The sequence below is a fragment of the Shewanella sp. BC20 genome (assembly GCF_003129585.1).
In the GTDB taxonomy this organism is placed as follows: Bacteria; Pseudomonadota; Gammaproteobacteria; order Enterobacterales; family Shewanellaceae; genus Shewanella; species Shewanella seohaensis.
Genome location: NZ_NHRI01000003.1, coordinates 230,685 through 288,355 on the forward strand (window position 1 = coordinate 230,685; position 57,671 = coordinate 288,355).

The 57,671-nt window shown below is 47.5% G+C and carries 46 protein-coding genes (2 of these 46 cut by a window edge); 30 read left to right on the top strand and 16 right to left on the bottom strand.

Annotated features, from left to right (window positions below; genetic code table 11):
* The 10 genes from aspS to CBX96_RS05270 all read left to right on the top strand — a co-directional run.
* Window positions 1-324, top strand: partial view of an aspartate--tRNA ligase gene (gene aspS / locus CBX96_RS05225; RefSeq protein WP_109285963.1) — the 3' portion only. It extends 1,452 nt beyond the left edge of the window; 324 of the gene's 1,776 nt are visible here — the last part of the coding sequence; its start codon lies beyond the left edge, outside the window; the stop codon is at window positions 322-324.
* A 216-nt stretch (window positions 325-540) separates the two neighbouring features.
* Window positions 541-1,287, top strand: coding sequence for a YebC/PmpR family DNA-binding transcriptional regulator (locus tag CBX96_RS05230; protein WP_011622670.1), 747 nt, complete (start codon window positions 541-543; stop codon window positions 1,285-1,287).
* Between the two features lie 257 nt (window positions 1,288-1,544).
* Window positions 1,545-2,066 (top strand): crossover junction endodeoxyribonuclease RuvC, encoded by a 522-nt coding sequence (ruvC, locus tag CBX96_RS05235; protein WP_011622671.1) that lies wholly within the window; start codon window positions 1,545-1,547, stop codon window positions 2,064-2,066.
* Window positions 2,063-2,680, top strand: coding sequence for a Holliday junction branch migration protein RuvA (gene ruvA, locus CBX96_RS05240; RefSeq protein ID WP_011626232.1), 618 nt, complete (start codon window positions 2,063-2,065; stop codon window positions 2,678-2,680). Before ruvC ends, ruvA begins: the two co-directional genes overlap by 4 nt.
* Window positions 2,681-2,800: 120 nt before the next feature.
* The gene (ruvB, locus tag CBX96_RS05245; RefSeq protein WP_109285964.1) at window positions 2,801-3,805 is read left to right on the top strand and encodes a Holliday junction branch migration DNA helicase RuvB; all 1,005 of its coding nucleotides are present in this window, start codon (window positions 2,801-2,803) and stop codon (window positions 3,803-3,805) included.
* 974 nt (window positions 3,806-4,779) lie between these two features.
* Entirely contained in the window at window positions 4,780-7,383 is a 2,604-nt protein-coding gene (locus CBX96_RS05250; RefSeq protein WP_109285965.1) for a TonB-dependent siderophore receptor, read from the top strand.
* Window positions 7,384-7,580: 197 nt separating this feature from the next.
* Entirely contained in the window at window positions 7,581-8,261 is a 681-nt protein-coding gene (locus CBX96_RS05255; protein WP_109285966.1) for a response regulator transcription factor, read from the top strand.
* A gap of 180 nt (window positions 8,262-8,441) precedes the next feature.
* Window positions 8,442-9,569 carry a M14-type cytosolic carboxypeptidase gene (locus tag CBX96_RS05260; protein ID WP_011716955.1) on the top strand — a complete coding sequence of 376 codons (1,128 nt, stop codon included), beginning with the start codon at window positions 8,442-8,444 and terminating at the stop codon, window positions 9,567-9,569.
* Window positions 9,570-9,577: 8 nt separating this feature from the next.
* Window positions 9,578-9,895 (top strand): hypothetical protein, encoded by a 318-nt coding sequence (locus tag CBX96_RS05265; RefSeq protein ID WP_039977219.1) that lies wholly within the window; start codon window positions 9,578-9,580, stop codon window positions 9,893-9,895.
* Complete coding sequence (locus CBX96_RS05270; RefSeq protein WP_011716957.1) at window positions 9,892-10,173, top strand: YeaC family protein; 282 nt, start codon at window positions 9,892-9,894, stop codon at window positions 10,171-10,173. The genes CBX96_RS05265 and CBX96_RS05270 overlap by 4 nt, the downstream gene beginning before the upstream one ends.
* A gap of 71 nt (window positions 10,174-10,244) precedes the next feature.
* Here the strand turns inward: CBX96_RS05270 and ansA are convergent, their stop codons facing one another.
* Both ansA and sppA read right to left on the bottom strand, forming a co-directional pair.
* The gene (gene ansA, locus CBX96_RS05275) at window positions 10,245-11,258 is read right to left on the bottom strand and encodes an asparaginase (protein WP_109285967.1); all 1,014 of its coding nucleotides are present in this window, start codon (window positions 11,256-11,258) and stop codon (window positions 10,245-10,247) included.
* A 110-nt stretch (window positions 11,259-11,368) separates the two neighbouring features.
* Window positions 11,369-13,213 (bottom strand): signal peptide peptidase SppA, encoded by a 1,845-nt coding sequence (gene sppA, locus CBX96_RS05280; RefSeq protein WP_109285968.1) that lies wholly within the window; start codon window positions 13,211-13,213, stop codon window positions 11,369-11,371.
* Window positions 13,214-13,378: 165 nt separating this feature from the next.
* Between sppA and CBX96_RS05285 the strand changes: the two genes are divergently transcribed.
* Window positions 13,379-15,397, top strand: coding sequence for an FAD-dependent oxidoreductase (locus tag CBX96_RS05285; protein ID WP_109285969.1), 2,019 nt, complete (start codon window positions 13,379-13,381; stop codon window positions 15,395-15,397).
* Between the two features lie 101 nt (window positions 15,398-15,498).
* Here the strand turns inward: CBX96_RS05285 and CBX96_RS05290 are convergent, their stop codons facing one another.
* The 6 genes from CBX96_RS05290 to ubiG form a co-directional block, all read right to left on the bottom strand.
* Window positions 15,499-15,954 carry a nuclear transport factor 2 family protein gene (locus CBX96_RS05290; RefSeq protein WP_258294114.1) on the bottom strand — a complete coding sequence of 152 codons (456 nt, stop codon included), beginning with the start codon at window positions 15,952-15,954 and terminating at the stop codon, window positions 15,499-15,501.
* A gap of 198 nt (window positions 15,955-16,152) precedes the next feature.
* Entirely contained in the window at window positions 16,153-16,563 is a 411-nt protein-coding gene (gene yfaE / locus CBX96_RS05295; protein WP_109285971.1) for a class I ribonucleotide reductase maintenance protein YfaE, read from the bottom strand.
* A 16-nt stretch (window positions 16,564-16,579) separates the two neighbouring features.
* A complete protein-coding gene (gene nrdB / locus CBX96_RS05300; RefSeq protein WP_088211170.1) occupies window positions 16,580-17,710 on the bottom strand; it encodes a class Ia ribonucleoside-diphosphate reductase subunit beta in 1,131 nt (376 codons plus the stop codon).
* A gap of 61 nt (window positions 17,711-17,771) precedes the next feature.
* Complete coding sequence (gene nrdA / locus CBX96_RS05305) at window positions 17,772-20,060, bottom strand: class 1a ribonucleoside-diphosphate reductase subunit alpha (protein ID WP_011622687.1); 2,289 nt, start codon at window positions 20,058-20,060, stop codon at window positions 17,772-17,774.
* A 486-nt stretch (window positions 20,061-20,546) separates the two neighbouring features.
* A complete protein-coding gene (locus CBX96_RS05310) occupies window positions 20,547-21,221 on the bottom strand; it encodes an HAD family hydrolase (RefSeq protein ID WP_109285972.1) in 675 nt (224 codons plus the stop codon).
* Window position 21,222: 1 nt separating this feature from the next.
* Window positions 21,223-21,933 carry a bifunctional 2-polyprenyl-6-hydroxyphenol methylase/3-demethylubiquinol 3-O-methyltransferase UbiG gene (gene ubiG, locus CBX96_RS05315; protein ID WP_109286034.1) on the bottom strand — a complete coding sequence of 237 codons (711 nt, stop codon included), beginning with the start codon at window positions 21,931-21,933 and terminating at the stop codon, window positions 21,223-21,225.
* Window positions 21,934-22,318: 385 nt separating this feature from the next.
* Between ubiG and gyrA the strand changes: the two genes are divergently transcribed.
* From gyrA to CBX96_RS05330, 3 genes are all read left to right on the top strand, one after another.
* A complete protein-coding gene (gene gyrA, locus CBX96_RS05320) occupies window positions 22,319-25,075 on the top strand; it encodes a DNA gyrase subunit A (RefSeq protein ID WP_109286035.1) in 2,757 nt (918 codons plus the stop codon).
* Between the two features lie 105 nt (window positions 25,076-25,180).
* A complete protein-coding gene (serC, locus tag CBX96_RS05325; protein WP_109285973.1) occupies window positions 25,181-26,278 on the top strand; it encodes a 3-phosphoserine/phosphohydroxythreonine transaminase in 1,098 nt (365 codons plus the stop codon).
* A gap of 273 nt (window positions 26,279-26,551) precedes the next feature.
* A complete protein-coding gene (locus tag CBX96_RS05330) occupies window positions 26,552-27,472 on the top strand; it encodes a LysR family transcriptional regulator (RefSeq protein ID WP_109285974.1) in 921 nt (306 codons plus the stop codon).
* Here CBX96_RS05330 and CBX96_RS05335 read toward each other — a convergent pair.
* From CBX96_RS05335 to CBX96_RS05345, 3 genes are all read right to left on the bottom strand, one after another.
* Window positions 27,469-28,380 carry a YjjW family glycine radical enzyme activase gene (locus CBX96_RS05335; protein ID WP_181382143.1) on the bottom strand — a complete coding sequence of 304 codons (912 nt, stop codon included), beginning with the start codon at window positions 28,378-28,380 and terminating at the stop codon, window positions 27,469-27,471. The two genes, CBX96_RS05330 and CBX96_RS05335, sit on opposite strands and share 4 nt — an antisense overlap.
* Window positions 28,352-29,911 carry a YjjI family glycine radical enzyme gene (locus tag CBX96_RS05340; protein WP_109285975.1) on the bottom strand — a complete coding sequence of 520 codons (1,560 nt, stop codon included), beginning with the start codon at window positions 29,909-29,911 and terminating at the stop codon, window positions 28,352-28,354. Before CBX96_RS05340 ends, CBX96_RS05335 begins: the two co-directional genes overlap by 29 nt.
* A gap of 388 nt (window positions 29,912-30,299) precedes the next feature.
* The gene (locus CBX96_RS05345; protein WP_109285976.1) at window positions 30,300-31,490 is read right to left on the bottom strand and encodes an amino acid aminotransferase; all 1,191 of its coding nucleotides are present in this window, start codon (window positions 31,488-31,490) and stop codon (window positions 30,300-30,302) included.
* 434 nt (window positions 31,491-31,924) lie between these two features.
* Between CBX96_RS05345 and aroA the strand changes: the two genes are divergently transcribed.
* The 10 genes from aroA (at window position 31,925) to CBX96_RS05395 (ending at window position 41,986) form a co-directional block, all read left to right on the top strand.
* The gene (gene aroA / locus CBX96_RS05350) at window positions 31,925-33,205 is read left to right on the top strand and encodes a 3-phosphoshikimate 1-carboxyvinyltransferase (RefSeq protein ID WP_109285977.1); all 1,281 of its coding nucleotides are present in this window, start codon (window positions 31,925-31,927) and stop codon (window positions 33,203-33,205) included.
* Window positions 33,206-33,388: 183 nt separating this feature from the next.
* Window positions 33,389-34,081, top strand: coding sequence for a (d)CMP kinase (gene cmk / locus CBX96_RS05355; protein WP_109285978.1), 693 nt, complete (start codon window positions 33,389-33,391; stop codon window positions 34,079-34,081).
* A gap of 102 nt (window positions 34,082-34,183) precedes the next feature.
* Window positions 34,184-35,851: a 30S ribosomal protein S1 gene (gene rpsA, locus CBX96_RS05360; protein WP_011622695.1), complete on the top strand. Its 1,668-nt coding sequence runs from the start codon at window positions 34,184-34,186 to the stop codon at window positions 35,849-35,851.
* Between the two features lie 72 nt (window positions 35,852-35,923).
* Window positions 35,924-36,211 carry an integration host factor subunit beta gene (gene ihfB, locus CBX96_RS05365; protein ID WP_011072380.1) on the top strand — a complete coding sequence of 96 codons (288 nt, stop codon included), beginning with the start codon at window positions 35,924-35,926 and terminating at the stop codon, window positions 36,209-36,211.
* Between the two features lie 123 nt (window positions 36,212-36,334).
* Window positions 36,335-36,610 (top strand): LapA family protein, encoded by a 276-nt coding sequence (locus CBX96_RS05370; RefSeq protein ID WP_011626213.1) that lies wholly within the window; start codon window positions 36,335-36,337, stop codon window positions 36,608-36,610.
* Window position 36,611: 1 nt separating this feature from the next.
* The gene (gene lapB / locus CBX96_RS05375) at window positions 36,612-37,772 is read left to right on the top strand and encodes a lipopolysaccharide assembly protein LapB (RefSeq protein WP_109285979.1); all 1,161 of its coding nucleotides are present in this window, start codon (window positions 36,612-36,614) and stop codon (window positions 37,770-37,772) included.
* A 42-nt stretch (window positions 37,773-37,814) separates the two neighbouring features.
* Complete coding sequence (pyrF, locus tag CBX96_RS05380; protein ID WP_109285980.1) at window positions 37,815-38,510, top strand: orotidine-5'-phosphate decarboxylase; 696 nt, start codon at window positions 37,815-37,817, stop codon at window positions 38,508-38,510.
* A gap of 72 nt (window positions 38,511-38,582) precedes the next feature.
* Window positions 38,583-39,410 (top strand): SDR family oxidoreductase, encoded by an 828-nt coding sequence (locus tag CBX96_RS05385; RefSeq protein WP_109285981.1) that lies wholly within the window; start codon window positions 38,583-38,585, stop codon window positions 39,408-39,410.
* Window positions 39,411-39,468: 58 nt separating this feature from the next.
* Window positions 39,469-40,011, top strand: coding sequence for a DUF2058 domain-containing protein (locus CBX96_RS05390; RefSeq protein WP_011622700.1), 543 nt, complete (start codon window positions 39,469-39,471; stop codon window positions 40,009-40,011).
* A 217-nt stretch (window positions 40,012-40,228) separates the two neighbouring features.
* On the top strand, window positions 40,229-41,986 hold the full coding sequence (locus tag CBX96_RS05395) for an acyl-CoA dehydrogenase family protein (RefSeq protein ID WP_086903960.1): 1,758 nt from the start codon (window positions 40,229-40,231) through the stop codon (window positions 41,984-41,986).
* 106 nt (window positions 41,987-42,092) lie between these two features.
* Here the strand turns inward: CBX96_RS05395 and dacB are convergent, their stop codons facing one another.
* Window positions 42,093-43,634, bottom strand: coding sequence for a D-alanyl-D-alanine carboxypeptidase/D-alanyl-D-alanine-endopeptidase (gene dacB, locus CBX96_RS05400; protein ID WP_109285982.1), 1,542 nt, complete (start codon window positions 43,632-43,634; stop codon window positions 42,093-42,095).
* Between the two features lie 26 nt (window positions 43,635-43,660).
* Window positions 43,661-43,837: a hypothetical protein gene (locus CBX96_RS05405; RefSeq protein ID WP_011622703.1), complete on the bottom strand. Its 177-nt coding sequence runs from the start codon at window positions 43,835-43,837 to the stop codon at window positions 43,661-43,663.
* Between the two features lie 392 nt (window positions 43,838-44,229).
* Here CBX96_RS05405 and CBX96_RS05410 point away from each other — a divergent pair, with 392 nt between their 5' ends.
* Both CBX96_RS05410 and pssA read left to right on the top strand, forming a co-directional pair.
* Window positions 44,230-44,562: a DUF1904 domain-containing protein gene (locus tag CBX96_RS05410; RefSeq protein WP_011622704.1), complete on the top strand. Its 333-nt coding sequence runs from the start codon at window positions 44,230-44,232 to the stop codon at window positions 44,560-44,562.
* Window positions 44,563-44,573: 11 nt separating this feature from the next.
* Entirely contained in the window at window positions 44,574-45,887 is a 1,314-nt protein-coding gene (gene pssA / locus CBX96_RS05415) for a CDP-diacylglycerol--serine O-phosphatidyltransferase (protein ID WP_011716978.1), read from the top strand.
* A gap of 54 nt (window positions 45,888-45,941) precedes the next feature.
* Here the strand turns inward: pssA and emrD are convergent, their stop codons facing one another.
* Together emrD and ampC are read right to left on the bottom strand one after the other, a co-directional pair.
* Window positions 45,942-47,186: a multidrug efflux MFS transporter EmrD gene (gene emrD, locus CBX96_RS05420; protein ID WP_109285983.1), complete on the bottom strand. Its 1,245-nt coding sequence runs from the start codon at window positions 47,184-47,186 to the stop codon at window positions 45,942-45,944.
* A gap of 358 nt (window positions 47,187-47,544) precedes the next feature.
* Complete coding sequence (ampC, locus tag CBX96_RS05425; protein ID WP_181382148.1) at window positions 47,545-48,684, bottom strand: class C beta-lactamase; 1,140 nt, start codon at window positions 48,682-48,684, stop codon at window positions 47,545-47,547.
* Window positions 48,685-49,246: 562 nt separating this feature from the next.
* Between ampC and CBX96_RS05430 the strand changes: the two genes are divergently transcribed.
* The 4 genes from CBX96_RS05430 (at window position 49,247) to CBX96_RS05445 (ending at window position 56,175) form a co-directional block, all read left to right on the top strand.
* A complete protein-coding gene (locus tag CBX96_RS05430; RefSeq protein WP_109285985.1) occupies window positions 49,247-50,011 on the top strand; it encodes a tRNA-uridine aminocarboxypropyltransferase in 765 nt (254 codons plus the stop codon).
* Window positions 50,012-50,265: 254 nt separating this feature from the next.
* Entirely contained in the window at window positions 50,266-51,522 is a 1,257-nt protein-coding gene (locus tag CBX96_RS05435; RefSeq protein ID WP_109285986.1) for an efflux RND transporter periplasmic adaptor subunit, read from the top strand.
* Entirely contained in the window at window positions 51,522-54,689 is a 3,168-nt protein-coding gene (locus CBX96_RS05440; protein WP_109285987.1) for an efflux RND transporter permease subunit, read from the top strand. Before CBX96_RS05435 ends, CBX96_RS05440 begins: the two co-directional genes overlap by 1 nt.
* Window positions 54,682-56,175: an efflux transporter outer membrane subunit gene (locus tag CBX96_RS05445; protein ID WP_109285988.1), complete on the top strand. Its 1,494-nt coding sequence runs from the start codon at window positions 54,682-54,684 to the stop codon at window positions 56,173-56,175. Before CBX96_RS05440 ends, CBX96_RS05445 begins: the two co-directional genes overlap by 8 nt.
* 47 nt (window positions 56,176-56,222) lie before the next feature.
* Here CBX96_RS05445 and CBX96_RS05450 read toward each other — a convergent pair whose 3' ends face one another.
* On the bottom strand, window positions 56,223-57,671 hold the 3' portion of the coding sequence (locus CBX96_RS05450; RefSeq protein ID WP_109285989.1) for a PhoX family phosphatase. 609 nt of this gene lie beyond the right edge of the window; only the last 1,449 of its 2,058 coding nucleotides appear in the window; the start codon falls outside the window, past its right edge; it ends in the stop codon at window positions 56,223-56,225.

Genomic DNA, 57,671 nt, shown 5'->3' on the forward strand with positions numbered 1-57,671 from the left:
GGTGGTTCAGTTCGTATCCACAACCAAGAGATGCAATCTGCGGTATTCCGTATTCTTGGCATTACCGATGAAGAAGCGAAAGAGAAATTCGGCTTCTTACTCGAAGCGCTGCGCTACGGTACGCCGCCACATGCGGGTCTGGCATTCGGTTTAGACCGTATTATCATGCTGATGACGGGCGCAAGCTCAATCCGTGATGTGATGGCTTTCCCGAAAACCACCACAGCTGCGTGTCCGTTAACCAATGCCCCAGGTTTTGCTAACCCACAACAATTAGCTGAACTAGGTATTTCCGTGGTGAAAGCCGCGAAGACTGAAGACTAATCTTTAGTATTTATCGAGTACCGAGGCGCAAGCCTCGGTCTATTTTTACCCCGTCATTTCATTTCTTATCAATATCTGCGTTATCGACGTCACTGAATTTGCCGTCAATCTTTGTGTAAAGGAACATTGGCTGTTGGAACCTCACAAGAGGCGTCGTCAAGGTTACCTTAGGCTATTGATAAGATGTGCAATGGCTATGTGTAGAGGAGAACTCCCATGGCAGGTCATAGTAAGTGGGCCAACATTAAACACCGCAAAGCAGCGCAAGATGCCAAACGCGGTAAACTCTTTACCAAATTTATCCGCGAGTTAACGGTTTCTGCCCGTGAAGGTGGCTCGGATCCCGATTCAAACCCGCGTCTGCGTATCGCTATCGATAAAGCGCTTGGCGGCAATATGACCCGCGACACCATTGAGCGTGCAATTAAACGTGGCGCCGGTGAGCTTGAAGGTCAGCAACTCGAAACCATTATTTACGAAGGCTATGGTCCGGGCGGCACCGCTGTGATGGTCGAGACCATGACAGATAACCGTAACCGTACCGTGAGCGGCGTGCGTAATGCCTTTAGTAAATCGGGTGGGAACTTAGGGACCGATGGTTCGGTTGCCTATTTGTTCACTAAGCGCGGCGTGCTGTCTTATGCGCCGGGTACAGATGAAGACGCCCTGATGGACGCGGCGCTAGAAGCAGGCGCCGAAGATGTGGTGAGTTACGATGATGGTGCAATTGACGTATTTACCGAACCGACCGAGTTTTATGGGGTGAAAGATGCCCTCGATGCGGCGGGATTTGTCAGTGATAACGCCGAAATCGCGATGATAGCCTCGACTAAAGCGGAGTTAGATGCCGAGACGGCGGAGAAGTTTATGCGTCTTATCGATACCCTCGAAGAGCACGATGATGTGCAAGAGGTGTATCATAATGCCGAAATCTCCGATGAGATTATGGAAAGTTTAGGGTAAACCTAAGCTGTCATTTGATTTTTATCTTAGTAGGTGGCCGGAACTGAGCTCGCCAGAGCTTGGTTTTTACATAGAGCAGTTCTTACATAGAGCAAGCGTTTAACACTGAGCTTTGAACCAGCGTTTAGACACCGCATCTTGCTTATAGGGTCACCTTAGATTTACCTTTGATTTATTGATGTTTTTTGCGCTGTTGCTCGGCTTATAACCGCCGTTATCTAGGTTGAATTAAGTCGAGCACAGACATTAGGGATAGCATGGCGATTATTTTAGGGGTTGACCCAGGTTCTCGGATCACAGGTTACGGCGTTATCCAATGCCAAGGGCGGCAGCAACTTTATTTGGGTAGCGGCTGCATTCGCACCTCGGGCGAGGATTTACCATTAAGACTCAAGCAAATCTTTGATGGGATCAGTGAAATTATTCGCCAATACCAACCCGATGAATTTGCGATTGAGCGGGTGTTTCTCGCCAAGAATGCCGACTCGGCCTTGAAATTGGGCCAAGCCCGTGGTGCGGCCATCGTGGCCGCGACAGTGGCCAACTTACCCGTTGCCGAATACAGTGCCACCCAAATTAAGAATGCGGTGGTCGGAACGGGACGAGCCAAGAAAGAACAGGTTCAACATATGATCCAGCAATTGCTAAAGCTGCCCGCGGCGCCACAGGCCGACGCTGCGGATGCGCTCGGCGTTGCGGTATGTCATTATCACACCAATCAAAGTTTGGTCGCCTTAAGCGGCCGAGCGACAACAAGAACATATGGACGGTACAGATGATAGGTCGTTTACGTGGCGTGTTAATTGAAAAGCAAGCGCCAGAGGTGTTGATTGATGTCAATGGCGTGGGGTACGAGTTACAGATGCCCCTCACCAGCTTCTATGAACTCCCCGAGGTCAATCAACCGACCACAGTGTATACCCATTTTGTGGTGCGTGAAGATGCCCAGCTGCTTTACGGCTTTATCACTAAACAAGAGCGCTCACTGTTTCGTTTGCTTATCAAGGCCAACGGTGTGGGTCCTAAACTGGCGTTAACCATTCTTTCTGGCATGACCGCCAGCGAGTTTGTGGGGTGTGTCGAGCGTGATGATATAGTGACATTGGTGAAATTACCCGGTGTTGGTAAAAAGACTGCCGAACGTTTATTGGTTGAGATGCGCGATAAATTGAAGAGTTTAATGGAAGCATCCGTAGGCTCTGAGCGTGAGTTTGTGCTGCAATCTAACTATTCACCGGCTCCTACGGTCAACAGTGCCGAAGAGGATGCAATTTCAGCCTTGATCTCCCTCGGCTATAAACCACCACAGGCGAGTAAAGCCGTTTCTGCCGCCTATAAAGAAGGCATGGACAGTGAGACCTTGATTAAGGCCGCGTTAAAATCGATGCTCTAATGGCATGGTTTTCATTGAGGCTAGTGTTATATTGCGGTACGCGATTTTTGCAGCCAGTTAGGTTGCAACTGCACCAAAATAGCAAGTGCCGTATGCCGATGCGGTAACAGGAATAGGTAAATGATTGAAGCAGATAGACTGATCCAGCCGCAGCTGCAAGGTCAAGATGATGTTATCGACAGGGCCATGCGCCCTAAATTGCTCGATGAATATACTGGGCAGGATGATACGCGTGCCCAATTAAAAGTGTTTATTCAAGCAGCTAAAAATCGCGAAGAGGCTCTAGATCATATGTTGATCTACGGCCCGCCGGGGTTAGGTAAAACCACCTTAGCCATGATCGTGGCTAATGAAATGGGGGTGAACATCAAATCGACGTCGGGACCTGTGCTCGAGAAAGCTGGGGACTTGGCGGCGCTGCTCACCAATCTTGAGGCGGGGGATGTGCTTTTTATCGATGAAATTCACCGCTTAAGTCCTGTCGTCGAAGAAATTCTGTATCCTGCGATGGAAGACTATCAGCTGGATATTATGATCGGTGAAGGGCCTGCTGCACGCTCAATTAAGTTGGACCTACCGCCTTTTACCTTAGTGGGTGCGACCACGCGGGCAGGGGCGTTAACCTCTCCGCTAAGGGCGCGTTTTGGCATTCCACTGCGGCTCGAGTTTTATAATGTTAAAGATTTAAGCACCATTGTGACCCGTTCGGCGCAGGTGATGGGATTGGCCATTGATAGTGAAGGGGCCTCCGAAATTGCCAAACGCTCACGGGGAACACCGAGGATCGCCAACCGTTTACTGCGCCGAGTGCGTGACTATGCGGAAGTGAAACACGACGGCGCTGTAACGCAAAAAGTCGCGGAGCAGGCGCTTGATTTGCTCGATGTCGATGGCGAAGGTTTCGATTATATGGATCGAAAACTGCTGCTTGCCATTATCGATAAGTTTATGGGAGGCCCTGTAGGGCTTGATAACCTCGCCGCGGCTATTGGTGAGGAGCGTGAAACCATTGAAGATGTATTGGAGCCTTTCCTTATCCAACAAGGCTTTATCCAAAGAACGCCACGTGGGCGCATTGCCACAACCAGAGCCTATCTGCATTTTGGCATGATAAAACCAGAGTAACATCCAAGAAGGATGACCTTGTTAACAAAAAGCGGCCTTGGCCGCTTTTTATTTTTACCGATTTTATTATTGTCCTTTTTGTCACCAGATAATGTTGCCGCTAGAACGAACCACATCCAAATCATCAAGATGAATATTATTTAATGAATGGCGGTTTCACTTAATTGACTATGACGCAGACTAGTCATTGGAGTGCTGTTTTTATTTAAGTTTATTCGGTTAAATAATAATCTTATTTTGTTTATAAATAATATTTAATCTAATGAATTAACAATAATAAAACAAATGTATTTATATGTTGAGTTGAAACAACTCGAAATGACATTTGTATTGTTTATAAAAACAGCATTCAGAGTAGGGTGGTTCAACGCTTTCTTATTCCGTAGATGCTGTTTATTTCCGCTTTTTAACCCTTATCTCATCCTAAAGCACCTCATATTTATGCTTGTTCCAAATTGGCGATGAATTGTTGCATTTGTGTGTATTGCACACTTGCGGTGCATAAAAATCACAATTTATTCATTTTGTATCAGTGTGCGCTGTGAAATCCCTGATTTTTACACGATTCCTTCTGTTGCAATGATTACCAATATGCATATTTCTTCATAATTAATCGACACATTATTCTGTGCGTCAGATAGTTGCTCACTGAAAAAGTGTGATCCATATCACACTTCTGAGGTTGTCACATGTTTATTAAATGTTATTTTTTTAACAGTTTTAATCGCTGTTAATTACTGGGTTATACGGTTTTTAATGCTGTAAATAGAAGTGAATTAGCATTCAAGGTTGTAATTAAACAAATATCTTACAATAAGGGGTAAAATAATAAACAAAATAGTTTTTAAGGTTAAAAAAATGAATATTGACTGAATGAAAGTGAATCCTCAGTATCAAGCGCAACAGTCGTACAGCAAATTGTTGTACAAGCTGTAAGCATAAAAATAATAGTAAGATCTAGGGAGCATTCATTCATGATCAAAAGAACCAAAGTTGCGTCGGCTATTAATTTAGCTGTCGTTAGCTCAATTGCTGCTGGTACCTTTGTAGCATCAAGCGCATTTGCAGCTGAAGAAACTGCAAAAGTTGAGCGTATTGAAGTCACGGGTTCACGTATTCAACGTCAAGATATGGAAACAGCTTCTCCTGTTACCGTTATTGATGCTGCTGCAATCAAAGCCGAAGGCTTTACCTCTGTAGACCAAATGCTACAAGTTCAAACCTCTATGGCGGGTGCAGCGGTAGGCTCAACCACGAACAATGGTGCCGACGGTGTTGCACAAGTTGACTTACGTGGTATGGGCTCACAACGTACTCTCGTACTATTAAACGGCCGTCGCATGGTGAACTCAGGTTCAGGTGCTAACAGTTCAGTGGATTTAAACTCTATCCCAGTTGCTATGATCGCTCGCGTTGAAATCCTGAAAGACGGCGCTTCAGCGGTATACGGTTCTGATGCGATTGCCGGCGTAGTGAACATCATCACCAAAAAAGATTTTGAAGGTTTCCAGTTTGATATGAACGGTAGTGGTACCGACAAAGGTGACGGTCAAAACGGTGACGCCAGTATATTATATGGCTTTAATACTGATGGTGGTAACTACACCTTTGGTGCAGCTTACTCAGACCGTCGTGGTGTAGTCCAAAGTGACCGTAGCTGGACCGAGCCAGGTAACAGTTCGTTCGTTGGAAATGGTGGCATTGTCGGCAACAGATTAGATGCTGATGGGAATCCGATCTATGATGTAAAAGGTAATGTAAAGCAGCAAGTTAAGACTTTCCAAGATGGAGAGTGGAAACCTCTATCTCAGGGATATGATTTTACAAAAGATAGCTTTTACCAAACACCAAGTGAGCGTCGTAGCTTATTTGCCAACATGACGCAAGAACTGGGTAATGATGTTGTCTTAACTGCTGACGCTATTTATACAAATCGTCGTTCAAGTCAGCAACTAGCAGCACAACCAGCGGATATTATGCTGGATGTCTGTGGTGTAGGTACTACTTCTGACAAATGTTTGGTACTTGATTCTGCAATGATTGCAGGTGGTATTGAAGCTGATGATAGAGGCAAAGTGAACTACCGTCGTCGTACTACAGATGTAGGTCCTCGTATTTATTCACAAGACACTGATACTTGGCGCCTATCGACTGGTTTAGCGGGTACTTTAGATGTCCATACTGGGATGAATTGGGATTTATCTTACACCTATGGTAAAAACCAAGCGAAAACCACTGTAGAAAACTCAATTAATGCTGCAGCAACAGAGGCTTCTATTTATTCTAATACGAATGCATGGTTAACAGGTGTTCCTTTAACTGCAGACATTATAGAAGATATTAGTTTTGTTGAAGACACTAAGGGTGGTAACGAACAACAGACACTATCAGCTGGATTAAATGGTGAGTTATTCGATCTGAGCGCTGGTGCGGTAGGCTTTGCTATCGGTGCAGAATACCGTCGTGAAAGTGGTTTCTATACGCCAGACGAAGTGGTTATCGCAGGTGAGAGTACTTCTGCTCAGCAAGATCCTACTGATGGTAACTATAATGTGGTTTCTTTCTTCCAAGAAGTCAGTATTCCATTTACCGAAAAACTGACGGGCGAATTTGCTCTGCGTTTTGACGATTACTCAACCTTTGGTAAAGCGACTACTTGGAAAATCGGTTTAACTTATAATGCAACTGATGAGCTGATGGTTCGTTCTGTTGCAGCAACAGGTTTCCGGGCGCCGAGTGTTGCCGAATTATATGGTGGCAACTCAGGATCTTTTGATTATTTAACTGATCCATGGGGTAATGAATTAGATCCTCAAATCTTAGTAAACTATATTTCTGATGATAATTTAAAACCAGAAGAGTCTGAGTCTTACACTTTTGGTTTAGTATACTCACCTAGTTATGTTGATGGAATGTCGTTAACATTAGACTACTGGCGTTTCAAGTTGACTGATGCAATTGCTCGTATGGATGTACAGACCGGTCTTAATGCTTGCTTTGCTGGTGACACTACAGCCTGTGAGACATTCAAGATTGGTGCAAATGGTGATTTAACAAATCTTTCTAGTGCATTAACGAATGTTGGCTCACAAGATACCAGCGGCATCGATTTCAACTTGGCCTACAATTTCGAATTGTTAGGTCTAGATTGGAAAGTTAACAACGATATGACTTATCTGGCTAAATTCGAACAAGATGGTGAAGATTATACTGGTACTATCGACGGTAACTTCGGAGCTTATGCTCGCGTACGTAATAATTTCAGCATTTCTGTAGGTCAAGATGATTGGAGCGTAATGTACTTCAACCGTTATATTGGTTCGATGAAAGATTACTATACTGACTATGATGCAAATCTAGATGCATTTACTGCTGTAGCAAATGTAGACTCAATTATTTACCACAATATCTCTGGTACATACCATGTTAACGACAGCACAACTGTAAGCTTAGGCGTGAAGAACTTTACCGATGAGAAACCATTGACCGTATCTAACGGTAGTGATGGCGGTACTGTTCCAGAAGTTTACGACACTATCGGCCGTACTATTTACGGTGGTGTAACTGTTAAGTTCTAATATTAACTAGAACTCAGCCTAAAAAAGCGCCTTCGGGCGCTTTTTTGTTTTGGTGCAAAAGGTTACAAGTGGTTATCTATTGCTGCCAACTTGATCACAATTAAGCTAAAACTGATTTTTAATCATCTTCTAACGCTAGAGACATATTTTTAGTTATGGTAACATAAATGATATTGATTCTCGTTTGGTGTTTAGGGATGAGTAAAATACTGTTAGTCGATGATGATCCATTATTCAGAGTTTGGTTAACTGAGGCGCTGAAAACACAGGGACATGAGGTTGAATGTGCCGTAAATGGCATTGAAGGGCTGAAACGGATCCGCAGCTTTATGCCCGACATTATTATGCTCGATCTGGTGATGCCACAAATGGATGGTTTTTCCCTATTAGAGGCGAGAGACTGTATGACGCCGATCATGATGCTCTCTGCCCGTGACAACGAGGAAGATAGGATCAGAAGTTACGAGCTTGGTGCGGATGATTTTTTGACAAAGCCTTTTAGCATTAAAGAATTATTAGTGCGTCTGCATGCTCTAGAGCGGCGATTGTCTCCACGTCCCATGGCACAAATGGCAATCGATCAGGCGACCGCTCAGCCAGTCAAATTCGATGAAGCCGCCTATAGGATCACCATAGGTAAAAATGCCGTGGAACTGACGCAAACCGAGTTTAGGCTGTTTAAATATCTGTTCGAGCGTAAAGGGCAAGTGATCACTAAGCAGGAATTGCAAAAATCGGTGTTGCAGAAGGACTTAGGCCGATTCGATCGCAATTTAGATATGCATATCAGTAACACGCGGCGCAAACTGGCAAATACCCGTTTACCGCGGACATTAATCAACACGGTCCGTGGTCAAGGATACAGTTTTTCTGCTTGATGTGTAGTGAAAGGCTAACAAACTTGGCACTGATGAATTAAAGCGCGACTGCTGGCTTCTTAGGCAATTTTAGTCGCTTTCATTTTCCCCTGATACGGATTTGGTTTATTCTAACGGGCATTAAAGTAGATGTGCATTTAGCATCATTACCCTCACATGAATAACCAAGTAGGAATCATTATGCGGATCAGTGCCAATTTTGATGGCGGAAATATCCAAGTCATTAATCTTGATAATAAAGACGATATTCAACTGGCAATCCGCCCCGATGCGGGCGGTGAGTTTTATCAATGGTTCAACTTCCGGTTCGAAGGTGAGGTGGGTAATCAATACACATTGAATATCATCAATGCGGGTACGGCTTCCTATCCTAAGGGCTGGCAAGATTATCATGCGGTTGCCAGTTACGATCGCCAACATTGGTTCCGTGTGCCAACCCAATATATCGACGGCAAACTAAGCATTCAGTTAGCGCTTGATTGTGATGCGATTCAAATCGCATACTTTGCGCCCTACAGCTATGAGCGTCATTTAGATCTTCTCAGCAACGCACAATTGCATCCCGATGTTAATCTTGAGCATTTAGGATTGACCTTAGATGGCCGTGATATCACCCTGATGAAAGTGGGCGATGGTAATCCTGATAAACGCAATATTTGGATCACCGCGAGGCAACATCCCGGTGAAACCATGGCGGAATGGTTAGTCGAAGGCTTAGTGAATCGTCTGTTGGATAATGATTGTCCAACGGCAAAAGCGCTGCTCGATAAAGCGAATTTTTACATTGTGCCTAACATGAACCCGGATGGCAGCGTAAGAGGTCATCTGCGTACCAATGCGATTGGGGTTAACCTTAACCGTGAATGGCAAACCCCGAGCTTAGAAAGAAGCCCTGAGGTCTACCATGTAGTGCATAAGATGCAGCAAACGGGCGTAGATTTATTTTACGATGTCCATGGTGATGAAGGTCTGCCCTATGTATTCCTCGCGGGTTGTGAGGGTGTGCCAGCTTACAATGAGCGATTGGCACAGCTGCAAGCAGACTTTAGTCAGGCATTAACCTTAGCCAGTGCCGATTTCCAAACCGAGTTTGGTTACGCTAAAGACGAACCTGGTCAAGCCAACTTGACCGTGGCCTCTAATTGGGTTGCGCAAACCTTCGATTGCTTATCGAACACCTTAGAAATGCCTTTTAAAGACAACAACAATCTGCAGGATCCATTTGTGGGTTGGTCACCAGAGCGCAGTATTTATTTAGGCGAAGCGTCATTGATTGCCATGCTCGCCGTGGTTGACAAGTTAAGATAGGTGCGACTATGGCATTAATCGAATGTCCAATCTGCCGTAAACGTATGTCGAGCAAAGCGCCAGCTTGCCCGCATTGTGAGGCAAAAACCAATGGTGACAATAGCTCGCTCGCACGGATCAGTCATATCCAAAAATCCAGCAGCTTAATGAACCAAAGCTTTGTCGCCATGACGCTGTTTATTGCGGGGGTTGTGATTTGGTTTTGGGGCGGTGAGCCCGCTGAAGGCTTGCGCGCGACCATTGGCGCCATCTGTTTTGTCTTTGGTTTTGTGGGCTATTTAATTACCCGCGTTAGAATCGTATTACATAAGCGAAAGAGTGTATGACCGACATTAATCAAGTAATCGACCAAATGCCCGAAGAAGTCTATGAAAGGCTGCGTAGCGCCGCTGAATTAGGCAAATGGGAAGATGGCACAGTATTGACCGAAGCCCAGCGAGAATCGACCCTACAAGTGGTGATGCTCTATCAGGCGCGCCGCTTAGATCAAACTGAGCATTTCACCATAGCTGCCGGTGGAAAATTAAATGAGCTGTCGAAGGCGGAGTTGAAGAAACAATTCCGTGGCGAGTCGATTGCCGAGTTTAAAGCTGACGAACTGTAATCGCAGAAGTTGATGCTTAAACAACAAAAAGCCCACTAATGTGGGCTTTTTCATGTGCAGCGTTTCGATACTTAGTCGGGGCTGAGCTCACCAACCAAGTTTTGCAACATAGCCGCTTTGATTTCGCTCGGTTTTAGGTTTTTCGAGAGTAGGTAATGCAACTTAGCCAGTGCAGCCTCAATGGTCATGTCTGCACCACTGATCACCCCCGCTTTGGCGAGGGCATTGCCCGTAGCGTAACCGCCCATATTCACTTTGCCTTGGAAACATTGAGTTAGATTCACTAACACAATTCCACGCTCATCCGCTTGCTTTAGAGTATCGAGTAATGCTTTATCTTGCGGTGCATTGCCCACGCCAAAGGTCAGTAAAATGAGCGCCTTAACGGGTTGCTGCAGAATGTTCTCAAAAATTTGCGTTGAAATGCCAGGATAGAGAGTCACCACACCGACGGGCTGCGGGCTGATATTAGCGACTTCTAACGGTTTATCGCTTGGCGTGGCAATTTTACCTGCACGCAGATTAATTTTGATCCCCGCTTCAAGCAGTAAGGGGAAGTTTGGCGAGGCAAAGGCATCGAAGCCATCGGCGTGGGCTTTGGTGGAGCGATTGCCACGGAAAAGTTTGTTATTAAAGAATAAACACACTTCCGCCACTGGATAGTTGGCGGCGATATACAAAGAGTTGAGCAGGTTGGTTTGACCGTCGGATCTCAGCTGTGCCAAAGGAATTTGGGAGCCGGTGACAATAACAGGCTTTGACAGGCCTTGGAGCATAAAGGATAAGGCCGATGCAGTGTAGGCCATGGTATCTGTGCCGTGGAGGATCACAAAGCCATCATACTTATCGTAATTGGCCTTGATATCATCGGCGATCATTTGCCAGTCGGTCGGAGCCATGTTTGATGAGTCGATGAGCGGGCAGTACTCGTGGATCACAAACTCAGGCATTTCGTCATGGTAAAACTCGGGCATGGATTGGACGCATTGGGTCAAAAAACCTGCCACCGGTGCAAAGCCATTTGAGGTTTTTTGCATGCCTATGGTGCCGCCCGTATAGGCGACGTAAATGGAGCGTTTAGTCATTCTTGTCGTTATCTTAGCTGCAAGTGAGCTAATTATACGATTTTGCAGGCATAAACCCAATAAAAAAGCCCGAGATATCGGGCTTTTGTGTCTTTCATCTTGAGTCTGCGTTAGTTGATCGCACAGCTGTCACAATACACATACACATGGTTAGGATCGTTAAAGGCCGCGATGGTCTTTAAGCTGCCCGTCCATTGCGCCAGCATTTGTTCAAGCAGTGTAGAATGGCTGAGTGAAGCGGGTAAATAAGCCGACACTGAGGCAAACATTTGCTGTACAAAACGCTGCTCAGGTGTGAGCTCTTGCTCAATCACCCGGGTATCGAACAGGCTTAAATCCGCAAGTTTAGCAGCTTTGGCGACTGCTTGGTCGATATCGCCAAGCTCATCCACTAAACCTAACTCTAGGGCTTTTTTACCACTCCACACACGGCCTTGGGCGATTCTATCTACTTGTTCTAAGGTCATTTTACGTTCTTTAGCGACCAGTGATATAAAGTCTAAATAGCCACGCTCGATATGGCGCTGGATAACCGACTCGATTTGTGGCGAGAGGGTACGAGTCACTGACAAACCTGCCCATTCTGAGGTCGATACACCATCGGTATGGATGCCTAAGCTGGCGAGTGAATCTTCGAAAGTAGTGATCATCCCAAAGATCCCGATAGAACCCGTCAGCGTGGTTGGGGTTGCGAAGATATAATCGGCGCTGGCCGAAATCCAATAGCCACCGGACGCCGCAAGGCTACCCATACTCACCACCACAGGTTTACCCGCCGCTTTGAGGGCGAGTAATTCTTGGCGGATTTGCTCCGAGGCAAAGGCGCTACCGCCAGGGCTGTCGACTCGAAGAACTAGCGCTTTGATATGCTTATCAAATCGCGCCTTACGTAATAATTCTGCGGTGCTATCTCCACCGATTTGGCCGGCGGGTTGGCTGCCATTTAAAATAGTACCGCTGGCAACGATAATACCAACACTGTCTTGCTCAACAAAGCTTGGCAGAGGTGTCACTAGGGTTAAATAGTCGTAAAAGCTGACTTGTTTGAAGCTGTCACCCGACTTCTCTTTGCCCACGGTATCGAGCATGACTTTACGGAACTCTTCATCGGTCGCTAGGGTATCGACCCATTTCATATTGATGGCCATAGTGGCGGAATCGCCTTCGGCCTTATCGAGTTGCGCGAGGTAACTTGCCGAGTCGAGCACTAAGGTATTGGCATCAATTTGGCGATTTTCCGCCACAGTTTGAGTGTAACTCTGCCATACATCGGCGAGTAGCGCGCTACTGGCTTCTCTGGCCGCATCCGACATATCGTCACGCATGTATGGTTCTACTGCGGATTTAAAGGTGCCGACGCGGAAAATGTGGGCCTTTATCTTGAGCTTCTCAAGTGCAGACTTGAAGTATTGGTTATACATACTTAAGCCATCGAGAGAGACGCTGCCTTGGGGATTGAGGTAAATAGTATCGGCAAAGCTGGCGAGAAAGTATTGGTTTTGCTCGTAGTAGTTTCCAATTGCCACCACCTTTTTGCCGCTTTCTTTGAAACGATTTAGGGCATCGCCAATGGATTGTAATTTGCTGATCCCTGCGCGTTTCAGCTCGGCTAAGTCTAAGACTATGGTACTGATCCTGTTATCGTGCGTCGCATTATCAATCACATAGATAATATCTGCCAGCAGGATTTCGCCATCGCTACTGCCATTATTGCCTTGCTTAAGTGCGGCTTCAATCGGGTCGACCTGCTGTTTTTGATCGACAATCGAGCCCGCCAGATTAAGCACCAATGCTGAGTTATCTTCGACCTGAATATCTTCACTGCTACCAATGGTAATGAGGATGATGGCCAGGAAGCCAAAAAAAATCAGGTTGAGTATGAATTTACGGATCCCGTTGAGGGTATTCCATATAAATAAACATATTCTCTTGAAAAACGATGGGTTAGCGGACATTAGCCACTCCTTTGCTTATCGAATGTGCCAATGCTAACTGAAAATCCCCTCACTGGCTAAACACAATTGTAAAGGATTTTAACTTTTAACCCCCTAGCAACAGTTGAGCTTACATTTGACTCAAGGTATGCTCATTTAAATCACTTGTTTAAAAAGGATGTTTGAATGTCGTTTCCCCATTTATTAGAACCCTTAGATCTGGGTTTCACCCAGCTCAAAAATCGTGTGTTAATGGGCTCCATGCACACGGGTTTAGAAGAAGAAAAGGGCGGATTTGAGAAACTGGCAGCGTTTTATAAAGAGCGCGCGTTAGGCGGCGTCGGTTTAATTGTCACCGGCGGTATCTCACCCAACCTACGTGGTCGTTTGACTCCCCATGCGTGTCAGCTGAGTTTCCCATGGCAAGTGGGTAAACACCGCATCGTGACTCAAGCGGTGCACGAGGCTGACGGTAAAATTTGTATGCAAATCCTGCATGCGGGGCGCTATGGTTACCATCCTTTTTCGCAGGCGCCGAGTAAAATCAAGTCGCCTATCACTCCCTTTACACCTTCGGCCATGTCAAGCCGCCAAGTACGCGCCACCATTAAGGATTACGCCAGTTCAGCCGCTTTAGCGAAAAGAGCGGGATACGATGGCGTTGAAGTGATGGGCTCTGAGGGGTATTTGATTAACCAATTTATCAGTTCGCGAACTAATACGCGCACCGATGAATGGGGCGGCAGTTTTGAAAAACGTGCGCAATTCCCGATTGAGATTGTGAATGCGATTCGCGCCAAAGTGGGCAAAGACTTTATCATTATCTTCCGCTTATCCATGCTCGACTTAGTCGATAACGGCTCTACTTGGGATGAAGTCGTGCAACTGGCTAAGTGGCTCGAGCATGCTGGGGTGTCGATTATCAATACTGGGATTGGCTGGCATGAGGCCCGTGTGCCAACCATTGCGACCAGCGTGCCCCGCGGCGCCTTTGCTTGGGTGACTGAAAAACTTAAACAGTCGGTTTCAGTGCCTCTGATTGCCACAAACCGTATCAATACGCCTGAGATTGGTGAGCAAATCATTGCCTCAGGTCAAGCGGATATGGTGTCAATGGCGAGGCCGTTTTTGGCCGATCCTGAATTTGTGAATAAAGCGGCGGCCAACACGCCAGAGCTTATCAATACCTGTATTGGCTGCAATCAGGCCTGCTTGGATCATACTTTCTCTCTAAAACGTGCCACTTGCTTGGTCAACCCTCGTGCCTGTTATGAGACCGAGATTAACTTTTTACCCACCCATAACAAGAAGCGTATCGCAGTGATGGGCGCAGGCCCCGCTGGGATGGCATTTTCGGTGTATGCGGCAATGCGCGGCCATGAAGTGGTGCTTTTTGAGGCGAAATCTGAGGTGGGTGGTCAGTTTAATCTGGCACGTAAAATCCCCGGAAAAGAAGAGTTTAACGAGACGATTCGTTATTTCCTCAATCAAATCAAGCTGCATAAAATCGATTTGCGCTTAAATACCCGTTTAGATGCTAAGGTGCTGGAAACTGAAACGTTTGATGAAATTGTTATCGCTTCCGGCGTGGTCCCGCGCGAGTTAAGCTTGTCAGGTTTTGATAGCCCCAAAGTGGTGGATTATCAACAGGTGCTGACGGGCCAAGCCATGATTGGCAAAAAAGTGGCCCTGATTGGTGCCGGCGGTATCGGCTTTGATATGGCGCATTACCTCTGCGAATCTGAGTCGAGCACGCTTAATCCTGAAAAATGGTTAAAGCAGTGGGGTATAGACAAGCAATATCAGCATGCGGGTGGTTTAGCCGAGCCTGAAGTCGATAATAGCGAGCATAGACAAGTCTATTTGTTACAACGTAAGACCTCTAAGATGGGTCAAGGCTTAGGTAAAACCACCGGCTGGATCCACCGTTTAGTGTTAAAACAGCACGATGTGAAGATGAAAACCGGCGTCAGCTATGACAAGTTTGACGATGCGGGCCTGCATATCCGCGTTGGCGAGCAAACCGAAGTATTGGCCGTGGATAATGTTATCCTCTGCGCCGGACAAGAATCTAACCGCACCTTAGTCGATGAGATGAAAGCAACGGGCATTCCTGTGCACTTGATTGGCGGTGTCGATGTGGCCGCCGAGCTCGATGCAAAACGTGCCATTCGCCAAGGCGCCGAGCTTGCCATGCGGCTGTAGTTTTTAACCGGTTTACCAACAAAAAATGCCTGAGTCAGACTCAGGCTTTTTTGTTGATTGATATGAAGATAAGCGCTTATCTATATGAGTGGGCCATCTGCTTAGTTGGGTAAATGCCCATAACTGACGACTCTAGTGACTTGCCACTGGCCATTGGCGTGTTGCCAGACCATTAAAAATTTGGCTTTGCCGTCACAACTGCCAGTTTCTTGGCTGCAAAATTTATGTACACCCTCTGTTATCGCGCCAAAGTCCTTGATGGGATAGGCTTGAAAGCTCTCTTCAACCAGTGAGCGGGTGTATTTACCACAGGCATAGTTTTTAGTGTTGTTGATCATCGACTGGCGGTCCCAAGTGACACCACCATTGTCATGGTAAAACTCGACCTTCTCTGTAAAGTAACTTTCGTGCAGCTTGAGTTGTTGCTCATCGGCACAACGATTAAATGAATCAAATACCTTGCTATCCATGTCTTTCATCTCGGCAACGAGGTTATCTTCACTCGAAAATGCACTCATTGACACAAGCAGCAAAATGATTGCGATTAACTTATCCATAGCTCTCCTTGGCATAAACTTGTCCACCTAATACAAAGTAAAAGTAAGTGGAAAGCAATAACATAATGATCTTTTGGCAAGCGAACAAGGACGAGTGATAAAGCGTTTGGGAATCCGCAAAGATGTTATCTTTTGCTGAACAGTAGGTGTTATGCAGGGAAGATATTCGTCGATACGAATCCGTAGCAGACGACTCTATTAGTCTTCTACAACTTCTTGCTGAGGAACGGCTTTGAGATTGGCGGTTTTACGTGTCGATGGGGGGTGGGCGCGACTGTTACCGTAAGCATAGGTCACCACAGCAGCACCTTCGGGGGATAAATCGAGTTCTAAATCTTCGCTGGGAATACAGCAGCAGGGCAGACATTCGTCGGCATTCAGCTCGGCCAAAGGCTCGGTTAAATAGCTGACGCTGCCGCTAATAATACGGGTTTTGCAAGCGCCGCAAAAACCACTGCGGCACTCAGAGAAAATGGTCACTTTTTTGGCTTCGAGTGCTTGCAACAACGAATTGTGCTGCTCGGTAAATAGCAGCACAGGTTGCCCTTGAAGACGCACAATGGGCGCCTTAGCAAAGGGGTTGTTTAACAGCAGGTTCGATTTAGCCATAAGCAATCAAATCCCGTTAGAGATCGAAATCGAGGAATTCATCACTGTCGACGGCCGAATCGATTTGACCGACAAGATAAGATGACACTTCGACTTCCTGCGGCGCCACTTGCACGGCATCACTCTCTAACCAGTTCTTCATCCAAGGCAGTGGGTTAGACTGCTCGGCATAGGGCAGTGGCAGGTTAACTGACTTCATCCGTTGGTTAGTGATGTACTCAACGTATTGACAGAGGATCTGCTCGTTGAGACCGATCATCGAGCCGTCTTTGAACAGGTATTTTGCCCATTCTTTTTCTTGCTCGGCGGCCTTGAGGAACAGGTTATAGGCTTCCTGTTGGCATTCCGCAGCAATTTCGGCCATCTCAGGATCATCCTTGCCGCCCTGCATAATGGTTAAGATATGCTGGGTGCTGTTTAAGTGCAGGGCTTCGTCGCGGGCGATAAGACGAATAATTTTCGCGTTACCTTCCATGAGCTTACGCTCTGCAAAGGCGAATGAGCAGGCAAAACTGACGTAGAAGCGAATCGCTTCGAGGGCGTTAACTGACATCATGCACAGGTACAACGCTTTCTTTAGCGTGCGAGTGTTGACTTCAATCGGCTCGCCATCGATCACATGGGTGCCTTCGCCTAACAGGTGGTAAACCTGAGTCAGCTTGATTAAATGATCGTAATATTCAGCAATGTCAGTCGCGCGGCGCAGGATCTCTTGATTCACCACGATATCGTCAAAAATCACTGAAGGATCGTTCACGATATTGCGAATAATGTGAGTGTATGAGCGCGAGTGGATGGTTTCGGAGAAAGACCAAGTCTCAATCCAAGTTTCTAATTCGGGCAGCGACACTAAGGGCAGAAACGCCACGTTAGGTGAGCGGCCTTGGATAGAGTCGAGCAGTGTTTGGTATTTCAGGTTCGAAATAAAAATATGCTTTTCATGATCTGGCAGTGAGTTGTAGTCGATTTTATCGCGGCTCACGTCAACTTCTTCTGGGCGCCAGAAGAAAGACAACTGCTTTTCAATCAGTTTTTCAAACACTTCATATTTTTGTTGGTCATAACGAGCGACGTTAACCGATTGTCCGAAGAACATAGGTTCACGGGTGGCATCGTTGGGTGTTTGGCAAAAAGTAGAGTAGGTCATGGTACGAGTATTCCAATAAGTCGGGATCCCAAAGGGATCCCGCAACCGTTAACATTGAAGATTAGATTTTGCAGGCGCCGCCAGCACAGCCGTCATCTTCTTTCTCTATGTTGGTAATGTCATCGTGTTGATCCGATGCACCATCGCGAGTGTTATGGTAGTACAGCGTTTTTACACCTAACTTATAGGCATTGAGTAAGTCTTTCAGCAGAGTCTGCATCGGAACCTTACGGCCTTCGAAACGCGTTGGGTCATAGTTAGTGTTGGCCGAAATTGCTTGGTCAACGAATTTTTGCATGATACCCACGAGCTGTAAGTAACCTTCGTTGCTTGGCATTTGCCATAGCAGCTCGTAGTTGTATTTCAGCTCATCAAAATCAGGCACCACTTGCTTTAACTGGCCATCTTTACTGGCTTTCACACTGATCAAACCGCGTGGAGGTTCGATACCGTTAGTCGCGTTTGAGATCTGTGATGACGTTTCAGACGGCATCAGCGCAGACAGGGTCGAGTTACGTAAACCGTGCTGTTTGATGTCTTGGCGCAGTGTTTCCCAGTCTAAATGCAATGGCTCGCTGCAAATCTTATCTAAATCACGTTTGTAGGTATCGATAGGTAAAATACCTTGGGCGTAAGTGGTCTCATTAAATAATGGGCACGCACCTTGCTCTTTTGCCAGATTCATTGACGCCTTAAGCAGATAGAATTGAATCGCTTCAAAGGTCTTGTGAGTCAGGTTGTTCGCGCTACCATCGGAGTACTTCATGCCATTCTTCGCTAAGTAGTTAGCGAAGTTGATAACACCAATACCCAAGGTACGACGGTTCATCGATGAAATTTCAGCCGCTTTGATTGGATAATCTTGGTAATCCAGTAGGTTATCCAGTGCACGTACCGCTAAATCGGCTAATGGCTCAAGCTCGGCTAAGTTTTTGATCGCACCTAAGTTCAATGCTGACAGTGTACACAGCGCGATTTCACCGTTTGGATCGTCAATGTTGTTCAATGGTTTGGTCGGCAGCGCGATTTCAAGACAAAGGTTAGATTGTCTGATCGGGGCAACTTTCGAGTCGAACGGACTGTGGGTGTTACAGTGGTCGACGTTTTGGATGTAGATACGGCCCGTTGAAGCACGCTCTTGCATCATCAATGAGAACAGTTCAACTGCTTTCAATGTCTTCTTACGAATACTGCTGTCTTGCTCATATTGCAGGTACAGACGTTCGAATTCGTCTTGATCTTCGAAGAAGGCATCGTAAAGACCTGGCACGTCTGATGGGCTGAACAGGCTGATGTTTTCGCCTTTGATAAGACGTTGATACATCAGCTTGTTGAGCTGTACGCCGTAGTCTAAGTGGCGAATACGGTTATCTTCGACACCGCGGTTGTTTTTCAGTACCAGCAGGGATTCCACTTCTAAGTGCCAAATGGGGTAGAAGAGGGTCGCTGCACCACCACGAACGCCGCCTTGCGAGCAAGACTTCACCGCCGTTTGGAAATACTTGTAGAAAGGTAAGCAACCCGTGTGGAAGGCTTCGCCGCCGCGGATTGGGCTACCTAATGCACGGATACGACCGGCATTGATACCAATACCCGCGCGTTGGCTGACATACTTCACGATAGAAGAGGCGGTCGCGTTGATAGAATCTAAGCTGTCGCCACATTCAATCAGAACGCATGAACTGAATTGACGTGTTGGCGTACGTACACCCGCCATGATTGGCGTGGGCAGAGAAATCTTAAAGGTCGATACCGCGTCGTAAAAATCTTTAACGTATTGCAGGCGCGTTTCTTTTGGATAACGGGCAAACAAGCATGCCGCCACCAAAATATAGAGGAACTGGGCGCTCTCGTAGATCTCGTGGGTCACACGGTTTTGTACCAGATATTTACCTTCGAGCTGTTTTACCGCCGCGTAGGAGAAGTTCATATCGCGCCAATGGTCGATATAGGTATCCATGATATCGAGTTCTTCGCGGGTGTAATCCTGCAGAATATGCATATCATACTTGCCAAGCTCGACCAGTTTAGTCACATGGTCGTATAACTTTGGCGGTTCGAACTGACCAAAGGCCTTCTTACGTAAATGGAATACGGCTAAGCGCGCAGCCAGAAACTGATAATCCGGTGATTCTGGGGAAATTAAATCCGCCGCAGATTTGATGATCGTTTCGTGGATAGCTTCGGTTGGGATCCCGTCGAAAAACTGTAAATGCGTGCGAAGTTCAACTTCAGAAACAGAAACGTTTTTTAATCCCTTGGCTGCCCAAGTAATTACGCGGTGTATTTTGTCGAGATCGATTGTCTCACGTGCACCACAGCGTTTTGTGACTGTCATATTGCTATTCATTGAAGAGAGGCCTTGGTTCTGATATCTGTTCAGGTGAACTAAGTCACCGTACGTTTCCTTGTAAAACAATCAACCTGAAAACCCTTAATACTGCTGACTATGCAGGAGATAGTCGATTTAACGGGGAACTTCTAGTGTGTCTGATTGCTACCTATACACAAGATATGGTGTTTTAAATAATCTGAGATACAAGATAGTGAGGTTTGACGCTATTTGCAAGTCTCAATTCAGGGGGTATCTTGTGGATATCTTGAGGATAAAGAAAAGCGTTAGTGATGACTAACCCTGAAGCTCAAATTGAGATTAGCGTGCGACATTGATGACGTTTTTTTGTGCAAATTTCACTGTGTGATCGATCGCTAAAATAAGCAGCGATCGCGATCGCAAGGATTGACCCTTAACCTAAATTGCATTACCAGCGAAGGGCGCATAATTTCGCCGTTAATCGGATTCGGTTGAGCCATTACCTTGGTCAATCCGTTACTGCTATTTTGCGAATGCTTGGCTTAAGGCCGAATGCAAACTCGATGGCGAGTTAAACTGCGCATAGGCAGGCCATGCATCGGGTGTATCGGCCTCACCTAAATATCCCCACAAGGCCACACCGCCGAGCATGCCCGCCGCTTGAGCCGCGAGTAAATCCCGCTCGGCATCACCTAAATAGAGGATGTGCTGTGGCGGGCATTGCAGCTGCTGCGCGCCCAATAGCATAGGTGCAGTATGGGGCTTAGAGTAACGAGTCGAATCGCCACTGATCATCACTGGCATACGCGAGCTGAGCTTAAGCTTATGCAATAGAGGGCGAGTAAAGCGGGCGGGTTTATTCGTGATCACCCCAAATGGCACACGGCATAACTCGAGCCAATCGAGCAGAGGAGCGATACCATCAAACAACTGGCAATGGTCGCCATTGATCCTATGATAGTGTGCGAGGAGTCCTTGCTGTACTTGAGTGCGCAGTGCGTCATCCGCACCGGGAATCGCCGCATCGACTAAGGCAAAGCTGCCATGGGAGGCGGCGCTACGCATATCTGCTAAAGGTTTTGCTGTGATACCGACATCTGACAAACTGAGGTTAAGGGCCTGAACCAGATCCGGCGCGGTATCGGCAAGGGTACCGTCAAGGTCGAATAAGACCCCTTTAACCTCAGCTAAGCTCATCTTAATCTACCTTTTGCGTCGCAATCATATAGTTAACATCGACCTTTGGGGTGTACTTAAAGATCCCTGTTAGCGGGTTATAGGTGATCCCAAGTGCATCTTTACAGAGAAGATCGGTGTTATCGACTAAGGCCATGAGTTCAGATGGCTTGATGAACTTATTATGGTCATGGGTGCCAATTGGCAACATCTTTAATAGGTACTCGGCGCCGATAATGGTCTCAACGAAAGACTTAATATTACGGTTGATGGTTGAGAAAAACACAAAACCGCCGGGTTTAACCATATCGCAGCAGGCTTGAATGACCGATTGTGGATCTGGCACATGCTCGAGCATCTCCATACAAGTCACCACATCGTAGTATTCGCGGTGATCTTCTCGATGGGCCTCGGCAGTGTTTTTGACATAGTTGATGCTCACGCCAGTTTCCAGTGCATGTAAACGCGCGACTTCTAATGGTTCTTCACCCATATCGAGGCCGTCAACGATCGCGCCGATGCGCGCCATGCTTTCGGATAAAATGCCGCCGCCGCAGCCGACGTCCAGCACTTTCTTACCAAAAATCCCGCCCGCCGTTTGATCGATATAGTTAAGGCGCAGGGGATTTAATAGATGCAGTGGCTTAAACTCGCCGTTGAGATCCCACCAGGTTTCGGCCATACGTTCAAACTTTGCGATTTCCTGCGGGTCTACGTTGGTATTCTGTTGCATGCTATTACCTATAGCGGCTGTCATTGTGCGGCCATTATAACGACAATGGGGGATAAACACAGTATTGGGCGATTCTAAGTCTTTGTGGTTGAGTGAAATTTCAACAATTATCATTAATTCTTCGGCACTTTGTGATGCAGAGCGGTTTTTCTGCTCAGAGATTAATCAAGTGTTGGCCTTTATTTCGCCGTTAACAACGGATTTTATTGAGTTTAATAGGCCAAATTGACAGTGTTTTCATCTATTAAGCCACATCCTTCGCAATTCACGTAGGATAGGTCTGGCGACATTAAATAACTGTGTTAGAATGCCAAATCACGTTTTTGGGCCGCTCAATGATACGGATTATGCGTTGTCGGCTAATTTTCAGGGGAACGAGCAGTTTATGACTGATCTGGCATCATCTATTTCGCCAATTAATATCGAAGACGAACTAAAGAATTCGTACCTTGATTACGCCATGAGCGTCATCGTGGGACGTGCATTACCAGACGTGCGTGATGGCCTTAAGCCTGTGCATCGCCGCGTGCTGTTTGCCATGAGTGAATTGAAGAACGATTGGAACAAGCCGTACAAAAAGTCTGCCCGTGTGGTCGGTGACGTGATCGGTAAATATCACCCCCATGGTGATTCGGCGGTTTACGATACTATCGTACGTATGGCTCAGCCTTTCTCTCTGCGTTACACCTTAGTTGACGGTCAAGGAAACTTCGGTTCGGTTGACGGTGACTCCGCAGCGGCAATGCGTTATACCGAAATCCGTATGGACAAGTTAGCGCACCAGCTCCTCGCCGATCTTGAAAAAGAAACCGTTGACTATGTGCCTAACTACGATGGCACAGAACAAATTCCTGCTGTATTACCGACACGTGTCCCTAACCTGTTAATCAACGGTTCTTCGGGTATTGCGGTAGGTATGGCGACTAACATTCCGCCTCATAACTTAACCGAAGTCGTTAAGGGCTGTTTAGCGCTGATCGCCGATCCTGCGCTGTCTATCGAACAGTTGATGGAACATATTCCAGGCCCAGACTTCCCAACGGCTGCGATTATCAATGGCCGTAAAGGCATTATCGATGCGTATAAGACGGGCCGCGGCCGTGCGGTGATGCGCGCGCTGGCTGAAGTCGAAACCGAAGATAACGGTCGTGAACGTATTATCGTTACCGAAATCCCTTATCAGGTGAACAAAGCGAAACTCATCGAGAAAATCGCTGAGTTAGTCAAAGATAAGAAGATTGAAGGCATTAGCGGCCTGCGCGACGAGTCTGACAAAGACGGTATGCGCATCGTTATCGAAATCAAACGCGGCGAAGTGGGTGAAGTTGTCCTGAACAACCTCTATGCCCAGACACAAATGCAATGTTCTTTTGGTATCAACATGGTGGCATTGACCAATGGTCAGCCTAAGTTGTTCAACTTAAAAGAAATGCTCGAGTGCTTTATCCTGCACCGCCGTGAAGTGGTGACTCGTCGTACCGTATTCGAACTGCGTAAAGCGCGCGAACGCGCCCATATTCTTGAGGCATTAGCGGTCGCGCTGGCCAACATCGACCCGATTATTGCGCTGATCAAAGCTTCGCCAACCCCAGCAGACGCTAAAGTCAAACTGGTTGAGCAGGGCTGGGCACTTGGCCATGTACAGGGCATGCTTGAAAAAGCGGGTGACGATGCGGCGCGTCCTGAATGGTTAGAGCCAGAATTCGGTATCCGTGATGGCTTATATTACCTGACTGAGCAACAAGCTCAGGCGATTCTAGAGCTGCGTTTACATCGTTTAACTGGTCTTGAGCACGATAAGATCATCGCTGAATACGAAGAGTTGCTTGAGTTCATCGCGGGTCTGCTGTTTATTCTGCGCAGCCCTGAGCGTTTGATGGAAGTGATCAAAGAAGAGCTAGAAGAAATTCTTGCTGAATATGGTGATGCTCGCCGCACTGTCATCAACGCCAATGAAATTGATATGAGTCTTGAAGACTTAATCAACGAAGAAGACGTGGTTGTGACCCTGTCACACTTAGGTTACGCCAAGTACCAACCGCTGAGCGATTACCAAGCCCAGCGCCGTGGTGGTAAGGGTAAAGCTGCAACTAAGGTGAAAGACGAAGATTTCGTTGAAAAACTGCTGGTTGCGAACACCCACGATACCATTCTGTGCTTCTCAGACTTCGGTAAGATGTATTGGCTCAAGGTTTATCAATTACCGCTGGCGAGCCGCACATCGCGCGGTCGTCCGATTGTTAACTTACTGCCGCTGTCCGATGGTGAGCGCATTACGGCGATTCTACCAGTGCGTGAATACGCGGAAGATAAGTACATCATCATGGCGACCTCTAACGGTACCGTGAAGAAAACTGCGCTGACGGCCTACAGCAACCCACGCGCTAACGGCATTATCGCCGTGAACCTGAAAGACGGTGACCAACTGATCGGTGTCGATATCACCAACGGTGATGATGAGATCATGTTGTTCTCGAACGAAGGTAAAGTGGTTCGCTTTAAAGAAGGCGAAGAAGTCGCCGTTCTCGATGAAAACGGTAACCCAGTGCTGGACGAAGAAGGCAACCCTCAAATCAACTTCAAGGGCGTGCGTCCAATGGGCCGCGGCGCGACCGGTGTTCGCGGTATCAAGCTTGAAGAAGGTCAAAGAGTAGTGTCGCTGATCGTACCTAAGGGCGATGGTGCAATCTTAACCGTGACCGAAAACGGTTACGGTAAACGTACTGAACTGTCTGAATACCCATCGAAGAGCCGCGCGACCAAAGGTGTGGTATCGATCAAGGTGAGCGAGCGTAACGGTGCGGTGGTTGGCGCGGTACAAGTTGGCGGTAATGACGAAATCATGCTGATCAGCGATAAAGGTACCTTAGTCCGTACGCCTGCGAACGGTGTGTCTATTATCGGCCGTAACACCCAAGGTGTGACCATTATCCGTACCGCAAGTGACGAAAAAGTGGTTGGTCTGCAACGTATCGATGAGATCCAAGGCGACGAAGATGAAGTCGAGCTGGATGAAAACGGTATGCCAATCGTTCCAGTTGTCGTTGAAGGTGACTCTGTCCAAGAAGAGCCTTTAGAAGAGGAACTGGAAGAAGAATTAGACGAAGACGAAGAGCTTGACGACGAGCAAGACGAAGACTAATTCGAGAGTATGAAAACGAGCGTCCAATTGGACGCTCGTTTTTTTCATGGCAACGTTTTATTTTATGAATTCTAATATTATGGTTTGTAAATAAGGAGAGTGGCAGTGAGCGCGATTTATAATTTCTGTGCAGGTCCTGCGATGTTACCTGCAGCGGTAATGAAAAAAGCACAACAGGAATTACTCGATTGGAATGGGCTAGGTGTCTCCGTGATGGAAGTCAGCCACAGAGGTAAGGAATTTATCGCGCTGACTAAGCAAGCTGAGGCGGATTTACGCGAGCTGATGCACATTCCACAGAACTATCATGTGCTGTTTATGCACGGCGGTGGTCGCGGTCAGTTCTCTGCCGTTGTGAATAATTTTTTAGGCAACCAAGGCAGAGCCCTGTATTTAGTCAGTGGTCAATGGTCTTCTGCAGCATTAGCCGAAGCTCAAAAGCTGGCGGGCGACGCGCAAATTGATAGCCTTAACATTGTTGAAAAACATAATGGACTCAATGCAGTAGTGCTGCCTGATCTGCATAAGATTGATGCAGATTACCGTTATGTGCACTATTGCCCAAATGAGACAGTTGATGGTATCGAAATTTTTGATGAGTTAGACAGTCCATGGCCGATTGTCGCCGACTTATCATCTACCATTATGTCTCGCGAAATCGATGTCAGCCGTTACGGTTTAATCTATGCTGGTGCACAGAAAAACATTGGTCCTTCGGGCTTATCTATTGTGATCGTGCGTGATGATATGTTGAAACTGCCGAGTTTAACCCAATCATCCATCATGGATTACCGTTTAGCGGTTGAGCATGACTCCATGTTCAACACGCCGCCAACCTTTGCTTGGTACTTAGCGGCTGAAGTGTTTGCCTGGCTCAAATCCTTAGGTGGTGTGGCCAGTATTGCGAAAATCAATCAGCAAAAAGCGCAAATGCTGTATGCCTGTATCGATGCCAATCCTTTCTATAAAAATGGTGTCGTCGCGGCAAACCGCTCACAAATGAACGTGACATTCCAACTGGCGGATGAATCCCTTGATGGCGCCTTCTTAAAAGAGGCCGAAGCGGCGGGCCTAGTGGCCTTAAAAGGGCACCGAATCGTTGGTGGCATGCGTGCCAGCCTTTACAATGCAATGCCACTGGAAGGTGTTGCCGCGCTGGTGACATTTATGAACGAGTTTGCAGCTAAACATCACAAGATTTAGTCCGCGCTCACCCTAGAGCACATAAGTTTTAAGCTGTTATACGCAAAAAGCGAATGCACATATGCATTCGCTTTTTTGTTGGCTGGATTTGGTTAGATGCAACCCAGATAAGCTTGCGGCAATGGCACTTGTACCGAGCAAGCCTGTGAGCCGGCACGCATAACAGACCAATATACATAGTAATCTATGGGTAAGTTTTATCTTATTGTTTATCATCATTAAAAGTTGAAATTTTGTTTTTTTACCATAAGATAAATTACCAGGAAATCACTGATGGATTTAGTCAAGCTTTCGCGTATTAGTATGAAGCACTTAATCACTTTACACGTGATGCTCGATACTCTGAGCGTTACCGCCAGCGCTGAGCGCTTATGCTTAAGCCCTTCATCTGTCAGTAAAACCTTAAGTCAACTTCGAGACAGTTTGAATGATGAACTGTTTTACCGTAATGGTAATTCACTGGTTGCAACACCTTTAGCCAAACGATTAGGCCCAAGCGTGCAACAAATGATCAATGATATGAATCAGATCATGAGTCAAGATGCGTTTACCCCAATAAACTATGAGGGCCGTTTTTCGCTTGCAATGCGTGAAAGCACCTTTGAACTGCTGGCCGCCAAACTTAGCGCCCATATTTTGAGTTTGGCGCCCCATATTCATCTCGATATTTACAGCAAAGACAATATCGGTTTTGATGGACTCATTAATGGCTCGTTAGATTTTGTATTGTTACCCCATGATTTGAGTCAGCCTAATCCTTCGCAAGATGATCTAGTGTGGGAAACCTTATTCAGCGATGAAATGATTTGCCTAATGAACTCATCACATCCCTTGGCCAAACAATCGCATATCAGCTTTGATGATTATCTCAGCTTCAGCCATATAGGCATCACAGATACAGATCTGAGTACGCCCTATTTTGATATTTTACTCGCTCAGCAATCTCAAAAACGTGCCGTCCCGATTTCGGTGCCAGACTTTGGCAGCGCGGCGTTAATGTGTCACCACAGTGAGCTGCTGTTTACCTGCTCGCGCCGCTGGGCATCTATCGCCAGCCAAGCCAAAGGCTTAACCGTGAAACCGTTACCCATCGAATACGGCAAAGTGGCTTACAGCCTTGTGTGGCATAAACAAAGTATCAAGGATCCTGCGCTACGCTGGCTGTACGAGCAGATCCTGCTTTGTAGCCGTTAAAGGTAGATGGACGGTAACACGATATTTGTTAAGCCTCGCTGGGCAAGGGAGGCTGCTAAGGCTTCAATATCAGTCTGTGTGCAACTTGGCCAAGTTAACGCCTCATCAACCACGCCATGGTGATGAAAGGCGTTTAATTTCACCCGGATATCGGCACCAAGTGTCAGTAAATAGCAAGATAGCGCGTCTATTTCCTGCTCAAAATCCGTAATACCCGGAATATGCAGCAATCTTACTTCATACAGTTTTTGCTGCTGCGCTAAGAGTTCAATCGATTTGAACACCGCATGGTTATCTCGTCCGGTAATGTATCTATGGGTCTCTCTTTGCCACGCTTTAAGATCCACCATAGCGCCGTCTAAAAAGGGCAGCAGTTTATGCCAGCCTGTGAGGCTCAAACTGCCATTGGTATCGAGCATACAGGTTAACTGTGATAACGACGTTGAGGCCTTAATTGCTTTAAATAATTCAATAATAAATGGCAGTTGTAGACTTGCTTCGCCGCCGCTCACCGTAATGCCATTAATAAAGTGACGCTGATGGTGGAGAATCGCCAAGATCTCTTCAACAGTGTATCGGGTGATTTTAGGATTGGCTTGTTTTGGACACACAGCAAGACAAGTATCGCACTGGCTACAACGATCTTTATCCCAATGGATCTGATTCTTTTTGTTAGCGGTTATCAACTTCAGCGCCTTGCCAGGGCAGGTGGCGATGCAATCGCCACAGCCATCGCATAAGCCTATGGTATGTGGGTTATGGCAGTTTTTACATTGATAGTTGCAGCCCTGCAAGAATAATACGAGCCTACTGCCAGGCCCGTCGACGCAGGAAAACGGCAATAGCTGACTAACTATTGCCTGCTTATTTATGGCCGGTTTAGTTAACAACACAGGGAGAATGCTCATGGGTAATCACGCGTGCTTGGCGCTGTAATATGCCGGTATTTTGTGCTGCTTCAGCCCCTAAACCCGTGGTATTAAGGCGCGATCCGCATTGTTTAAATGCTTCAATATCTGAGCGTTTTACCATATAGCCAGTGACGCGCATTAAATCGTTAGAGGCCACATTGGCAGTAAATTCCCTAAAGCCTAACTCCAGTGCCGCTTTACACAGTTGGAACATGGCTTGAGGATTGGATTTGACAGTTTCATCGATAGTCAAAATATCGCTAATCCCCGCCGTATAATACTGGTGATGCTGCGCGAGGGCTTGAATATGAGCGATGGGATTGGGTTCCGTGCCATAGGGAATACGCACGCCGGGTGTCACGTCTTTATCGAGGCTAATACCGCCCTGTGAATGCAGCAGCGCTCGTCCATGGTAGCCATAGGTGACGGGCGTGGATTTTACTATGGTATCGAGGGCGGCAGAAATGCGGTAGCCAAGTTGGTTTGCATCCATGCTATGGCCATAACCTGTGGGTTTGTTTGATTGAGATGATTTGTCTGTCTCACTTGTCATCTGAGCTTGCAGAATATTCACCGCTTCAGCCATACCGTAAATACCAAACATGGGGGCAAATCGCGATTCATCAATCAATTGTTCTTTAACTAAAAAGCTATCAAAGAAGTGCGACTCTTGATGTAAAAATGCTGAGCGCGCCTCGATAAGTTCGAAGGTGAGTGAGAAGTAATAGGGCAAGACACGCTCAAAAAAGTCATTGATTGATGTGGCTTTTAATGCCACTTCTTTCAGATTGAGTCTAACCAAGGTATTAGCGCCGCCTGCTAAGGGTAAGGCATTGTAGCAACTCACAATACCAAAGCCGCGCTTGTCAAATGCACTGGCATGCAGAGGATAGTTGGCGATATGCGGTTTACTGCACTGACAAATATTGGTGGCCGCAATTTGCAATAATTCATCCGGCGTGACGGCGGGGTCATACATAAAGGTCAAATTGGGGGCAACTTGTTTGAGCTCGGCATCAATGCGCAGTAGGGTACGGCAAACAATATTGTCTGTCGGGCCAATATTGACGTGCATAAAGGCGTCGGGCAGGGTTCTGTCGAGCATTATCCAGAACAGCTTTAGTTTACGATAAAGGACATCTGCATCCATTCCTTCCACGAAAGGCATCAAAATGTTGTCCAACTGACCCAAATACACGGGAATATTGGTCACCGATGGCACATGGTGATACAGAATCGTTAAGGCATTGAGGGCTTCATCTAAATCCTGTGCAGGTGAAAGCTCTAAATATTCAGAGCCTTGCTGAAGATAACGGGCATAATCTGCCAATACATAGCGCGGTTTAAACGGTGTATGGCCTTCAAACATATCGCAGATCACGCCATCATTCATCGCCGCGTTTACCTCAGTCGATATCGGCATGTAGGGCAAACTTGCCTCAGCCTCCAACGCTAAATAGTTAGATTTTTGCTTAGGTGAAAGCTGCGAGTTCGTGACGATTTGCATTAATTTATCTTGTAATAACATGGCGGAATACCCACAAGCTTAATAATGACGATTAATCTACTCAGCAGCTTTGGCTTTAAAAAGTGAAAATTACCGTAGCCCCGATTGATAAAATGGAAATCTGCCGACCGAGATCACAACGTGCGGCTTATTGCGATCAAGCCGTACTGTCAGAATCATTCGAATAGATTTTACGATTGAAAATAAATGCTTGAGTGTGAGAAAGGTAGCGTGGCTTATGAGGTGTTTGGGTGGAAACTAAAAGGAAGATTCGATAATCCAAACTAAATAGAACTTGAGTGTAATATTTACAAGCGATAGATAACTCTACTGCATCCTAGATAGAGAATACAGTAGAGTAAGTAGATGGTTAAAAAGTACTAAATCGCTTGTATTAAAGCGCTTGTATTTAAAGCACTTTGGCAATCGACTTAGCTAAGTAATCCACATTGTCTTCGCTAATGCCTGCAATGCTAATGCGGCTCGAACCCACCATATAAATGCTGAATTCTTTCTGCAGACGCGCGACTTGCTCGGGATTAACCCCTAGGAAAGAGAACATGCCTTTTTGGCGTGCGATAAAGCTAAAGTCGCGGTCCACGCCATTGGTTTTGAGTTTTTCCACTAAAATGGCGCGGTTACCGTTGATACGGTCGCGCATTACTTTCAGCTCATCTAACCATTCTTGCTTTAATTCTGCCGAACCTAGAATAGTTTCAACAATCGCCGCGCCGTGGGCTGGCGGCATGGAGTAGAGGCAGCGAACTACGTAAAGCAGCACAGATTGCGCGATGTTTGCCGTGTTTGCATCTTTTGCAACCACAGAGCATGAACCGATACGCTCACGGTAGAGTCCGAAGTTTTTCGAGCAAGAGCTACATAGGATCATATTATCGACCGCAGCTGCCATTTTACGCACGCCGTAGGCATCGATATCGACACCATCACCAAAACCTTGGTAAGCCATGTCTATAAGCGGGGTAAAACCTTGCTCCTTGGTGAGGGCAACCACTTTATCCCATTGTTCTGTCGTTAAATCCATCCCGCTCGGGTTATGGCAACAGGCGTGGAACAGCACCACATCGTTCGGGCCAATCTGCGCAAGCGCGCTGAGCATCTCATCGAACTTTAACGATTTTGTGTCGTAATCATAGTAAGGGTAGGTTTTAACGGTCAGACCCGCCGCTTCAAACAAGCCTATATGGTTAGCCCATGTAGGATCGCTCACCCATAGCACAGCATTAGGATTGCAGCGTTTAATAAAATCACCGGCAACGCGCAGGGCGCCTGTACCACCAGGCGTGGATACTGTACGAATTCGGTTGGCGATAATCGCGCTGTGATCACTGCCAAAGGTTAATTCTGTTATCAGGGTATTAAACTGAGGCGAACCGGTTGGGCCGATATACACTTTGGTGGTTTCAGTGTCTAAACGGAATTTTTCGGCTTTTTTCACGCAATTAAGGATGGGAGTGTTTCCAGCGGGATCCTTATAAACGCCCACACCTAAGTCGACTTTTTGAGGATGTGAGTCTTCACGGTACTGGGTTAATAGGCCGAGGATAGGATCCGCAGGCATTGCGACGAGTGAGTTAAACATGGCTCCATCTACCTTTTTGGTTATATTGCGACAACATGAATTGCAAAGAATATGCGTGATTTATCGTTTGAAACCTAGAATAGCGTGGATAGATGAAAAATTTAAAGCAAAAACTGTGAACTATGGCCAATTAATCTGGCAAAAAAGCCTGCCAAAAAACGCTTTAGATCACAATTTAACCGCAGATATTTTGTGTTTTTGTTATTTTTAGACTGACTTGAGTAATTTTCCGGTTTAAAAAGCCGTTTTTTAGTAAAAAACGGTTGAATCCTGCGTCACTATCGGTAATTTTATAACGACGAAGCACCAACAAGGTCCCCAATCTCCTTTAATTTGTAATCTTAACTTGACGCCATGTAGCGTGAGGTTGCCATTTACCTATTTTCAGTCTGCGTGCCGTCGATGGTACGCCCTAAGAGAAAGAAGATTTATTCATGAAGCAATTACGTCTTGAACCTGTTGTGCAAGTCCGCGGTGAGATCAACATTCCGGGCTCAAAAAGCATTTCTAACCGCGCATTATTATTGGCGACCTTAGCGAAAGGCACCACCACGCTAACCAATTTGCTCGACTCCGATGATATTCGTCATATGTTGGCGTCTTTAAAGCAGTTGGGCATTGAATACCGCTTATCGCAAAATAATACTGTCTGCGAGCTCACTGGTTTAGGTGGCGCTATCTCGGCGGATACTGCGCAAACGCTGTTTCTAGGCAATGCTGGCACGGCTATGCGCCCATTGTGCGCTGCGCTGACCTTAGGTCGTGGCGAGTTTACCTTAACGGGCGAACCGCGCATGGAAGAGCGTCCCATTGGTGACTTAGTCGATGCCCTAAAACAATTGGGCGCTAATATTGTGTTCCTTAAGAATGAAGGGTTTCCGCCTCTGACCATCAATGCAACCGGGCTTAACGGTGGCGATGTAGAAATTGCTGGCGATCTGTCTAGCCAATTCTTAACGGCGCTGTTAATGGTTGCCCCCCTCGCTAAGGGCAGTGTGAACATTCATGTCAAAGGTGAACTGGTTTCAAAACCTTATATCGACATTACCTTAGCCTTGATGGCGCAGTTTGGCGTTCAGGTGATTAACCATGACTATGCCCGCTTTGAAATCCCAGCCGGGCAGCAGTATGTGTCTGCGGGTAAAGTGTTAGTGGAAGGGGATGCATCTTCTGCATCTTACTTTTTAGCCGCAGGAGCCATTAAAGGCGGTGAAGTAAAAGTCACTGGCGTTGGCCGTTTAAGCATTCAGGGCGATGTGAAATTTGCCGATGTGCTGGAAAAAATGGGCGCCGATATTGAGTGGGGCGATGATTACATTATTGCCCGTGGCGCGCCGTTAACCGCGGTTGATTTAGACATGAACCATATTCCCGATGCGGCGATGACCATTGCCACCGCGGCCTTGTTTGCTAAGGGCACGACCACCATTCGTAACATCTATAACTGGCGCATTAAAGAGACCGACCGATTAGCGGCGATGGCTACAGAGCTGCGTAAAGTGGGCGCCTTAGTGGAAGAGGGGAATGATTATATTCAAATCACGCCGCCAGCTGTGCTTAATACTGCAGAGATTGATACTTATAACGACCACCGTATGGCGATGTGCTTCTCCATGATGGCGTTTGCTGATTGCGGGATTACCATCAATGATCCCGATTGTACCTCGAAAACCTTTCCTGACTATTTTACCCAATTTGCCAGCCTCAAAGCCTAACCGCTTTCTGTAACAGACTGACTTTGGGTCATATCAAGATGATGAAGCCGCATTTGAGCGGCTTCTAAACTTCATAAAAAATCCACGGATTTTATTTGTATAGTATTGTACAATGCGGCGCGCTCATTTTCGGGGCTCTAGTTAAGAACTCACGGATGATGATTATTTTTTGCGGAGGAATGTATGTCTGAACGGGCTCCTGTAGTCACAATCGACGGCCCAAGTGGTGCTGGTAAAGGGACAATTAGCCAATTATTGGCTAAGCATCTTGGATGGCAACTGCTTGATAGTGGTGCTATTTACCGAGTGCTTGCGTTAGCTGCAATTCACCACGATGTAGAACTGGAAAATGAAGAATCCATCACACTCCTTGCTGCGCACCTTGATGTGAAATTTTTAACCGGCAACGAGAAAGACCCAGTTCAAGTGATCTTAGAAGGTGAAGACGTCACTACTGCGATACGTACTCAAGAATGCTCAAATGCGGCCTCTAAAGTGGCGGCATTTCCCCGTGTGCGGGAAGCCTTATTACGCCGTCAACGTGCCTTTAGAACGGCACCTGGATTAATCGCCGATGGCCGCGACATGGGCACGGTTGTTTTCCCAACAGCATCGGCTAAATTATATTTAACTGCTTCTGCAGAGGAGCGGGCTCAAAGACGCTATAATCAGTTGCAGGACAAGGGCTTCGATGTTAATATCGAGCGCCTTTTAGCTGAAATTATCGAGCGTGACGACCGCGATATGAATCGTCCAGTGGCCCCTTTGGTCCCTGCCGAGGACGCGCTCGTTATCGATACTAGCGATAAAGGTATTGATGAAGTGCTTGAGCTTGCGCTCAACTACATCAACCAAAAATTATCCAGCACTAACTAAGTTTTTGTTTGGATAGGTATTCGTATTAAGGATGATACGGATAATTTGACTGACTCCACGTCTAGGATTGACTGTGGTTTATTACATTAAAGTAACCTAAACATGACTGAATCTTTTGCTGATCTATTTGAACAATCCCTTCAAACTCTGGAATTCCGTCCAGGCTCTATCGTTCGTGGTACTGTAGTTGCTATCGAAAACGGTATGGTTCTGGTTGATGCAGGTCTGAAGTCTGAAAGCCCAATCCCAGCTGAACAATTCAAAAACGCTCAAGGCGTTTTAGAAATCGCTGTTGGTGATGAAGTTGACGTAGCTCTTGACTCTGTTGAAGACGGCTTCGGTGAGACTCAACTGTCTCGCGAAAAAGCGAAACGTCACGAAGCTTGGATCGTTCTGGAAAAAGCTTACGAAGATGCTGAAACTGTAATCGGTATCATCAATGGTAAAGTGAAAGGCGGTTTCACTGTTGAATTAAACGGTATCCGTGCCTTCTTACCAGGTTCTCTAGTTGACGTGCGCCCAGTTCGCGACACCGCTCACTTAGAGTACAAAGAATTAGAATTCAAAGTTATCAAACTAGACCAGAAGCGTAACAACGTAGTTGTTTCTCGTCGTGCAGTTATCGAATCAGAAAGCAGCGCAGAGCGTGATGCACTGTTAGAAAACCTGCAAGAAGGTCAAGCAGTTAAAGGTATCGTTAAGAACCTGACTGACTACGGTGCATTCGTAGATTTAGGTGGCGTTGACGGTCTGTTACATATCACTGATATGGCATGGAAACGCGTTAAGCACCCATCTGAAATCGTAAACGTTGGTGACGAAATCAACGTTAAAGTTCTGAAGTACGATCGTGAGCGCACTCGTGTGTCTCTAGGTCTGAAACAACTTGGCGAAGATCCATGGTTAGAAATCAGCAAGCGCTACCCAGAAAACACTAAGTTAACTGGTCGCGTAACTAACCTGACTGACTACGGCTGTTTCGTTGAAATCGAAGAAGGCGTTGAAGGCTTAGTTCACGTTTCTGAAATGGATTGGACTAACAAGAACATTCACCCATCTAAAGTTGTTAACTTAGGTGACGAAGTTGAAGTTCTAGTTCTGGACATCGATGAAGAGCGTCGTCGTATTTCTCTAGGTCTGAAGCAATGTAAGACCAACCCATGGGATGACTTCGCAACTCGTTACAACAAAGGCGACAAGGTTTCTGGTAAGATCAAGTCAATCACTGACTTCGGTATCTTCATCGGTCTTGACGGCGGTATCGATGGTTTAGTTCACCTGTCTGACATTTCTTGGAACGGCACTGGCGAAGACGCAGTATCTGAGTACAAGAAAGGCGACGAAATCCACGCAGTGGTTCTGTCTGTTGATCCAGAGCGCGAGCGCATCAGCTTAGGTGTTAAGCAAACTGAAGACGATCCATTCAACGCTTACTTAGCTGACAAGAAGAAAGGTACTATCGTAAACGGTACTGTTTCTGCTGTTGATGCTAAAGGTGTGACTGTTGAACTAGCTGACACTGTTGAAGGTTACATCCGTGTAGCTGACATCAGCCGTGAGCGCATCGAAGATGCATCTACTGTTTACTCAGTAGGTGATGCTATCGAAGCTAAGTTCATGGGTGTTGACCGTAAGAACCGTTCTATCAGCCTGTCAATCAAAGCGAAAGACGAAGCTGAAGAAAAAGAAGTAATGGCGACCTTGAATAAACAAGAAGACGCTGTTATTAGTAATGCAATGGCTGAAGCGTTTAAAGCAGCTCGCAAATAATCGCCTGTTGTATGGGGAGTTTTTCTCCCCATTAGGTGACTGTGTTTGGCTTGATAATAGGGGATAGCTAGGATGACAAAATCCGAACTGATCGAAAAACTCGCCACCAGGCAGTCGCAGCTGTCGGCGAAAGAGGTTGAAGGCGCAATCAAAGAGATGTTGGAGCAAATGGCAACAACATTAGAAAGCGGTGATCGTATTGAGATCCGTGGCTTTGGTAGTTTCTCGCTTCATTATCGTGCACCGCGTACTGGCCGTAATCCAAAGACTGGTTCATCAGTTGAATTGGAAGGCAAATACGTCCCGCACTTTAAGCCAGGCAAAGAACTGCGCGAACGCGTTGACGCAGTTAATGTATAATTGACCGCATTACAAAAAGCCTCCGTAAGGGGGCTTTTTTATATCTAATGCAAGGCAAAGCTGGTCAGCTCAGTAAATTTCTTGGATAATCAGAAAATTGAAAGGCGTTTAAGGGAGTGCGACGTGAAATCTTTTGTAGCGACAGTCCTTGTGGCACTGTTATTTATCGTGGCATTGATTTTTGGTGCGCGTAATGAACAAGTAGTGACGATCAGCTACTTTGTGGCTCAGGGTGAGTACCGTTTACCCGTAGTATTAGCCGTGGTTTTCTTTGCAGGCTTTATGTTGAGTTGGCTTGTGGCCAGCTATTATATTGTCAAACTGAAATTGGCTTTAGCGGCGACCAGAAAAAAATTAACGGTCCAAACCGCTAAAACTCCTCAAGGTGTAGACGCCTAATATGCTTGAGATCCTCTTCCTGTTGCTTCCTATTGCTGCCGGTTACGGTTGGTATATGGGGCGGCGGAGCATAAGGCAAAACCAGAGTAACCAGCGTAAACAATTAAGTCGTGATTATTTCACCGGCTTGAATTTCCTGTTGTCGAACGAGTCAGACAAAGCGGTCGACTTATTTATCAGTATGCTCGATGTGGACGATGAAACCATCGATACCCATCTTTCCCTCGGTTCGCTATTTCGCAAACGCGGTGAAGTTGACCGTTCCATTCGTATCCATCAAAACTTAATCGCACGCCCAACGCTCACCAATGAACAGCGCGATATCGCGATGATGGAACTGGGTAAAGATTACCTTGCGGCGGGCTTTTACGACCGCGCGGAAGAAATTTTCCTGAACTTAGTGAGTCAAGATGACCATAGCGAAGAGTCTGAGACGCAGCTGATTGCCATTTATCAAGTCATTAAGGAATGGCAAAAGGCCATCGATATCACCAAGCGCTTAAGTCGCAAGCGTCAGCAGGTGCTTAAACCGATTATCGCCCATTTTTATTGCCAGCTTGCGGACGAAACCAGTGATGATGCTGACAAGGTCAAGCTATTACAACAGGCATTAAAACAAGATCCTAAGTGCGGCCGTGCCTTACTCACGCTCGCCAAAAAATTTCTCGACGCCAAGGATTACAACCAGTGCAAATCTATGCTGATGGCACTGAAAAAGGCCGACATAGAACTCTTCGCCGATGCCTTACCCACGGCGAAGCAAGTGTATCGCGATACCCAAGATAAAGAGGGTTATCAAGAATTATTAGCGGGCGCGATGGCCGAAGGCGCGGGCGCCTCTGTGGTGGTAGCGCTTGCTCAACATATGATTAGTCTCGATGAGATAAAAGCTGCTGAAAACATGGTGTTAGATGCCCTGTATCGCCATCCCACCATGAAGGGATTTCAGCACTTAATGCAGATGCACCTGCGTCAAGCTGAAGAAGGTCAAGCCAAACAAAGTTTGACTATGCTTGAGCAACTAGTTGAACAACAAATTAAATTCCGTCCAAGTTATCGCTGTAAAGAATGCGGTTTCCCATCCCACACCCTGTATTGGCATTGCCCCTCCTGTAAAAAATGGGGCACCATTAAACGGATCCGTGGCTTAGACGGTGAATAACCTTTAGAAATACCTTGTTAGTGTAACTCAGTTGGAGAGATGATGACGACCAAACCTATCCTCGTAGCGCTTGATTACGATAATAAAAACCATGCCTTACAACTGATAGATCAACTCGATCCCAACATGTGCCGCCTCAAAGTGGGCAAAGAAATGTTTACCCTATTTGGCCCACAATTGGTTAAAGACATTCATGACCGTGGTTTCGATCTTTTCCTCGACTTAAAGTTTCACGATATTCCGAATACCGTCGCTAAAGCGGTCTCGGCCGCGGCAGAACTGGGCGTGTGGATGACAAACGTCCATGCCAGCGGTGGCTTGGCCATGATGGAAGCGGCGAAAAAAGCGTTGCAGCCCTATGGTAAGGATGCACCTCTGCTCATCGCAGTAACGGTTCTCACTTCGATAAGTGATGAGGATTTAAAACTCATTGGCATCGATGTGCCAGCCTTTGAGCATGTGCAACGTCTCGCTAAACTCACCAAACAGGCAGGCCTTGATGGTGTAGTCTGTTCGGCGCAAGAGGCGAGTGTACTTAAATCGCTCTTAGGCCGAGATTTTAAACTTATCACCCCGGGGATCCGCCCTGTGGGCAGTGACGTGGGTGACCAACATCGGGTGATGACGCCACCGGAGGCGCTTGCCGCTGGTTCTGATTATTTAGTGATTGGTCGACCAATTACTAAGGCCGCCGATCCTCTGGCGGCGCTGCAGGCGATTCATCAATCTCTCGCTTGAGTGGCATGATGAAAGCCATTGCGGTTTAAGCACTTGTTCGCACGTTAATTTGACCGTTCATGGAGAATGCCCATGCTGAATACTACGATGTTGAATTATCAAGGTAAGAATGTTGTCGTTGTCGGTGGTACGAGTGGAATTAACCTCGCGATAGCCAACGCCTTTGCGCAGGCTGGCGCGAATGTGGCGGTGGCGAGTCGCAGCCAAGATAAGATTGATGCCGCCGTGTTGCAGCTCAAACAGTCAAATCCAGATGGGTTCCACCTCGGGGTGAGTTTTGATGTGAGAGATTTAGCTGCGGTTGAGCAGGGCTTTGAAGCCATCGCCTCCGAATTTGGCTTTATCGATGTGTTGGTAAGTGGCGCTGCAGGTAACTTTCCGGCTACAGCGGCAAAACTCTCTGCTAATGGCTTTAAAGCCGTGATGGACATTGATCTGCTGGGCAGTTTTCAAGTGCTAAAGACGGCTTATCCTTTACTGCGTCGCCCCCAAGGGAATATTATTCAAATCTCGGCGCCGCAGGCATCGATAGCCATGCCAATGCAAGCCCATGTGTGCGCCGCTAAAGCGGGCGTAGACATGCTCACTCGGACATTGGCGATAGAATGGGGCTGTGAAGGGATACGCATAAACTCCATTATTCCTGGACCAATCGCTAACACTGAAGGATTTAACCGTTTAGCGCCGAGCGCAGCGCTGCAACAGCAAGTTGCACAGTCTGTACCGTTAAGACGTAATGGTGAAGGGCAGGATATTGCTAATGCCGCGATGTTTTTAGGATCAGAGTATGCCTCGTACATCACGGGGGTTGTGTTACCCGTCGATGGAGGCTGGTCACTTGGCGGAGCGAGCATTGCAATGACCGCATTAGGCGAGTTTGCGACTAAAGCGCAGCAGTGATAAGAATTAGTTAAGCGTTGTAACTTATTTATTTGATAGAGAAATCGGGTGAAAATCCATGGCGAATGCATTACAAGAGCAGCTGCTTAAGGCTGGCCTTGCCAGTAAACAAAAAGTGCGTGATGTGAAGACGCAAAAACGTCGCGATAAAAAGGCGCGGGTGGATGATGGTTCGAGCGCATTGAAACACGAGATCGCCGAGCAAAAACGACTCCAAGCTGAAAAAGATAAAGCATTGAACGAGCAGCGTTTTGCCGAAGCAACTGCCCGCGGGCAGGTACGTGGCTTGGTGAGTGAATTTACTCAATTTGCGATTAAGATCCCAAGCCATGCCGAGGTTAAATTTAACTATACCCTCGATAATAAAATCTATTCAGTTTATATCGATGAGAAAATCCAATCGGAACTGCTTAAAGGACTGTTAGGGATTGTTCGATATGAGGATAAGAGCTACCTAGTCCCCCATAAATTGGCTGAGCGCGTTAATTTGTTGGTGCCACAATGGTGCGGTTATCTATGGCAACAGGATGAAGGGAAGGCGATAGAGGTCGAAGATGATCCCTATGCAGATTATGCGATCCCAGACGATTTAATGTGGTAATCAATGCGTTAATCGTGAGCTAAGCCGACGACGCATCGCTTATCTCTGGCTACACTAAAACCCTTAAGGCAACTTAAGGGTTTTTTATTGCCCGTATTTCACATTAACGGTTTTACTGGTTCTGAGTTACAAAGTGAATTTGTAATGAGATTGTTTTCTGTATTGAACTGGTATAAATTAAAACAACTGTTTAAATCCTACGTTTAAGAGTCTACCCATGAATCCTTACCAAGCTCCGTTAGCGGATATGCGTTTCTTATTGGAACAGGTTTTTGATGCGCCAAATACTTGGGCACAACTCCCTGATATTGCTGAAATGGTCGATATGGATACGGCCGGCGCGATTCTCGAAGAAGCCGCGAAAATCAGTGCTGAATTAATCCATCCGCTTAACCGTGCTGGCGATGAGCAAGGTGTTCTTCATCAGGATAATCGAGTGATTACGCCCGATGGTTATAAAGCCGTTTACGATCAATATTCCCAAGGCGGCTGGGTGGGCCTGTGTGGTGAGCCCGAGTTTGGCGGTATGGGTATGCCGAAAATGCTGGGTGTGTTAGTCGATGAAATGGCTTACAGCGCCTGTAATGCATTTACTCTGTATGGTTCACTCACGGCGGGGGCGGCACTGTGTATTAATGCCCACGGCAGTGAAGAGATTAAAGAAACCTATTTGCCGAAACTTTACAGCGGTGAATGGGCAGGTGCCATGGATATGACTGAACCTCAGGCAGGCTCAGATCTACGTAATATCCGTACCCGTGCTATCCCACAGGATGACGGCAGTTATGCCATTAGTGGCAGCAAAATCTTTATCACGGGTGGCGATCATGATTTGACCGAGAACGTCATTCACTTAGTGCTGGCAAAGCTTCCTGAAAGCAAAGGTATTTCGCTGTTCCTCGTGCCTAAAACCACGGTTAATGCTGATGGCAGTTTAGGTCAGGCGAACGGCGTGAGCGTGGGTTCCATCGAACATAAAATGGGGCTTAAGGGCTCAGCCACCTGTGTGATGAACTTTGATGAGGCAAAAGGTTACCTGATTGGTGAGCCAAATCGTGGTTTAGTGTGTATGTTCACTATGATGAACTACGAGCGTTTAGCCATCGGTATTCAAGGGCTTGGCAGTGCGCAGGCCGCTTATCAAATGGCCGCCGATTATGCCAAAGAGCGCAACCAAGGCGTTGCCGCTGGCGGCTCGCCTACGGGCAGCGATTCCGATCCTATCATTGTGCATGGTGACGTGCGTCGTATGCTGTTGACTATCCGTGCGATGACTGAAGCGGGGCGCGCACTCTCAGTATTTACCGGTAAACAACTCGATTTAGCAAAATATGCCGAGGATGAAGTCAAAGCCAAGGCTGCTCGTTATGTGGGCTTGTTAACACCAGTCGCGAAAGCATTTTTAACTGACCGCGGTTTAGATGCCACTATCATGGCGCAGCAAGTGTTTGGTGGTCATGGCTATATTCGTGAAACCGGTATTGAGCAGTTAGTACGTGATACTCGTATTGCGCAGATTTACGAAGGCACTAACGGTATTCAGGCCATCGACTTCCTCGGCCGAAAAGTCACAGGCGATAATCTCGCGACCCTTAAGGAGTTTGTCGCCGAGTTAAAGGCGCAAATGCGTGAGTTTACTCAGGTTGATGCGGTGAAAGTTTCCGCCGTTTGTGCCCGTTTGGATGCCTTAGTCAATGTTGCCGAATCCATTAATGAACAAAAGCTGACTCAACCAGCGCTCATTAACGCCAGTGCGGTCGACTTTTTGGATGCCTTCGGCTTCACTCTCTATGGGTTCTATTGGTTAGCCATGTTGGATAAAGCGGTGGGGGCTGAAGATAAACAGTTTGCCGAGCAAAAATCATATCTCGCTAAATTCTATTTCGACAAATTGCTGCCTAAGGCTGACTATCACTTAGCACAAGTGCGCGCGGGAGATACCAGCACTATGGCGATGCCTGCAGAGCTGTTCTAACCAGCTTAATCGCGTTAAACGTTCGCATTAACCTAATAAAAAAGCACTGATATTCAGTGCTTTTTGTTTTAATTGCTGTGTATATGACTCTACACCTTATTGGATATTAATCACTTAACTTGACGGTGCTCAGCTCTGTGGTCGTTGTTTGGCTGGTCTGAGTTTGAGTTTCGACAGCGCTCAGCAGCCGAGTTAAAAAATCGGCGCTAAAGGCGGGTTTACGCTGTTTTTTAGTTTCGGGGCTAATGCCGTTCTCAAGTACCACAAATAGAATATCCCGTTGCTGCGCTAAACGCATAAAGCCAGCTAAATTGGCAACGCCCTGCATCGAGCCAGTCTTGGCAAACACTAGATGTTTTAAGGGCGGTTTAGTATATCCCAAGCGATATTGCAGTGTGCCGCTGACACCAGCCTCGGGCAAACTGTCAATGAGGCTGTGAAAGCGTGCATCTTGATAAATGAGCGCCAGAACATCGGCTAACTGTTTTGCGCTTAACAAGTTATAGCGAGAAAGTCCTGAACCATCGACGATATTGGCATTGGTTAAATCAATCCCAAAATCGCTAAGGATATGGCGCATTGCCGCAGCACCATGGGTAAAGCTGCCTTGTGCTTTGTAATAACTTTGCCCCACGCGCTTAAACAAACTATCGGCAATCAGATTATCCGACTTCAGCAGCATGGTTTTTAACAGCTCAGGCAAGGGCGCGCTGCTATGGCTGGCAATCAGTTTCGCCTTAGAAGGGATGGTGTTGCCTATTTTCACTTTCCCCGAAAGTGAGATTTCACCTTTGAGCGTCGCTGTTAGGGTGTCCATGGCAAATTTTTCGGGATCGCTAATGGCAATCGCTAGTGGTATCGCTTCACTGCCGGGATAACAGCCCCGAAGATGATACTGATTCTGGCCAAGGCGCACTAAATCGAGCTGGCAAAAATCATGACCTGCTTGTGGGGAGAATATGGCGTCACTACTCACTTTCACCCCAAAACTGGATGCCCTTAATTTGACCTCAGAAGCATGCTTGGCTGAGCTTGGGGCAAACTGCCCGTAAACGCAGTTTTGATTGATGATATAACTCGACACTGGCGCGGCAAAGCAAATCCCAAGGTCATCCCACACCCAGCCAGGTGCTTGTAATTGCTCTTGTTTATCCCCGATTAGATAGAGATGTCCCTCAACGCTTTTTATGCCTTGTTTTTGTAGATGGGCAAACAAGGCCTTAAGATCGTCCTGAGTCAGTGTTGGATCGCCGCTAAAACGTAGATAAACACTGCCCGCAATATGACCTTGGCGAATGGGTGCATCACTCCACAGCTCAGTGACATAGCGAAAATCTGGGCCAAGGTTGGCCATTGCGGTCACGGCGGTCAGCACTTTTTGCGTGCTGGCGGGGATAAATAAGGTATCGGCTTGCTGGCTGTATAACAGTGTGTTGGTACTTAAATCTCGGGCCAGCAAAGCGACTTGCGAATGGCGCGGGGCAATGTCGGTGATTTGCTTGGCAAATGTCGACTCATCCAGCGGATGAATTGCTGCAATCGCTTGAGTTGGCAGCAGAATACTTAACATGCTGCCTAAGAGTAACCCCTTAAGCTTGGGGCGAGTGAATGATGCCTGCAACTTATCCTTGTTTATCGAGTGCGTCATAGGTGTCCTGAATGTCCTTTTTACCATTAGCGGTCATTGCTGCCATCGTCTTTTTCCATTAGACGATACAGCCTTAGGGTGACAAATAAAACCAATCCGATAAAAAGCGGCAAAATGAGCAAGCCGAGCTGCGCTTTAAAATGAAATATGCCCCAAGCTAAGGCTAAGGTGAGGGCGAGGGTCAGTAGGATTTTTTTGTTCATGGTGTTAGGCAATAGGGTCTTAAGATGTTTTAGTTTACGCTAAAACAACGATCACAGGCACGCTTGCCTGCGGCAGAAGCCCCGTTTTGTGACTCACACACCATTTTGCTTATGGTCTGCCTAGCGTCGATTAGCCGTTGTGGACAAAAGGTTCAGGGGAAAAACAGTAAAAGCATTTAGTTAGCCGTTAATGCAGGCATAGAAGCCTGCCGTTTGTGGGCTAAATTGCTGCATTTTAGTCCTGCTGGTGAGGAATGCGTCGTTTCAGGTCAAATTACCAGCAAAATAGGCGCTATCCCGCGTGCTTTTCGCCGAAAAGTCTTGCCGAGTTGCAGTGAAGTCGGTAATTTCTACCCCTTACGATTTTAGGATCTCAGGTAACCACTAAAACCATGCCTCATATTAGTATGCGCGGCTTGCCACAGGCAGTTGTTGCAGAGCTTAGCCAAACATTACTGCAGTCTTTGGCGGCTATATGTAAAGGTAATGCAGAGAGTTTTACATTAGATTGGATCCCAAGCATCAGCTACCGTAATGGCAGAATTGATCAACGCTTTGTCCAAATCGAATTGCTTTGGTTTCCGGTTGACCCTGATATCCATCTTAAAGTAGAACAAACGATCAGGCTGGCAGTGACAGAAGCCTATCCAGAATTAACCCAAATTGCTGTGATGTTTTTGTCACTGACCCCAAGCGCTTCCTATCGGGGTGGTCAGCATGTTTAAAGGAGGATGCCTTGCTAGATAAGCTTGGTGGAATAGCCGTTCAACCCGAGGCTTTAACGTGGTTGCTTACGCCATGCCGATTTAAGGCAGAATTGCTTAGCCGTATCGAAAATGCCAAGGACAGCATTTATATCGCCGCACTCTATCTTGAAGACGATGAGGCGGGGCGCGAAATTTTACAGGCCCTGATGACGGCTAAGGCGAATAACCCCGCGTTAGATGTCAAGATTTTGGTCGATTTTCACCGTGCTAGACGCGGCTTGATTGGTCACAAGGGCGACAGCGGTAACTATCTGATGTACCGCAAAGTCATGGCCGAGGCAGAGCATCCTATCGACATTATGGGCGTGCCGGTCAAATCTCGTGAGTTTATGGGCGTGCTGCACCTTAAGGGCTTTGTGATTGATGATGCTGTGATTTACAGCGGTGCCAGCCTGAATAACATTTATCTGCAGCAAAACGATAAATACCGTTTTGACCGTTACCATGTAATTGAGTCGGCCGAGTTAGCGCGCAGTATGCGCACTATGATCCAGCGCTACATTATTGCCGATCCTGCCGTTGCCTCGCTCACTCAAGATGCGCAGCAAGAAGTCTTGCCGCCTAAAACCGATGTGCGCAGCTTCAAACTGCGATTATCACAGGCACAGTACGAGTTTAACGCGACCCGCAGTGGCAACCGTGTCACCCCTTTACTGGGATTAGGCCGCAAACATAACCTGCTGAATAAAGCCGTGATTGCCATGGTGGAAGAGTCAAAAGATAGGCTGTTTATCTGCACGCCTTATTTTAATCCTCCCTATATTTTGGTGCGTGCCTTGGCTAAGCACCTGCGTAAAGGCAAACGTATCGACATAGTCGTAGGGGATAAAACGGCGAATGACTTTTACATTCCCCCCGAGCAGGATTTTTCTACCATAGGGGCCTTGCCGTATCTGTATGAGCAATCGCTGCGAAAATTTGCTAAGCGTCAGCAATGGGCAATCGATAATGGCCAGCTCAATATTCACCTGTGGAAACACGGTATCAATAGCTATCACCTCAAGGGGATCAGCGCCGATGGTCGTAAACATTTGATCACGGGCTCAAACTTAAACCCGAGAGCATGGGCGCTGGATTTAGAGAATGGGTTACTCATTCACGATGAAAGCGGTAGCTGGAAGGCGCAATTCGAGGCCGAGCAAAGCCATATCCTTGAACACACGCAACGGCTGTATCACTACAGTCAAGTGGATACCTTGCAAAGCTATCCCGCCCCAGTGAAGAAGATTATGAATCGTATTAGAAGGCTAAAAGCAGATTTCCTGCTCAGACGCATTCTCTAATTGCACCCAATAAAAAGCCCACGAATGTGGGCTTTTTATTGGGTGTCTTGCCAATTATGGATTTTGCGGTAACAGGGTGTGGTGGGTATCGTTTTGATCCCTTGCATAATGCAAGGCGACAATAACTAACAGCACCATCAGTGCGCTCAGCAAACCAATGCTTAATTGGCCGCCCGTAGGTACGAGCGACATGGTTAGGGCCGCGAGTCCCGCGCCGAAATTTTGTAAGCCACCGAGTAGGGCGCCCGCAATACCTGCTTGGCGTGGAAACGGCTCTAGTGCGGCCGAGGTTAATGTCGGAAATAACATGCCAGCGCCACTGAAAAACAACATTGAGCCTATCAATAAACTCCAACCTACAACTAGTTGAAAAATACCGGGGATCAACATAAACAGTGCGCCGGCGCCTAGCAGTGCAACGCCTTGTAAAACCGTACGCTGCGCCTGTTTTTGTCTACCCGCAATCAGGGCGCCGAGTAAATATCCAGGGATGGGCGCGACAAAATAACAGCTCACCATAAACGGCGAGAGCTGCAAATATTGGCCATAGAGTACGCCTGCAATGGCTTCGAAGGCGGCAATGCCTGCGAAGGTCGCGATAAGCGAAAGCAAATAGGCTCGAAAACTTCGGTGGCGCAGTACATGTCGATAGGATGCCAATATGGGTTGTTGCTCTCGCTTATGCTTGGGTAAGGATTCCTTAAAACCAAAGCAAAGGAGTAGCCAAACCAAACTGCCAAATCCAAACAGCACCCAATACACAGCCTGCCACCCCCAGTAAGCTGAGGCAAAGCTGCCTAAGAAGGGCGCGACTAAGGGCAAAAATACCACTGCCATAGACACATAACTGTTAAATCTAACTAAGTTATCGCCAAAGTAATGATCCCTCGGAATACTGCGACACAGGGCGCCTGCACTCGCAGTTCCCAGCCCCTGTAGTAGGCTTGCGAAAATCAGTTGGCTAAAACTTGTGGCTTCTGCCGCCATAAACGCGCCAAGGATAAAAATACCAATACCAATGAGCAGCGGAATTTTACGCCCAACGCGGTCGGATAATGGGCCATAGATAAACTGACATAGGCCGTAGGCGAGCAAATAGCAAGCCATGACCGCCTGTAATTGGCTGGCATCCACGGCTAAGCCTTGGGCGATAAGGGGGAGTGCGGGGACAAAAATAGTTTGTGCCATCTGCCCACAGGCCACCATAAAAACCAGCATAAAGAGTAACTGTGTGGCGCTTCCTGCGGCGGGTGTCGGCGCTTTTTGTGAGATTAAAGACGGTGCATCGTCTGACATCATAATTCCATTAAAAAAAGCAGAGTTGAACAATGGCGCGCATCTTACCCCCAAAACATTTCAGTTCAAGTGGCAATCATATTGATTTACAGGAATATTTTTTAATCTTACCCATAAGTTTTTCTATCGTTTTACGGCTGTAAAACGGGGTTTACACTTAGTGTTTATGCTGTTAATCAGGTTTAATTATTGATCGTCGGACGGAGCCTAAGTTAATGATTGGCCGATTTTTATTAACAAGATATTTGATGCCTAAAGCGTACGGACGAAGAGCGAGCTTGCTCTCCATCCAAAGCTCAAAGAAAATTGTCGGATTTAGGCAGGAATAAACGGTTAGATGGTGACTTAGTTTGACAGTGTTTTAGTTCGACAGGGTTTCTAAGCCTGTGAGTATTTGATAGCCCACAGTCACGCGTGGTGGCACGGGATAATTTTTATTGCTGAGTAACACCATGGCCAGTTTCTTTGCTGGAATATAAGCCACGTAGGCGGCAAAACCACCGGTTGAGCCTGTCTTATTCACCCATTGATCGGCTTGTGGTGATTGAGGTGGCATCATAGCGCGCACAGGCACGCTGCCAAACACCACTTCTTGAGTATGTCCCGCAAGCAGCTTATCGAGTGCAATTGGATAGGGATAATCTTCCCAAATCAGTGCTTGGGTCATCATACCCACATCAAAGTAGCCGACATGTGTGGCATCGATGGCCTGTTGCAATGCAGGAGTTATCGCGTGCTGCTGCATGTTGATTTCAGCAAAACGTAGCAAATCCACCGCAGTTGTTTTTATCCCATAGGCCTCATCGGCTAACACGCCAGGATTGAGGCGCACGGGCTGGTCTTGTTTATTATAACCTTGGGCGTACTCGGCCATGTTGTTAGCTGGTACTTCGATATAACTGTGGCTTAACCCCAGTTGCGGAAATAAGGTGTGTTCCATGGCGTTGGCAAAGCTTTTGCCTAACTGTTTTGCGGTAATCAAACCCAGTAACCCAATGCTGGGATTGGCATAATTACGATGGGTGCCTGCCCCATAAGCGGGTTGCCAAGTTTTAAAGTAACCCATTAGTTCGGCATTGTTGGTGATGTTTTCAGGTACTTGCATGGGCAAATCGCCCGCAGTATGGGTCGCGAGATTGATAAGATTAATCTGGTCAAAGGCACTGCCCCTTAATTCGGGTACATACTCGCTCACCTTATCCGTGAGTGTGAGCTTGCCTTCAACTTGAGCATAACTTGCGAGTGTCGCGGTAAAGGTTTTACTGATAGACCCTATCTCAAACAATGTGTTTGTACTGACTTTTTGGTTGCTGGTCTTAGAGCTGACACCATAGGGGAAGAAATACGTTTGCCCATTGAGGCTGATCCCAACGATTGCACCTGGGATCCCATGCTCTGTCATTAAGGGATTGATCGCCGAATCGACGAGGGATTGAATGGCCTGCGCTTTTACCTGTGTCGCGTCTTGCGCAGTCGGTGCTGCATGGGCCATCAATGGCATCGTTGCGAGCAGTACTAAACTAAGAGGAGCAAAATGGTTTACTCCCAATGAGCCTGATGCGCTGCGCGTATTTTTTGCGATTTTCGTAAGTGAAAAGGGCATACAATTCCTTCAATGACAATGGGCTACAATGCTGGGATTCAAAAGCGTGCAAATGAAAAATAGGCTCTGTTTAATCGTAACGTTTAAAATCAGAGACCGATGAAAGGTTTAGCATAAGACAACCCCGACTGACTATTAGATTTAGCCCAAGCTGCTGAAGTTTGAGCCACAGTTTAGCAAGCGGTGAATACTGAGGTGCAAAAGCGTTACGGACTAGGTGGATTGATGTTGCAGACTATTCTAATGTGGGGCAGCGCGATAAGGCTTTAATTTTTCATAAACGTAGAAAATAGCGCTTTTCAATAAGGTTAATTGCACCTTCCTCGGCCAAAGGATACACTGCGCCACCGCGTGCAGGTATGCACTTATACAGATTGCACTTATGCAGCGTAAAACCGGTGTGCACTGAGTACCACTGTTAATAACCCGTTCGACCGAAATAGACTGAGAATTGGCTGCCATGGCTCTAGCCCCCCACGCTGTACATCGCTTATATGAATACCGTAAATCAATATCGACTAAGCCCTTTGGCGCCCGCGGTAAAAAACTGATCCGCTGTCATTTTTGCCTATTGGGCGAGCAATTTTGTACCTGTTCACTGCGTAAACAGTTGACCACTCAGGCCAGTTTTCTGCTACTGATGTATAACGATGAGGTTTTAAAGCCGACCAACAGCGGTCGCTTAATTGCCGATCTTATCCCGGATACCCATGCCTTTCTCTGGTCGCGCACCGAACCCGCCCCTGAGTTGTTGGCACTATTGGCTTCAAGCGACTATCAACCCTTTTTAGTCTTTCCGGCACAATATGCCGACCAAGGGCAAACCGTATTGACTGAGGTGCCCATGGCCAGTCTTGCCGAGGGGAAACGGCCTTTGCTGATCATGCTCGACGGCAGCTGGCGTGAGGCGATTAAGATGTTTCACAAGAGTACTTATCTGCAGGGCTTGCCTATGCTGTCCTTCGACCCCGACACCTTAGCCACCTATGCCTTACGTAAGGGCAGCCATGACTTTCAATTAGGTACAGCGGAAGTTGCCTCGCTGGCGCTGGCGGCAATGGGCGAGGAGGCCAATAGTAGGGCATTAACGGCTTGGTTTGATCTGTTTGTGGAGTCCTCATTGCTCGGGCGTAACCGCCGCTGCCGCGAGGATATTCTGCCTATCAGCGAGTTTACCGATGCCTTCGAAGCGGCGTACAGTGCCGCAAACCCTGTCAAGCTGTAAACCTTTATTCATTCGCCCCAAGCGTACTCGCTCGTTTGGGGAGGGTGCTTTCCTTGTAAACGCCTTTAAATTCTCGCTTTAGCATTCCCGTCACAAATCATTGAACTTATTGATTTTAAAATTTCAATTTTATCCCGTTTGCCTTACACTGGTTTTGCATTGGTCACAGGACGTTACCTAGAACCGACTAAAATTGTTCAGACCACTTTGCCTATGCGAGTGGTTCCACTGTCTTTAGAGTGCGGGATTCGCATATGCCTCAACCATCTGTTACAGCTCGTTTTTTTGTTCCACGCTTAAGCTCATTTCCCCTTTATCTGAGTGGTGTTTTGCTCTGTATCTCTGTGAGTGGCTGCCAAGAACCCGACATCAAAATCTCCCCCAAAATGGTAGTGGTGGAAAAAGTCACCACGGCAACCGTGCCACTCTATGGCAATTATATTGGGGTGACCCAAGCTTCCTTAGACGTAGAAGTTCGGGCTCGGGTCGATGGCTTTGTGGAGGAAAAACGTTTTGTCGAAGGCAGTGCGGTGAAGGCGGGTGAACTGCTGTATCAGATTGATAATAAACCCTATGTAGCAGTGGTGAATCGTTTAAAAGCCAAACTGTCCTCACAGCAGGCGATTCTCGATAAGGCCGAGCGAGATGTGAAACGCTTAAAGCCGCTGTATGAGCAGGATGCCGCCAGTCAACTCGATTACGATAATGCGCTCTCCACTTTGGCGCAGGCGCGTTCTAACCTCACCGCGAGCCGCGCCGAGGTGGAAGAAGCCGAATTAGAACTGAGTTATACCGAAATTAAGGCGCCGATAGCCGGACTGGTGAGCCGCTCCGAGGTCGATATTGGCGCACTCGTGGGCAGTAAGGGTCAATCGCTCCTAACACGCGTCAAACAAGTCGACCCGATTTATGTCAGCTTTAATATGTCGGCGCTTGATTATTTGAATGCCCAGCGCCGCCTCACCAGTTACTCGGCGAAAAAGGAAGCCGAGGTTGAAGGTAAGGCGCTCGCGGGATTTGTGCGGATAACGCTCCCCGATAGCAGTGAATATCGCTACCTCGGGGATGTGAGTTTTACCGATCCTCAGGTAAACCCTAACACAGGCACCTTTGAGGTGCGCGCCATTCTGCCCAACCCTGAGAAGGAGCTGTTGCCCGGCCAATATACCAATGTGCGGATTAAACTGTCCGAAATCCCCAATGCGATAGTCATCCCGCAAAAGGCCACCCAAGTGGATCAGGGCGGGGTATACGTGATGGTGGTATTGCCCAATAACACGGTCGAGCGGCGCTTTATCGTGATCGATCATCAAGGGATTGAAGGTGTGGTGGTTAAAAGTGGCCTCAAGGCGGGGGAAATGGTGATCACCGAAGGCATGCACCGCGTACGCCACGGGCAAATTGCCGAGCCGTTAAGCGCGAAGGAATACGCCGAGAAGGAAGATGAGATGTCAAAAGCCGAGGCACTTAAGCGCCAAGCCTTGGAGCAGCAAAAGCAGGAGCAAAAATAATGGCGCAGTTTTTTATTAATCGGCCGATTTTTGCCAGCGTCATCTCTATCGTTATCGTGCTGCTCGGGGTGATTGCGATGTTTAAGCTGCCCGTCGATCAGTATCCTTACATCACGCCGCCACAGGTGACCATTTCTGCCTCATACCCCGGTGCGAGCTCTACCACCGCCGCCGAATCCGTCGCCACACCACTTGAGCAGGAAGTGAATGGTGTGCCCAATATGATTTACATGAGTTCTAAGAGCACCAACTCGGGCAGTACCAGTGTGACTATCACCTTCGATGTGGGCACCAATGCGGACTTGGCGGCGGTGGATGTGCAAAACTCCGCTCAGCAAGCTTCGGGTGGATTGCCAATCGATGTGCAAACCGAAGGGGTGACTGTCTCTAAAGATGCGTCGGTGGAATTACTAAAACTGGCGTTAACCTCGAATGATGAAAGGTTCGATGAGATTTACCTGAGTAATTACGCCACCATTAATATCGAATCGGCGCTTAGGCGGATCCCCGGCGTGGGCCGCACCCGTAACACGGGTTCACGCAGTTATGCGATGCGGATTTGGTTAAAACCCGATGCCATGGCGGGGTACAGCTTAACCACCACAGATGTGATCAACGCCATCAAGGCACAAAATAAAGAATCCCCCGCAGGCACCATTGGTACTCAACCCAATAATGACGATATCAGTTTAACCTTGCCCATCAGTGTGGCGGGCAGATTAAGCTCGGTGCAAGCATTTAACGAGATCATAGTGCGCGCTAATCCCGACGGCTCCATTATCCGGCTGCGGGATATTGCTGGCGTAGAACTCGGCTCATCCGCCTATACGTTGCAATCCCAGTTAAACGGTGAAAATGCCACCATCTTACAGGTGTATTTGCTTCCCGGTGCCAATGCCCTCGAGGTGACCCATAAGGTGAAACAGGCGATGGCCGAACTGTCGCAAAAGTTTCCCCAAGGGATGAAATGGGAAGTGTTTTATGACGCGTCCATCTTTATCCAAGAATCTATCGATGAGGTGATCCACACCCTCATCGAGGCCTTGGTACTGGTGGTATTGGTGGTGTATTTGTTCCTGCAGAATGTGCGCGCCACTTTGATCCCCGCCATTGCGGTACCGGTTTCCTTGATTGGAACCTTAGCGGCCATGTTGGCCTTTGGTTTTACTATTAATACCGTGAGTTTACTCGCGCTGGTTCTCGCCATCGGGATCGTGGTCGATGATGCCATTGTGGTGGTCGAAAACGTGGAACGGTTAATCCATGAGAAGGGCATGAGTGCAATCGATGCGACTCGGATTGCGATGAAAGAATTGTCGGGCGCATTGGTTGCCACCAGTTTAGTGCTCTGCGCGGTATTCGTGCCCGTATCATTCTTAGCGGGGATCACCGGCATCATGTACCGCGAGTTTGCGGTGGCGATTACCGTCGCTGTGTTGATTTCGACCCTCGTGGCGTTGACCTTAAGCCCCGCACTCTGCGCCTTATTATTAAAACCCAGCAAGGCACCTCAGCGGGGATTCTTCCATTGGTTGAATCGCAAACTCGACTTGGGGACCAATCAATATGTTGGCTTAGTCGCTTTAACCAATAAATACGCCAAACGCAGTTACTTAGCTTTTGCGATTATGTTTGGTGGCACCTATTTCATCATGTCCCATTTACCGAGCAGCTTTATGCCCGATGAGGACCAAGGTCGATTCTTTATCGATATGACATTACCCGATGGTTCTACGGTGAATCGTACCGAGGCGATTTTAAAGAAAGCCGAGCAATATGTGCGCGCCAATCCCGCCGTGGCCTATTCATTTACACTGGCAGGGGAAAACCGCCGCTCGGGGGCGAATCAGGCCAACGGCCAATTTGAAGTGGTGCTTAAGCCTTGGGCCGAGCGCGAAGCCAGTCATGCCACGGTACAATCTGTGATGAAGGCGATAGATAAGGATCTGAAAAACGTCTTAGAAGCTGAGTTTAACCTGTATCTGCCATCGGCCGTCCCCGGTTTAGGCAATGGCTCTGGGGTGGAAATGCAGCTCCAAGATACCTCAGGCACCCATTTTGATGGCTTGATTGAAACCGCCAACGAATTAGTCGAGCAGCTAAAGCTGCAGCCTGAGGTTGCCAGTGCCAGCGTGTCGCTGCAGAGCGCAATCCCGCAATTGCATTTAACGGTCGATGAGGCAAAGGCGATGGCGATTGGGGTGAATGTGGGTGATATCTACAGCACAATCAAAACCTTAACCGACTCCTCAACCGTGAATGACTTTAACCTCTTTGGCCGAGTGTATCGAGTGAAGATCCAAGCGGAAGAGAGTTACCGTCAATTCCCGCACCAAATCAAAGATTATTATGTGCGCTCATCGAGCGGCGCTATGGTGCCGATTGGTGTGCTGGCTAAGTATGACTACACGGTGGGGCCATCTTCGGTGACCCACTACAATTTATTCTCCAGCGCCTCCATCAATGTGACACCCGCAACGGGCTACGCCACTGGCGATGTTATCCAAGCCATCGAGCGGGTCGCAACGCCAATCCTGCCCGATGAGTTTAAATTCGAATGGACAGGCATTACCTACCAAGAGGTGCAGTCGGCAAACCAAACTGGCATTGCCATTGGGTTAGCCCTGTTATTTGTATTCCTGTTTTTAGCTGCGCTCTATGAGAGTTGGAGTATCCCGGTGGCGGTATTGCTGATCGCGCCCATCGCACTCTTAGGTGCGGCGGTCACGACCTTAATCAGTGGTATGCAGAGTAACTTATTCTTCCAAGTGGCCTTTATCGCCTTAATCGGCATGGCGGCGAAGAATGCGATTTTAATTGTCGAGTTTGCCAATCAGTTGCACCAGCAGGGGCGGACGCGTATTTCTGCGGCGCTCGAAGCGGCGACCATGCGTTTTAGGCCGATTTTAATGACTTCAATGGCGTTTATTCTTGGGGTGTTACCGCTGGTGTTATCCGAAGGACCAGGGGCCGTGAGTCGACAATCAATTTCGTTGCCCATCCTTGGTGGCATGGTGTTGGCAACCACCATAGGTATAGTGTTTGTGCCGCTGTTCTTCGTGACGACTGCTGGCTGGGTAAAAAAGAAAACCGTTAAACAACCTATTAAAACAAAAGAGGAATTACTCCTAGATCAAGAAACCGTTGAGGAGGTGAGCCGTGGTTAATCGCCTAACTCTATCCGACTCTCAATCAACGGCGACTCAGCCTTGGATACAGCCCATTTCGTTTGTTTTTCGTTTGCGCGTAAAGCCGCTTTATCTAGGGCTAGTGACGGCATTCAGTGTTGCGGGTTGCGCCATGGGGCCAGATTACCAGCGACCAGAGCTGGCGTTACCGAGTCAGTACCAAGCGCAAATATTGTCGCAAACCACTGCCGAGCAGGGAAATGTAAAGGACGTCTCGGCCCTCTCTTGGCGGCATTTTTACCAAGATCCCGTGCTGATTTCCTTGATTGAACATGCGCTGGCGAACAATCTGGATCTGCAAATGGCGCAGTCGCGCCTGCTCGCCGCCCGTTCAAAAATGACTGTGGTCGACAGTGCGCTTTGGCCAGAAGTCTCGGCAAATTTAGGCTATGAGCGCAGTCTCGATAGCGGTGCAACCAGTAAGGATCCCAGCCCGACTACCGCTGTGGATCTGGCGGGCACTGTGTCGTGGGAGCTCGATCTATGGGGTGCCAACCGCAGGGCGAGCGAGGCCGCCATGGCCGATTATCTTTCGGAGGTTGAAAAGCTCAGGCTCACCTATGTCAGTCTTATCAGTGATATTGCCAGCCGTTATTACGAATGGCTCGATATCGAGCAGCGTTATAGTGTGTCTATCGACACCGTGGGCTTACGGCAGAAGGAGCTGGATATCGCTAAGCTTCGCCATGCCAACGGCGTGATTTCGGGCCTCGATGTGCGTCAGGCAGAAGTTGAGCTGCAGAGTACGAAAGTGACCTTGCCGACATTAGACTATGAAAGAAAATATAAAATAAATCAGCTGCATATCTTGCTCGGTGAATACGATTACGCTTTACCATCCCCGCAGGGCTTACCCGAAAATATGGGGTTACCCTATGAGCTCAGCGCAGGCGTGCCCTCCGAATTACTGACGTTAAGGCCCGATGTCAAAATGTCGGAACAAGCAATGATAGCCGCCAATGCACAAGTGGGTATTGCCAAGGCGGCGTTTTTTCCTAAGTTCACCATTTCGGGCCAATATGGCCGGGAAAATAATCACCTTAAGGATATTTTCGATAGTAATGGAGTGACTTGGTCGCTCCTTGGCGGCATTAGTGCGCCGATATTTAATCGTGGGAAAATTGCCGCCGAATACGATATCGCCACCGAAGAGGCGAAGCAGTCGATGCTAAGTTATCGCAATGTGGTGTTGACCGCTTATTTTGATGTGAACGATGCGCTGAATAATCTTAAACGTGCCCAAGAGGCCATCAAAGCGCAAAGGGAATTAGTCCAATCTTCATCAGCTTATGCGCGTCTTGCACGGCTGCGTTACCAAAATGGTGTCGCTACTTCGTTGGATTTAATGGATGCGCAGCGGCAATTATTTAGCGCCCAATTAGCCTACAGCGAGATCTTAAGAGATAAACAATTGGCTAAAATTGCCCTGTACCGAGCCCTGGGTGGTGGTGCCGTCAGTGAATAAAAAATCCCCGCATGGCGGGGATTTTTATCGGGGTTCGGTGGGGGGAATTAGACCGCCACTTCTTTACCATCGAGTTTGCGGATCACTACCGTTGCCGCACGTGGGCGTAGCACGGTACCAGCAGGCGTTATTTCGGCGGCATTATTCGAATACGGCCAGTTACCTGGATGCTGAATGTTGGCAAAAACCGAAGTGTAATCGGGGCTAATAGCAAAGCCTGTGACTTCGCAATCGTTTGGTCCGACAAAGAAACGCTTCAATTCCATTTGGTTTTCGGCCGTCACACTCGCTTGCTTGTTAGCACTGTCGACTAAGGTTGATGGCACAATTGCCAGCATTTGATCGTTAGTTTCTTCGGCGACTTCTTTGGCACCATTATCGGTTTGCACCCATAAAATCCCGCGGGCGTCGAAGGCCAATCCATCGGGGCTGGCGAATTGGTTTAGATCCGTTAAGCCCGACAGGTTGGTCTCGGCATTGCCATCACTCGGTGAGCCAAAGACAAAAATATCCCATGTGAATTCAGTGTCTTTATCACCTTCATCCCAACGAATAATATGTCCAAAGGTGTTTTTAAGTCTGGGGTTGGCTGGGTTGGCTTCGGTACGTTTAGAGTTGTTGGTCAGGGTTAAATAGGCTGAACCTGTGAAGGGGTCTACCGCACACCACTCTGGGCGATCCATAGGCGTTGCGCCGACTAAATCCGCCGCCCCCGCGGTATTTAAGATAATCTCGGCCAGACTGGCAAAACTATCACCTAGGGTTTTGCCATCAGTCGTTTGGCTATCTAAGGTCAAAGGTAACCAGACACCACCGCCATTTTCGTTAAACTTAGCGGCATATAATGTTCCTTCATTCATATACTTATCACCCATTTGCAGGCGATTTGAGCTGTTGGCATCCTGTGGATCCCACACCGCATTCGACACAAATTTATATAAGTATTCGAATTGAGAATCGTGGCCAGAGTAGAACACCACAGGTTTACCTTCGGCTAATTTTCCGAAGGTACAACCCTCGTGGCGGAAGCGGCCAAGGGCAGTCCGTTTGATGGCGCGTGAACTTGGATTGTAGGGGTCAATTTCAACGATATAGCCGTGGCCATTGGCCTCGTTGCGATAATCATCTTGTGCACTATTGCCCTTAGGCGTGACATCAAAACGCGCGAATTCATCGAGACGTTCCTCGGCATGACCCGCTAAATCATCCCAGCCATAGCGAGTGCTGCTTTTGCTGATCCCGATACGCGCTTGATCGGCGGCTAAAGTGCCACGGTTGGCAAAGTAACCAGGCCAGTTTTCTTCGCAGGTCAAATAGGTGCCCCAAGGCGTGTAACCATTACCACAGTTATTTAAGGTGCCACGAGCCTGACTGCCATCGGGCGAGTAGCGGGTTTCGAGTAACGGTGAATAGGCGAGGGGGCCGGCGATATCCATCACTGTTGCGCCGGTAAAGCGGCGGTTATGGCTGTCGTTGTAAACAACTTCCCATTGATT

Excerpts from the sequence above, each read along its gene's own strand:
- CBX96_RS05230 (WP_011622670.1), top strand. The coding sequence starts at position 541 with ATGGCAGGTCATAGTAAGTGGGCCAACATTAAACACCGCAAAGCAGCG.
- ruvC (WP_011622671.1), top strand. The coding sequence starts at position 1,545 with ATGGCGATTATTTTAGGGGTTGACCCAGGTTCTCGGATCACAGGTTAC.
- ruvA (WP_011626232.1), top strand. The coding sequence starts at position 2,063 with ATGATAGGTCGTTTACGTGGCGTGTTAATTGAAAAGCAAGCGCCAGAG.
- ruvB (WP_109285964.1), top strand. The coding sequence starts at position 2,801 with ATGATTGAAGCAGATAGACTGATCCAGCCGCAGCTGCAAGGTCAAGAT.
- CBX96_RS05250 (WP_109285965.1), top strand. The coding sequence starts at position 4,780 with ATGATCAAAAGAACCAAAGTTGCGTCGGCTATTAATTTAGCTGTCGTT.
- CBX96_RS05255 (WP_109285966.1), top strand. The coding sequence starts at position 7,581 with ATGAGTAAAATACTGTTAGTCGATGATGATCCATTATTCAGAGTTTGG.
- CBX96_RS05260 (WP_011716955.1), top strand. The coding sequence starts at position 8,442 with ATGCGGATCAGTGCCAATTTTGATGGCGGAAATATCCAAGTCATTAAT.
- CBX96_RS05265 (WP_039977219.1), top strand. The coding sequence starts at position 9,578 with ATGGCATTAATCGAATGTCCAATCTGCCGTAAACGTATGTCGAGCAAA.
- CBX96_RS05270 (WP_011716957.1), top strand. The coding sequence starts at position 9,892 with ATGACCGACATTAATCAAGTAATCGACCAAATGCCCGAAGAAGTCTAT.
- ansA (WP_109285967.1), bottom strand. The coding sequence starts at position 11,258 with ATGACTAAACGCTCCATTTACGTCGCCTATACGGGCGGCACCATAGGC.
- sppA (WP_109285968.1), bottom strand. The coding sequence starts at position 13,213 with ATGTCCGCTAACCCATCGTTTTTCAAGAGAATATGTTTATTTATATGG.
- CBX96_RS05285 (WP_109285969.1), top strand. The coding sequence starts at position 13,379 with ATGTCGTTTCCCCATTTATTAGAACCCTTAGATCTGGGTTTCACCCAG.
- CBX96_RS05290 (WP_258294114.1), bottom strand. The coding sequence starts at position 15,954 with ATGGATAAGTTAATCGCAATCATTTTGCTGCTTGTGTCAATGAGTGCA.
- yfaE (WP_109285971.1), bottom strand. The coding sequence starts at position 16,563 with ATGGCTAAATCGAACCTGCTGTTAAACAACCCCTTTGCTAAGGCGCCC.
- nrdB (WP_088211170.1), bottom strand. The coding sequence starts at position 17,710 with ATGACCTACTCTACTTTTTGCCAAACACCCAACGATGCCACCCGTGAA.
- nrdA (WP_011622687.1), bottom strand. The coding sequence starts at position 20,060 with ATGAATAGCAATATGACAGTCACAAAACGCTGTGGTGCACGTGAGACA.
- CBX96_RS05310 (WP_109285972.1), bottom strand. The coding sequence starts at position 21,221 with ATGAGCTTAGCTGAGGTTAAAGGGGTCTTATTCGACCTTGACGGTACC.
- ubiG (WP_109286034.1), bottom strand. The coding sequence starts at position 21,933 with ATGCAACAGAATACCAACGTAGACCCGCAGGAAATCGCAAAGTTTGAA.
- gyrA (WP_109286035.1), top strand. The coding sequence starts at position 22,319 with ATGACTGATCTGGCATCATCTATTTCGCCAATTAATATCGAAGACGAA.
- CBX96_RS05330 (WP_109285974.1), top strand. The coding sequence starts at position 26,552 with ATGGATTTAGTCAAGCTTTCGCGTATTAGTATGAAGCACTTAATCACT.
- CBX96_RS05335 (WP_181382143.1), bottom strand. The coding sequence starts at position 28,380 with ATGAGCATTCTCCCTGTGTTGTTAACTAAACCGGCCATAAATAAGCAG.
- CBX96_RS05340 (WP_109285975.1), bottom strand. The coding sequence starts at position 29,911 with ATGTTATTACAAGATAAATTAATGCAAATCGTCACGAACTCGCAGCTT.
- CBX96_RS05345 (WP_109285976.1), bottom strand. The coding sequence starts at position 31,490 with ATGTTTAACTCACTCGTCGCAATGCCTGCGGATCCTATCCTCGGCCTA.
- aroA (WP_109285977.1), top strand. The coding sequence starts at position 31,925 with ATGAAGCAATTACGTCTTGAACCTGTTGTGCAAGTCCGCGGTGAGATC.
- cmk (WP_109285978.1), top strand. The coding sequence starts at position 33,389 with ATGTCTGAACGGGCTCCTGTAGTCACAATCGACGGCCCAAGTGGTGCT.
- rpsA (WP_011622695.1), top strand. The coding sequence starts at position 34,184 with ATGACTGAATCTTTTGCTGATCTATTTGAACAATCCCTTCAAACTCTG.
- ihfB (WP_011072380.1), top strand. The coding sequence starts at position 35,924 with ATGACAAAATCCGAACTGATCGAAAAACTCGCCACCAGGCAGTCGCAG.
- lapB (WP_109285979.1), top strand. The coding sequence starts at position 36,612 with ATGCTTGAGATCCTCTTCCTGTTGCTTCCTATTGCTGCCGGTTACGGT.
- pyrF (WP_109285980.1), top strand. The coding sequence starts at position 37,815 with ATGACGACCAAACCTATCCTCGTAGCGCTTGATTACGATAATAAAAAC.
- CBX96_RS05385 (WP_109285981.1), top strand. The coding sequence starts at position 38,583 with ATGCTGAATACTACGATGTTGAATTATCAAGGTAAGAATGTTGTCGTT.
- CBX96_RS05390 (WP_011622700.1), top strand. The coding sequence starts at position 39,469 with ATGGCGAATGCATTACAAGAGCAGCTGCTTAAGGCTGGCCTTGCCAGT.
- CBX96_RS05395 (WP_086903960.1), top strand. The coding sequence starts at position 40,229 with ATGAATCCTTACCAAGCTCCGTTAGCGGATATGCGTTTCTTATTGGAA.
- dacB (WP_109285982.1), bottom strand. The coding sequence starts at position 43,634 with ATGACGCACTCGATAAACAAGGATAAGTTGCAGGCATCATTCACTCGC.
- CBX96_RS05405 (WP_011622703.1), bottom strand. The coding sequence starts at position 43,837 with ATGAACAAAAAAATCCTACTGACCCTCGCCCTCACCTTAGCCTTAGCT.
- CBX96_RS05410 (WP_011622704.1), top strand. The coding sequence starts at position 44,230 with ATGCCTCATATTAGTATGCGCGGCTTGCCACAGGCAGTTGTTGCAGAG.
- emrD (WP_109285983.1), bottom strand. The coding sequence starts at position 47,186 with ATGATGTCAGACGATGCACCGTCTTTAATCTCACAAAAAGCGCCGACA.
- ampC (WP_181382148.1), bottom strand. The coding sequence starts at position 48,684 with ATGCCATTGATGGCCCATGCAGCACCGACTGCGCAAGACGCGACACAG.
- CBX96_RS05430 (WP_109285985.1), top strand. The coding sequence starts at position 49,247 with ATGGCTCTAGCCCCCCACGCTGTACATCGCTTATATGAATACCGTAAA.
- CBX96_RS05435 (WP_109285986.1), top strand. The coding sequence starts at position 50,266 with ATGCCTCAACCATCTGTTACAGCTCGTTTTTTTGTTCCACGCTTAAGC.
- CBX96_RS05440 (WP_109285987.1), top strand. The coding sequence starts at position 51,522 with ATGGCGCAGTTTTTTATTAATCGGCCGATTTTTGCCAGCGTCATCTCT.